The 57,671-nt window shown below is 64.3% G+C and carries 48 protein-coding genes and 1 other RNA gene (1 of these 49 only partly in view); 26 read left to right on the top strand and 23 right to left on the bottom strand.

Annotation, left to right across the window (positions count from 1 at the left end):
• Positions 1-117: the beginning of a PAS-domain containing protein gene (locus tag AAC014_RS16365; RefSeq protein WP_339710611.1), read on the bottom strand. 3,225 nt of this gene lie to the left of the window's left edge; the window shows 117 of its 3,342 coding nt (coding positions 1-117); the start codon lies at positions 115-117; its stop codon lies beyond the left edge, outside the window.
• A 77-nt stretch (positions 118-194) separates the two neighbouring features.
• On the opposite strand from AAC014_RS16365, the gene AAC014_RS16360 reads away from it, so the two are divergent.
• The 4 genes from AAC014_RS16360 to AAC014_RS16345 all read left to right on the top strand — a co-directional run bounded on the left by AAC014_RS16360 (position 195) and on the right by AAC014_RS16345 (position 5,538).
• The gene (locus AAC014_RS16360; RefSeq protein WP_339710608.1) at positions 195-1,028 is read left to right on the top strand and encodes an MBG domain-containing protein; all 834 of its coding nucleotides are present in this window, start codon (positions 195-197) and stop codon (positions 1,026-1,028) included.
• Between the two features lie 81 nt (positions 1,029-1,109).
• The gene (locus AAC014_RS16355) at positions 1,110-2,879 is read left to right on the top strand and encodes an arylsulfatase (protein ID WP_339710605.1); all 1,770 of its coding nucleotides are present in this window, start codon (positions 1,110-1,112) and stop codon (positions 2,877-2,879) included.
• The gene (locus tag AAC014_RS16350) at positions 2,876-3,898 is read left to right on the top strand and encodes a glutathione S-transferase (RefSeq protein ID WP_339710603.1); all 1,023 of its coding nucleotides are present in this window, start codon (positions 2,876-2,878) and stop codon (positions 3,896-3,898) included. Before AAC014_RS16355 ends, AAC014_RS16350 begins: the two co-directional genes overlap by 4 nt.
• A complete protein-coding gene (locus tag AAC014_RS16345) occupies positions 3,895-5,538 on the top strand; it encodes a sulfatase-like hydrolase/transferase (RefSeq protein WP_339710600.1) in 1,644 nt (547 codons plus the stop codon). Before AAC014_RS16350 ends, AAC014_RS16345 begins: the two co-directional genes overlap by 4 nt.
• Here AAC014_RS16345 and AAC014_RS16340 read toward each other — a convergent pair.
• Genes AAC014_RS16340 through AAC014_RS16330 form a run of 3 tightly spaced genes read right to left on the bottom strand, consistent with a single transcriptional unit; the run spans position 5,523 to position 7,638 of the window.
• Positions 5,523-6,401, bottom strand: coding sequence for an SUMF1/EgtB/PvdO family nonheme iron enzyme (locus tag AAC014_RS16340; RefSeq protein WP_339710597.1), 879 nt, complete (start codon positions 6,399-6,401; stop codon positions 5,523-5,525). The two genes, AAC014_RS16345 and AAC014_RS16340, sit on opposite strands and share 16 nt — an antisense overlap.
• Positions 6,401-7,015, bottom strand: a complete 615-nt coding sequence (locus tag AAC014_RS16335; RefSeq protein ID WP_339710594.1) for a TetR/AcrR family transcriptional regulator — start codon at positions 7,013-7,015, stop codon at positions 6,401-6,403. The genes AAC014_RS16340 and AAC014_RS16335 overlap by 1 nt, the downstream gene beginning before the upstream one ends.
• Complete coding sequence (locus tag AAC014_RS16330) at positions 7,012-7,638, bottom strand: methyltransferase domain-containing protein (RefSeq protein ID WP_339710591.1); 627 nt, start codon at positions 7,636-7,638, stop codon at positions 7,012-7,014. The genes AAC014_RS16335 and AAC014_RS16330 overlap by 4 nt, the downstream gene beginning before the upstream one ends.
• A 153-nt stretch (positions 7,639-7,791) precedes the next feature.
• Here AAC014_RS16330 and nhaA point away from each other — a divergent pair, with 153 nt between their 5' ends.
• A complete protein-coding gene (gene nhaA, locus AAC014_RS16325; RefSeq protein ID WP_339710589.1) occupies positions 7,792-8,982 on the top strand; it encodes a Na+/H+ antiporter NhaA in 1,191 nt (396 codons plus the stop codon).
• Positions 8,983-8,984: 2 nt separating this feature from the next.
• On the opposite strand, the gene tesB is transcribed toward nhaA, so the two are convergent.
• The 4 genes from tesB to AAC014_RS16305 all read right to left on the bottom strand — a co-directional run bounded on the left by tesB (position 8,985) and on the right by AAC014_RS16305 (position 13,346).
• Positions 8,985-9,854 (bottom strand): acyl-CoA thioesterase II, encoded by an 870-nt coding sequence (gene tesB / locus AAC014_RS16320; protein ID WP_339710586.1) that lies wholly within the window; start codon positions 9,852-9,854, stop codon positions 8,985-8,987.
• Positions 9,854-10,276, bottom strand: a complete 423-nt coding sequence (gene mce, locus AAC014_RS16315; protein WP_339710584.1) for a methylmalonyl-CoA epimerase — start codon at positions 10,274-10,276, stop codon at positions 9,854-9,856. The genes tesB and mce overlap by 1 nt, the downstream gene beginning before the upstream one ends.
• A 74-nt stretch (positions 10,277-10,350) precedes the next feature.
• The gene (locus AAC014_RS16310) at positions 10,351-12,438 is read right to left on the bottom strand and encodes a TonB-dependent receptor (RefSeq protein ID WP_339710582.1); all 2,088 of its coding nucleotides are present in this window, start codon (positions 12,436-12,438) and stop codon (positions 10,351-10,353) included.
• Positions 12,439-12,500: 62 nt separating this feature from the next.
• A complete protein-coding gene (locus AAC014_RS16305; protein ID WP_339710579.1) occupies positions 12,501-13,346 on the bottom strand; it encodes a CoA ester lyase in 846 nt (281 codons plus the stop codon).
• A gap of 77 nt (positions 13,347-13,423) precedes the next feature.
• Here AAC014_RS16305 and AAC014_RS16300 point away from each other — a divergent pair, with 77 nt between their 5' ends.
• On the top strand, positions 13,424-14,398 hold the full coding sequence (locus AAC014_RS16300) for an SPFH domain-containing protein (RefSeq protein ID WP_339710576.1): 975 nt from the start codon (positions 13,424-13,426) through the stop codon (positions 14,396-14,398).
• A gap of 10 nt (positions 14,399-14,408) precedes the next feature.
• Positions 14,409-14,855 (top strand): NfeD family protein, encoded by a 447-nt coding sequence (locus AAC014_RS16295; RefSeq protein ID WP_339710574.1) that lies wholly within the window; start codon positions 14,409-14,411, stop codon positions 14,853-14,855.
• Here the strand turns inward: AAC014_RS16295 and rnpB are convergent.
• An RNA gene (gene rnpB, locus AAC014_RS16290) (RNase P RNA component class A) lies at positions 14,856-15,232 on the bottom strand.
• Between the two features lie 345 nt (positions 15,233-15,577).
• Between rnpB and AAC014_RS16285 the strand changes: the two genes are divergently transcribed.
• Entirely contained in the window at positions 15,578-16,183 is a 606-nt protein-coding gene (locus AAC014_RS16285; protein WP_339710572.1) for an OB-fold-containig protein, read from the top strand.
• Positions 16,183-17,892, top strand: a complete 1,710-nt coding sequence (locus tag AAC014_RS16280) for a flotillin domain-containing protein (RefSeq protein ID WP_339710570.1) — start codon at positions 16,183-16,185, stop codon at positions 17,890-17,892. Before AAC014_RS16285 ends, AAC014_RS16280 begins: the two co-directional genes overlap by 1 nt.
• 17 nt (positions 17,893-17,909) lie before the next feature.
• On the opposite strand, the gene AAC014_RS16275 is transcribed toward AAC014_RS16280, so the two are convergent.
• The gene (locus AAC014_RS16275; RefSeq protein WP_339710568.1) at positions 17,910-18,605 is read right to left on the bottom strand and encodes a helix-turn-helix domain-containing protein; all 696 of its coding nucleotides are present in this window, start codon (positions 18,603-18,605) and stop codon (positions 17,910-17,912) included.
• A 149-nt stretch (positions 18,606-18,754) separates the two neighbouring features.
• Here AAC014_RS16275 and AAC014_RS16270 point away from each other — a divergent pair, with 149 nt between their 5' ends.
• Together AAC014_RS16270 and AAC014_RS16265 are read left to right on the top strand one after the other, a co-directional pair.
• Positions 18,755-19,897, top strand: a complete 1,143-nt coding sequence (locus AAC014_RS16270; protein ID WP_339710565.1) for an acyl-CoA dehydrogenase family protein — start codon at positions 18,755-18,757, stop codon at positions 19,895-19,897.
• 141 nt (positions 19,898-20,038) lie between these two features.
• On the top strand, positions 20,039-20,152 hold the full coding sequence (locus AAC014_RS16265) for an entericidin A/B family lipoprotein (protein ID WP_293782620.1): 114 nt from the start codon (positions 20,039-20,041) through the stop codon (positions 20,150-20,152).
• A gap of 24 nt (positions 20,153-20,176) precedes the next feature.
• Here the strand turns inward: AAC014_RS16265 and AAC014_RS16260 are convergent, their stop codons facing one another.
• On the bottom strand, positions 20,177-20,629 hold the full coding sequence (locus tag AAC014_RS16260) for an Lrp/AsnC family transcriptional regulator (RefSeq protein ID WP_339710557.1): 453 nt from the start codon (positions 20,627-20,629) through the stop codon (positions 20,177-20,179).
• Positions 20,630-20,764: 135 nt separating this feature from the next.
• Between AAC014_RS16260 and AAC014_RS16255 the strand changes: the two genes are divergently transcribed.
• The 5 genes from AAC014_RS16255 to AAC014_RS16235 all read left to right on the top strand — a co-directional run bounded on the left by AAC014_RS16255 (position 20,765) and on the right by AAC014_RS16235 (position 28,701).
• Entirely contained in the window at positions 20,765-21,949 is a 1,185-nt protein-coding gene (locus AAC014_RS16255) for an amino acid aminotransferase (protein WP_339710554.1), read from the top strand.
• A 14-nt stretch (positions 21,950-21,963) separates the two neighbouring features.
• Positions 21,964-24,045 (top strand): transketolase C-terminal domain-containing protein, encoded by a 2,082-nt coding sequence (locus AAC014_RS16250; protein WP_339710551.1) that lies wholly within the window; start codon positions 21,964-21,966, stop codon positions 24,043-24,045.
• A gap of 11 nt (positions 24,046-24,056) precedes the next feature.
• Positions 24,057-25,262 carry a 2-oxo acid dehydrogenase subunit E2 gene (locus AAC014_RS16245; protein ID WP_339710549.1) on the top strand — a complete coding sequence of 402 codons (1,206 nt, stop codon included), beginning with the start codon at positions 24,057-24,059 and terminating at the stop codon, positions 25,260-25,262.
• A 98-nt stretch (positions 25,263-25,360) separates the two neighbouring features.
• The gene (locus AAC014_RS16240) at positions 25,361-27,937 is read left to right on the top strand and encodes a TonB-dependent receptor (RefSeq protein WP_339710546.1); all 2,577 of its coding nucleotides are present in this window, start codon (positions 25,361-25,363) and stop codon (positions 27,935-27,937) included.
• The gene (locus AAC014_RS16235; RefSeq protein ID WP_339710544.1) at positions 27,931-28,701 is read left to right on the top strand and encodes a hypothetical protein; all 771 of its coding nucleotides are present in this window, start codon (positions 27,931-27,933) and stop codon (positions 28,699-28,701) included. The genes AAC014_RS16240 and AAC014_RS16235 overlap by 7 nt, the downstream gene beginning before the upstream one ends.
• Positions 28,702-28,704: 3 nt before the next feature.
• Here the strand turns inward: AAC014_RS16235 and AAC014_RS16230 are convergent, their stop codons facing one another.
• Genes AAC014_RS16230 through AAC014_RS16215 form a run of 4 tightly spaced genes read right to left on the bottom strand, consistent with a single transcriptional unit; the run spans position 28,705 to position 35,951 of the window.
• A complete protein-coding gene (locus AAC014_RS16230) occupies positions 28,705-30,195 on the bottom strand; it encodes an ATP-binding protein (RefSeq protein ID WP_339710541.1) in 1,491 nt (496 codons plus the stop codon).
• Between the two features lie 47 nt (positions 30,196-30,242).
• Positions 30,243-31,640, bottom strand: a complete 1,398-nt coding sequence (locus AAC014_RS16225; protein ID WP_339710538.1) for an efflux transporter outer membrane subunit — start codon at positions 31,638-31,640, stop codon at positions 30,243-30,245.
• On the bottom strand, positions 31,633-34,797 hold the full coding sequence (locus AAC014_RS16220; protein ID WP_339710535.1) for an efflux RND transporter permease subunit: 3,165 nt from the start codon (positions 34,795-34,797) through the stop codon (positions 31,633-31,635). Before AAC014_RS16220 ends, AAC014_RS16225 begins: the two co-directional genes overlap by 8 nt.
• Positions 34,794-35,951 carry an efflux RND transporter periplasmic adaptor subunit gene (locus AAC014_RS16215; RefSeq protein WP_339710532.1) on the bottom strand — a complete coding sequence of 386 codons (1,158 nt, stop codon included), beginning with the start codon at positions 35,949-35,951 and terminating at the stop codon, positions 34,794-34,796. The genes AAC014_RS16220 and AAC014_RS16215 overlap by 4 nt, the downstream gene beginning before the upstream one ends.
• Positions 35,952-36,076: 125 nt before the next feature.
• Between AAC014_RS16215 and AAC014_RS16210 the strand changes: the two genes are divergently transcribed.
• Positions 36,077-36,730: a TetR/AcrR family transcriptional regulator gene (locus tag AAC014_RS16210; protein ID WP_339710529.1), complete on the top strand. Its 654-nt coding sequence runs from the start codon at positions 36,077-36,079 to the stop codon at positions 36,728-36,730.
• On the opposite strand, the gene AAC014_RS16205 is transcribed toward AAC014_RS16210, so the two are convergent.
• The 5 genes from AAC014_RS16205 to AAC014_RS16185 form a co-directional block, all read right to left on the bottom strand.
• The gene (locus AAC014_RS16205; protein WP_339710526.1) at positions 36,727-37,770 is read right to left on the bottom strand and encodes an alpha/beta fold hydrolase; all 1,044 of its coding nucleotides are present in this window, start codon (positions 37,768-37,770) and stop codon (positions 36,727-36,729) included. The two genes, AAC014_RS16210 and AAC014_RS16205, sit on opposite strands and share 4 nt — an antisense overlap.
• Positions 37,771-37,825: 55 nt before the next feature.
• Complete coding sequence (locus AAC014_RS16200) at positions 37,826-38,995, bottom strand: iron-containing alcohol dehydrogenase (protein ID WP_339710524.1); 1,170 nt, start codon at positions 38,993-38,995, stop codon at positions 37,826-37,828.
• 34 nt (positions 38,996-39,029) lie between these two features.
• The gene (locus AAC014_RS16195; RefSeq protein WP_339710522.1) at positions 39,030-39,659 is read right to left on the bottom strand and encodes a phosphatase PAP2 family protein; all 630 of its coding nucleotides are present in this window, start codon (positions 39,657-39,659) and stop codon (positions 39,030-39,032) included.
• A gap of 5 nt (positions 39,660-39,664) precedes the next feature.
• Positions 39,665-41,002, bottom strand: coding sequence for an amidohydrolase family protein (locus tag AAC014_RS16190; protein WP_339710519.1), 1,338 nt, complete (start codon positions 41,000-41,002; stop codon positions 39,665-39,667).
• Positions 41,003-41,100: 98 nt separating this feature from the next.
• Positions 41,101-42,324: an MFS transporter gene (locus tag AAC014_RS16185; RefSeq protein ID WP_339710516.1), complete on the bottom strand. Its 1,224-nt coding sequence runs from the start codon at positions 42,322-42,324 to the stop codon at positions 41,101-41,103.
• 266 nt (positions 42,325-42,590) lie between these two features.
• On the opposite strand from AAC014_RS16185, the gene AAC014_RS16180 reads away from it, so the two are divergent.
• The 3 genes from AAC014_RS16180 (at position 42,591) to AAC014_RS16170 (ending at position 44,378) form a co-directional block, all read left to right on the top strand.
• Positions 42,591-42,845 carry a DUF6356 family protein gene (locus AAC014_RS16180; protein ID WP_339710514.1) on the top strand — a complete coding sequence of 85 codons (255 nt, stop codon included), beginning with the start codon at positions 42,591-42,593 and terminating at the stop codon, positions 42,843-42,845.
• Positions 42,846-42,847: 2 nt separating this feature from the next.
• The gene (locus AAC014_RS16175) at positions 42,848-43,876 is read left to right on the top strand and encodes a putative sulfate exporter family transporter (protein ID WP_339710512.1); all 1,029 of its coding nucleotides are present in this window, start codon (positions 42,848-42,850) and stop codon (positions 43,874-43,876) included.
• An 88-nt stretch (positions 43,877-43,964) separates the two neighbouring features.
• On the top strand, positions 43,965-44,378 hold the full coding sequence (locus AAC014_RS16170) for a hypothetical protein (RefSeq protein ID WP_339710509.1): 414 nt from the start codon (positions 43,965-43,967) through the stop codon (positions 44,376-44,378).
• Here the strand turns inward: AAC014_RS16170 and AAC014_RS16165 are convergent.
• The 3 genes from AAC014_RS16165 to AAC014_RS16155 form a co-directional block, all read right to left on the bottom strand.
• Positions 44,369-45,766 carry a peptide MFS transporter gene (locus AAC014_RS16165; protein WP_339710506.1) on the bottom strand — a complete coding sequence of 466 codons (1,398 nt, stop codon included), beginning with the start codon at positions 45,764-45,766 and terminating at the stop codon, positions 44,369-44,371. The two genes, AAC014_RS16170 and AAC014_RS16165, sit on opposite strands and share 10 nt — an antisense overlap.
• Positions 45,767-45,791: 25 nt before the next feature.
• A complete protein-coding gene (locus AAC014_RS16160; RefSeq protein ID WP_339710504.1) occupies positions 45,792-47,108 on the bottom strand; it encodes an MFS transporter in 1,317 nt (438 codons plus the stop codon).
• A gap of 112 nt (positions 47,109-47,220) precedes the next feature.
• Positions 47,221-48,144, bottom strand: coding sequence for a LysR substrate-binding domain-containing protein (locus AAC014_RS16155; RefSeq protein WP_339710502.1), 924 nt, complete (start codon positions 48,142-48,144; stop codon positions 47,221-47,223).
• A gap of 134 nt (positions 48,145-48,278) precedes the next feature.
• On the opposite strand from AAC014_RS16155, the gene AAC014_RS16150 reads away from it, so the two are divergent.
• The 6 genes from AAC014_RS16150 (at position 48,279) to AAC014_RS16125 (ending at position 57,652) form a co-directional block, all read left to right on the top strand.
• Positions 48,279-49,319, top strand: a complete 1,041-nt coding sequence (locus AAC014_RS16150; RefSeq protein WP_339710499.1) for a DUF1611 domain-containing protein — start codon at positions 48,279-48,281, stop codon at positions 49,317-49,319.
• 211 nt (positions 49,320-49,530) lie between these two features.
• Positions 49,531-52,269 (top strand): TonB-dependent receptor, encoded by a 2,739-nt coding sequence (locus AAC014_RS16145; protein ID WP_339710496.1) that lies wholly within the window; start codon positions 49,531-49,533, stop codon positions 52,267-52,269.
• Positions 52,270-52,329: 60 nt separating this feature from the next.
• On the top strand, positions 52,330-54,750 hold the full coding sequence (locus AAC014_RS16140; RefSeq protein ID WP_339710494.1) for a DPP IV N-terminal domain-containing protein: 2,421 nt from the start codon (positions 52,330-52,332) through the stop codon (positions 54,748-54,750).
• Between the two features lie 23 nt (positions 54,751-54,773).
• Positions 54,774-55,886, top strand: a complete 1,113-nt coding sequence (locus tag AAC014_RS16135) for a membrane dipeptidase (RefSeq protein ID WP_339710492.1) — start codon at positions 54,774-54,776, stop codon at positions 55,884-55,886.
• 118 nt (positions 55,887-56,004) lie between these two features.
• A complete protein-coding gene (locus tag AAC014_RS16130; RefSeq protein ID WP_339710489.1) occupies positions 56,005-56,613 on the top strand; it encodes an RNA polymerase sigma factor in 609 nt (202 codons plus the stop codon).
• Positions 56,606-57,652, top strand: a complete 1,047-nt coding sequence (locus tag AAC014_RS16125) for a FecR domain-containing protein (RefSeq protein WP_339710486.1) — start codon at positions 56,606-56,608, stop codon at positions 57,650-57,652. Before AAC014_RS16130 ends, AAC014_RS16125 begins: the two co-directional genes overlap by 8 nt.
• The last annotated feature ends 19 nt before the right edge of the window (positions 57,653-57,671 follow it).

The raw sequence follows: 57,671 nt of genomic DNA, 5'->3' as shown, positions 1-57,671 counted from the left end.
CGGAATCCGGTAGCGCGGCTTCAGCCAGCGGCCGCGCCGGTTTTCCGCCCAGTAGGCGAGCGCGAACAACGCGGACACGTAGGCCGCGGCGATCGCGAACAGAACCAGCCCGTCCATATGGGCGAAACCTCCCCGGAATTGCCCGGAATTTGAGAGGATTCACAGGGCAATGCAAGCAATGCTATAAAGCGCCCATGCACATCTTCATCTGTTCGCCCGATGAGAGACACCGAATTCACAACCCGGACCCGACCCCCCGCCCGGAAAGCCGATCTGCGACAATTGTACGATTGCATAATTTCCGGTCGGACGGCACAGGGTCCGCAATCAGGCCGAATGGCCGAAAAACCGCCAACGAGGCGCTGGCCGCCGATCGCAACGCCGGAACCGGCAAGAGCGTGACCGTGGGCGGGGTTTCGCTGTCGGGCGAAGATGCGGGCAATTACGACCTCGCTCTGGACGATGGCTTGCTCGACGGCCTCACGACGGACGTTTCCGCGAAGGCGTTGACGGTGGTTGTCGACGACCAGTCTCGCGCGCGCTTCCTGCCCAATCCGGCCCTCACCTATCACCTGATCGGCCTCGCCGATGGCGACGACGCCTCGGTGGTGAGTGGTGTGACGCTGCTTACGGACGCGACAGGCGAATCCCTCGTCGGACAATATGCGATCGAAGCGTCGGGCGGATCGGCGCCGAATTATGTGCTCGCTTACACGCCAGGCACGCTCACCGTGACCGGCCACCTGATCCCGCCCTACGATCAGGACCGCATCCTGCACGTGCCCGGCAGCCTGAGCGGCAGCGACGGTTTCGGCGGCCTTGTTTCGATTGCGCTGACGCCCACGCTGCATACGCTTTCCGGCTATGCGGACGAGGCTGCGCTCTCGGGCGGCGACGATAGCCGGGGGCCGTTCTGTTCCGATCCGGGGAACAGGAGCCGTGGCCAGCGCCTGTTGCCGCACCTCCAGCTCAACATGAACGGCCGCGCGCTCTACTGCCTCGGCAGACCCTCACGTTTTGCGCAATAGACGCGATAAATTGACAGTCGTAGTGACATATGTTGTGTGACCGCCGGAACGTAACGGTGGGTCAAACAGGGGACAGTGTCGATGCGGCTGGGAGGGCTGCGCTATTGGCTTTGGGCTGGCTTTGCCGCTATGGCAGCCGCCGCGCCGGCGCATGCCCAGCAACAGCCGGTTCGTCCCAATTTCGTGCTGATCCTTGTCGACGACGCGGCGCTGATGGATTTCAGCAGCTACGGCGGCGAGGCGCGAACACCCAATATCGATCGGCTTGCGCGCGCGGGCGCGCTGTTCACCCACTACCGCACCTCTCCCCTGTGCGCGCCATCCCGCGCGATGCTGCTGACGGGGATCGACAATCACCTGAACGGCGTCGCCACCATTCCCGAGGTGCTGCCGCCCGAACATGCGGGGAAGCCCGGCTATGGCCTGCGGCTCGAACCCGATACGATCACGGTTGCGGAGCGGCTGCGCCGGGCGGGCTATCGCACCTACATGACCGGCAAATGGCACCTCGGTAGCGGCAAGGGCGAACTGCCGCCGTCGCACGGCTTCCAGAAGTCGTTCGCGCTCGATGCTTCCGGCGCGGACAATTGGGAACAGAAACCCTACATGCCGTATTACGATACGGCGCCGTGGTTCGAGGACGGCGAACCGGCAACGCTGCCCCCCGACTTTTATTCATCCGAATTCATCGTCGACCGGATGATCGACTATCTGGCGGATGAGGACGCGAACACGCCGTTCTTCGCCTATGTGGCATTTCAGGCGGTGCATATTCCGGTTCAAGCGCCGCGCGCCTACACGGCACATTACGAGGCGGTGTACGACAAGGGCTGGGACAGCATCCGCGAGGCGCGCTGGCAGCGCGCGCAGGCGATGGGTCTGATCCCCGAAGGTGCGCCGCTCGCAGCCAAGCCCGCCGGTCTGCGGGAATGGAAGACACTTCCGGGCCCAGAGCGGCGCCTGCTTGCGAAGAGCATGGCGGTCAACGCAGGCATGATCGAGGCGATGGATCACCACATCGGCCGTCTGATCGCCTATCTCGACACGCGGGGCGTGCTGCAGAACACCGTTTTCGTCGTCACCTCCGACAACGGGCCGGAACCCAATGAGCCGATCAACCAGCGGGGCTTTCCGCTGTGGATGCGGATGAACGGCTACGACCAGAATCTGGACAGGCTCGGCGAGAAAGGCTCGTTCGTTTCAATCGGCCCGGAGTGGGCGACGGCCGCGGCTACGCCGCACAGCCTGTTCAAGTTCTACGCCTCCGAAGGCGGACTGCGCGTGCCGTTCATCATGTCCGGCCCGGGCATCGCCGCCCAGCCGCGCGTTTCTGCCGCTGCATTCGTCACCGATGTTGCGCCGACGCTGCTCGACATCGCCGGTATCCAGGGCACCGGCGGCAGGGCGATGACGGGGCGCAGCCTATGGCCCGTGCTGAGCGGTGCGGCGGATCATATCTATTCTCAGGACACCCCCATCGGCATGGAGGTTTCCGGAAACGCTGCGCTCTATCGCGGGGACTTCAAGCTCGTGCGCAACCTGCCGCCCTATGGCGACGGCACGTGGAAGCTCTACAACCTCGCAGACGACCCCGGCGAAACGCGCGACCTCGGCACCGCCGAAGCGGCGCGAGTCCAATCCATGCTCGCCGACTACCAGGCCTACGCGAAATCCATGGGCGTGCTGGATATCCCGGAAGGCTACGATCCGTTCCGACAGATCACGCTCAATACACGCATCAAAATGTTGAGGCATTACAGATGGGCACTCGGTGGAATCCTGCTTGCACTCATGACCGCGATCGTCGTTGCCGTATGGCTTTTCAGGAAACGCAAATGGAGGCGCGCTTGACCCAACCGCTCAGGCTACTGGGCGCTCCCGGCTCGCCCTATACGCGTAAAATGATCGCGCTGCTGCGCTATCGCCGCATACCCCACGCAATCCTTTGGGGCAGCCATAGGCAGCCGCCGGAAGGCCTTCCGCCACCGAAGGTGAAGCTGCTGCCGACGGTGTATTTTCCCTTGGCTGACGGCACGCTGGAGCCCGCAGTGGATTCCACGCCGATCATCCGGCGGCTCGAGGCGGAGCATGGGGGCCGTGAGGCCATTCCTGCCGATCCGGTTCTGTCGTTCCTCAATCACCTGATCGAGGATTATGCGGACGAATGGCTCACCAAGGCCATGTTCCATTACCGCTGGGCATTTGCGGAAGATGCCGCGAACGCCGCGCCGCTGCTCGTATTCTGGACAGCGCCGACAATGCACGCGGAAACCGCCGCACAGACGGCGGACACATTCGCCGATCGGCAGATCAGCCGACTTCACATGGTCGGTTCGAACGACACGACAGGAGAAACGATCGAGCGCAGCTACCGGCGTTTCCTCGCCGTTCTCGATGCGCTCATTTCGGGGCGCGGCTACGTGCTCGGCGCGCGGCCATCTTCTGCGGATTTCGCCATTCACGGGCAGCTCGCACAGCTTGCCGTGATCGAGCCGACCTCTGCCGCGATCGCCGCGCAGATTGCCCCGCGCGTGCGTGCGTGGATCGACCGCGTCGAGGATCTCTCCGGCGTCGAGCCGGACACCGCCGATTGGTTCTCGCGCGACGAGATAACCGCACTGCGTCCGCTGCTCTCTGAGATCGGGCGGGTTTATGCGCCGTTTCTGATTGCAAACGCGAAAGCGATGATGACGGGCGCAGAGCTCGTGCAGACCGAAATCGACGGGCGCGCTTGGATGCAGCCGGTCTTCCCCTATCAGGCGAAATGTCTGCAGTGGGTAAGGGAGGCTTTCGCGGCGCTGGGTGAGGATGATCAGGCCACGGTGCGGACACTCCTCGACCGCACCGGATGCGAAGAGCTTCTGCGGTGAAAAGACGGTCGGTCCTCGTCGCCGCGGCACTTCTGATCGTGCTCGCTGCGGCGGGGTGGCTGAACCGCAAGGCGGTGATCCTTTGGCTGGTCACCACGCTCGCCAAGGATCGCGGCATCGCACCCTACAGCCCGGTCGCGTGGAACGAAGGACCGGCGGCGGCACCCGCGGGAGAGCGTCCGCCGAACATCGTCTTCATCCTCGCCGACGATCTTGGCATCAACGACATCTCGGCGTTCGGCGGCGGTGTCGCAGGCGGGCGTGTGGCGACGCCGAACATCGACCGGCTCGCGAAGGACGGCGCGCTGTTCGCGCAGGCCTATGCGGGCACGGCGAGCTGCGCGCCTTCGCGCGCCATGATCCTGACCGGCCGCTATCCCACACGCACGGGCTTCGAGTTCACGCCGACACCGGACGGCATGGGGCGGATGGTGTCGATGTTTTCGGACAACAGCCGCTCCGGGTTGCCCCCGGCCGACTGGAACCGGGAGGCGGACGACAAGGTCCCGCCCTTCGACGAACAGGGTCTGCCGGGCTCTGAAATCACCATTGCCGAAATTTTGAAGGGCGCCGGCTATCACACGGTCCACATCGGCAAGTGGCACCTCGGCAGCGGCAAGGAATTCGGTGCGAACGCGCAAGGCTTCGACGAGAGTCTGCTGATGGCGAGCGGACTGCATCTGCCGGAGGACGATCCCAGCGTTGTCAACGCACGTGTCGATTTCGACCCGATCGACCGCTTCCTGTGGGCGCGGATGCAATATGCCGCCTCGTTCAACGAGGGGCCGCTGTTCGCGCCGGGCGGCTACCTTGCCGATTACTGGACCGACGAGGCCGTGAAGGTGATCCGCGCCAACCGCAACCGGCCGTTCTTCCTCTATCTGGCGCATTGGGGCGTGCACACACCGCTGCAGGCGACGCGCGCCGATTACGAGGCAGTCGGCGATATCAAACCCGATCGCCTGCGTGTCTATGCCGCGATGGTGCGGTCACTCGACCGGAGCGTAGGGCGCGTGCTCGCTGCACTGAAAGACGAAGGACTCGATGAGAACACCATCGTGGTGTTTTCGAGCGACAACGGCGGTGCGGGCTATATCGGCCTCCCGGACGTCAACGCGCCCTATCGCGGCTGGAAGCTCACCATGTTCGAAGGCGGTATCCGCGTGCCGCTGTTCATGCGCTGGCCCGCCCGGATCGCGCCCGGCACGCGCGTGGAGCGCCCCGCCGGGCATATCGATTTGATGCCCACCTTCGCCGCCGCGGCGGGCGCGCCGCTTCCTCCCGGAGTCGCCATCGACGGCATCGACCTGCTCGCCGAAGCCCCGGCGCGCGCTGACGATGCGCTCTTCTGGCAGAGCGCTTATTATCGCGTCGTGCGGCAGGGCGACTGGAAGCTGCAGGTGACCGAGCGGCCGAAGAAGACGTGGCTGTTCAACCTTGCCGCAGACCCGACCGAGAAGACCAACCTTGCAGACCGCGAACCGGCGCGCGTCGCGGCGATGACGGCGCTGCTCGATGCGCACCGCAAGGCCGGGCGCGCGCCGCTATATCCGCACACGATCGAGGCACCGGTTGCGATCGACAAGACACTCGCCGAACGTGTCGGCCCGGGGGATGAACTTATCTACTGGCCCAACTGAGACGGTGCGTCCTTGGCGATGCGGAAGCCGACGTGGCTTGCGGAGAAGCGCACCTCCTGCGGCTGGCGCGCGGCGGGACGGTAGCGGCGACAGAAGTTCTCCGAACAGAGATAGGAGCCGCCCTTGATTGTCTGCGTGCCCTCGCCATAGGGCGTCTCGGTGATTTCCCAGACGTTGCCGATCATGTCGTAAAGGCCGATGCGGCTCGGCGGGAAGCAGCCGACCGGCGCGCGGCCGGCGAAACCGTCTGCGGCTTTCTGGTCTTCGGGAAACAGGCCTTGCCAGGTATTGGCGACCGGCCGCGCACCGGGCGCATAGGCACCCGCCTCCTGATCGCCGCCCTTCGGAAGACCGAGCGAGGCGGCATATTCCCACTCGACCTCGGTCGGCAGACGCCCGCCCGCCCACGCCGCATAGGCAGCCGCATCGGCGGGAGAGACATGCACGACGGGATCGCGGCCGCGTCCGGCGATATTCGAGCCCGGCCCTTCCGGCGTGCGCCACGTCGCGCCCCGCACCAGCTTCCACGGCCGGCTCTCGCCGCCTTCGGGCGCCGTGAACACCGCCGATCCACCATCGGCGTCGTCTGCCGTGCGCTCGGCATCGGTGAGATAGCCGGTGGCCTTCACGAACGCCGCAAACTGATCGTTCGTGACCTCATGCGCTTGAATGCGGAACGCGCCGACATACAGCGCCAGCTCGGGCCGTTCCTCCGGATAGCGCGGCGCGGCGCCCTTGATGAAGCGCCCCTCGGGCACATCAACGAAAACGCCGAGCCTGTCCGCGGGAATGCCGCACGCGGCATCCTCTCGGTGCGTGCCGCACGCCGACAGCACCACCAGCGCAATAACAACCGCGCGCATCAGAGGCCGAGCAGCCGTTCGACAGCAAGCCGAACCGCAGCCTCCGCGTCTTCGGGCGAGAGGTTCTGATCATGCCGCAGGCGCTGCCAAGACTGGAACCCCGTCACCATTTCGAGCGCCGCGAACAGCGCCGGGTTCGACTGGATCTCGGCGGGCAGGATCGCCTGCAGGGCCGCACGTTCCATGATGAGAAAGCGCTTGTGCGCATCCATCAGATATTCGGACTGGAACCGGCGCGCGTGCGCCGCGCTCTTGAACGGCATCAGACGCTCGTAGATGCGGGCCCGGCGCGTCACGACCTCGCAGGCCCTGCCCTGCCAGTCGCGCGCTTCGAACTGCGTCATCACCATCGGCAGGATTTCCGCTTCGATCTGGGCGTTCAATTCGCGGTAGAGGCTGTCCAGCTCCTCGAAATGCCGAAAAACCGTACGCGCCGAGACACCCGCCGCGCGGGCCACACTCGTGGCATTGGGGTCCATGTCTCCACCCTCGATCACGGCGCGCATCGCGGCGACGATCTGCGCACGGCTTCGCTCGCTGCGCAGCCGGCGGCCGTCCACAGCGTCCTCGCCGTGCGGCACCAGCCGGGTGACGTTCCCCACGCTTTCCGTCATGACGGCACCGCTGCGCCCCAGCTTGCAAAGCCCGCAAAGCGCGGTGTCGACGGCAAATACATGGTTTCGAGGCGGTCAACGCGAAAGCCGCTGTTTACCAGCATCGCGGCCGGTTGGCGCGTCAGATGACAGCCGCCGAAAACACGCTTCCACACAGGCTCGATCCGCTGCTGCCAGCGCGCAACGTCCGCATCTGGCGCGAGGCCATGCTCGGAAAACAGCACGCGCCCGCCCGGCTTCAGCACGCGGCGCACTTCCCTGAGCGCGCTTCCCCAGTCCGGGATCGTGCACAGCACGAAGGTGATCACCGCCGTATCGATGCTTTCGTCTTCCAGCAGCAGATTCTCCGCCCCGGTCTCGTGAAATTGCACGCGATCCGTGATCGCGGTGTGTCGCGCCGTCTCGCGCGCACGCGCGACCATGCCGGGCGCAGGTTCCACCGCATGGAGCCGCGTGACGCGCGCGGGATCGTAAAAAGAGAAATTCGTCCCTGAACCACACCCGAGTTCGAGCACTGCCCCCGCAGCTTCCGGCACGACCTTCGCGCGCTGCCGCATGACCGGCTTCGACGTGCAGGCGCATGACACAATCGCCGGCACGGCATAACGATCCCAAAGACCCATTATTATATCTCCTTGCACGGATAGTCGGACACCCGGCGCGCGCGGGCAAGCAGCATATTTCGGCAGGCCCGAGGTTCGGTTTGGGGTTTTCGCTCCCGGCCCGCTCCTGTAACCCCATTCGGAGCGCATAGTGAACGTTGCGGACGAGGTAAGATGATAGACGATCTGCGCACTCTGGTGATCGAACGCCCACGGTCGGCGCTGCGCGAGTTCCTGCGGACGGAATCCGCCGGCGGCATCGTGCTGATGGCGGCTGCGGCAGCGGCACTGATCGTGGCCAATTCGCCGCTTTCGGACACGTATTTCAGCACGCTCAAGGCCTATGTCGGTCCGCTTTCGGTCAGCCACTGGATCAACGACGGGCTGATGGCGATCTTCTTCCTGCTCGTCGGGCTGGAAGTGAAGCGCGAGCTTCTGGACGGCCAGCTTTCGACGTGGGAGCGCCGTGTCCTTCCCGGCGCGGCCGCGGCCGGCGGCATGATCGTGCCCGCGCTCATCTTCGCCGCATTCAACATCGGTGATGCCGCCACGATTCGCGGCTGGGCGATCCCGTCTGCCACCGACATCGCCTTCGCGCTCGGCGTCCTCACGCTGCTGGGGCCGCGCGTTCCCGTCTCGCTGAAGGTGTTCCTGACCGCCGTCGCCATCATCGACGACCTCGGCGCCATCGTCATCATCGCGCTGTTCTACACGGCCGAGCTCAATCTGGCCGCGCTTGTGGCGGCGGCGCTGCTGATCGCGGTGCTGTACGGTTTCAACCGCTTCGGTATCCGTACGCTCTGGCCCTACCTGATCGTGGGCGCGGGCGTGTGGACGGCGATGCTGCTTTCGGGTGTTCATGCGACGCTCGCGGGCGTTGCGGTCGCGCTCACCATCCCGCTGACACAGACGCCAACCCACATCGACGACGAACACTCGCCGCTGCACAGGCTCGAACATGCCATCGCCGGCTGGGTTGCGTTTGCGATCGTCCCGATCTTCGGCTTCGCCAACGCCGGGCTTTCATTCACGAACGTGACCGCCGAAATGCTCGTCAGCCCTATCGTTCTTGGAATCGCCCTTGGCCTCTTTGTAGGCAAGCAGATCGGCGTATTCGGTGTGATCTGGGCGATGAAGAAGCTCGGCCTTGCCGACTATCCGATCCACGCCTCCGGCGCGCAGGTCTATGGCGTGGCGCTGCTCTGCGGCATCGGCTTCACGATGAGCCTGTTCATTGGCGGGCTCTCGTACGCCTCCGACATCTATCTCGACGAGGTGAAGCTCGGCGTGCTCGGCGGCTCGCTCCTGTCAGGCATCATCGGTGCGGTTGTATTGTCGATCGCGCGCCGGGAACCGGCGCCGTAAGCTCAGGCGAGATCGCGCTTCCGGATCAACCCTTCCTGCGTCACCGAAGCGACGAGAACGCCGGACCGGTCGTAGATGAGGCCACGGTTGAACCCGCGCGCGCCTGAAGACCGCGGACTGTCCTGCACGTAGAGCAGCCAGTCATCGATACGGAACGGCGCGTGGAACCAGAGCGCGTGATCGAGGCTGGCGATCTGCATCGCTTCGTCCCACCAGGCGATGTTGTGCGGCCGCTCGCTCGTCGACAAGAGCGTCATGTCGGAGGCATAGGCCAACATGCAGCGATGCAGCGCGGCATCGTCCGGCACCGGGGCGATCGCCTTGAACCAGATGTTCTGCTGCGGCGGGCTGGCCCCGCTGCCCGGTATCGACGGATCGACCCGGCGGAACTCGATCGGCCGTTCCTGCAGGAAACGCTCAAGCGCCGCCTCGGGAATCTGATCGGCGAACTGCAGCCGCCAGTCCATGTCGCTGATCAACGTTTCCGGACCCGGCACATCGGGCATGTCGAACTGGTGCTCCAGCCCCTTTTCCTCGACCTGGAACGACGCCGCGAGGTTGAAGATCGGGCGGCCATGCTGGATGGCGATGACGCGGCGGGTCGAGAAGCTCTTGCCGTCGCGGTCGCGCTCGACCTGATAGACGACGGGGACACTATGGTCGCCTTCGCGCATGAAATAGGCGTGCAGACTATGCGGCGGGCGGTCGTCCGCGACCGTACGGCTCGCCGCGACGAGCGCCTGCGCGATCACCTGCCCGCCGAACAGCCGGCGGAAGCCCTCACCCGTGTTGCGGCCGCGGAACAGGTTTTCCTCGATCCGTTCCAGATCGAGCGCGGACACGAGATCCGCGACCATCTCCTCGGCGTTCATCAATGCGCGTCCTTCGGCGTTTCCATCAACTCGACAAGAACGCCGCCCATGTCCTTGGGATGAATGAAGATTACCGGCGTTCCGTGTGCGCCGATGCGCGGCTCTCCCGTACCGAGGACGGTGGCGCCCTTCGCGCGCATGTCGTCACGCGCGGCGATGATGTCCGGCACCTCGAAACACACGTGGTGCTGCCCGCCCGCCGGGTTCTTCTTCAGGAAACCGTGGATCGGTGAATCCTCGCCGTAGGGCTCGATCAGCTCGATCTGGCTGTTCGGCGTATCGACGAAACAGACCCACACGCCCTGCGCAGGCAGGGCGAACTTTTCGTGGATCTTCGTCGCGCCAAGGAAATCACGATAGACGGCGACGGCCTTGTCGATCGACGGGGTTGCAATCCCGACATGGTTCAAGCGTCCGATCATTTGGGCCTCCTTCACCGCATGTTGCATCTGCGAAGAAGGCCCTTAACCCCCGGCGGGCGCCGGACGCAACCCAGCTAGAAGCTGAGGCTGAGCGTGGCCCGTACATCGCGCCCCGCGAGCGGCACGTAGTCCTTGGTAAAGCTCGCATGGCGGCGCGCATCGACATCGAACAGGTTGTTCGCCGAAAGCTGAAGCGTCGCGGGGCTATCTACGCCGAGCATGCGCCACAAGACGGAGGCGTTCACCAGCGTGTGCGAGCCGGTTTCGGTTTCGAACGCCGCGACGCGCGTCTGCTTGTCGCTCCATTCGACCTCGACGCGGCCCGTGACGAGATCCGACTGCGCCTCGATGCCACCGAGCACTCGGAGCGGCGGGATGCGCGGCGCGGGGCCGACCGAATCGATCTTCGCGCGCACGTAGTCGGCGACGCCGTCGGCAACGAAGCGGAAATCCCCGGCCGTGAACAGCGGCGCCGAGAGTTCGGCTTCGAGCCCGTAATAGGTCGCGTCGGCCTGAGAATACTGGAAGACCGGAAGCTCGTCTTCCTCCAGCCCCGTGTCCGCCTCGTAGATGTAGTTCTTGAACCAGCTCGCGAAGGCGCCGAGCGAGAAGGCGACGCCGCCCGTCTCGCCGCGCAGAAAGGCTTCGAGGCCCCAGCTCTTTTCCTTGGCGAGCATCGGATCGCCAACCTCGAACGCCTGTGTCGCGATGTGCGGACCGTTTGAGAACAGCTCCTCGGCGGACGGCGCGCGCACGGCACGCGAGCCGTTGATGCCGATATTGATGCCGTCAACAAGCTCATAGCGCGCGCCAAGTGCGCCGGAGAACGCATTGAAATGACGGGTCACTCCAACGGCGTTCGAACTGACGTTCGTACGCTCGAAGCGTCCCGAGGCTTCAACGCCGAGCGCGCCGAGGTTCAGCTCCTGCACTGTGAACAGGCCGAACTGTTCGGTCTCGTTCGGCGGCAGGAAGGCTTCTTCGCCCTCGGCCGAGAAATCGCGAATGTAGAACTGGCCGCCGAACGCGCCGTTCCACGCGCCGCGCTTCGCCTGCACGAGTTCGACGCGGCCCTCGACACCCTGGTTATCGAACACGGTGCCGACCTCGGCGCCCTCGAACTCGGTGTGCGTGTAGTCCGCATACCCCACGCGGACGCGGAGTTTTTCGAGGAAGCCTTCGCCAAGCTCGACCTCGCCGCGTACGTCCGCGCGCCACTGCTTGAGACCGATGCTGACGTCGCCGTGCTCGTGGCCCTCCTCGCCTTCACCGTCACCTTCATGTGCGTGGAGTGCGGGGCGTTCGGGAACGCCGTAGTTCGAATCGAAGTAGCCGACCGAAAAGCCCAGCGATCCGCCGTCGGTGATGATAGCAAGACCGCCGCCCGCCGTCTTGGTGCGCGTAAAGCTGTTCGGCAGGCGGCCGCGGACGGCGGCGGCTTCGGCAGCCTCTTCGTCGCCTTCCGCAGCATGTTCGAGCGCGTGCGCGCGGAGTTCAGGGGCGAGCGCGTAGCCGCCGATCCGGAGATTGTTGGTGTCGCGCCAGCTGCCGTCCAGGTGGGCGACGATCTTGTCGGTGAGCGCGGCATCGATCCCGGCGGCAATGCTGACTTCATCGGCGGCGCTGGCGACGCTGCCGATCGCATCGATATGCACGCCATGCTCAGGCAACGCGCGGGGGATGCGCTTGTCGAGCACGTTGACGACGCCGCCGATCGCCGATGAACCGTAGAGCAGCGACGCGGGACCGCGGATGATCTCGACGCGCTGCGCCGTGATCGGATCGATGGTGACGGCATGGTCGGCGGACGTGTTCGACACGTCGATGGAGCCGATGCCGTCGGTCAGCACGCGGATGCGCTCACCCTGCATACCGCGCAGAACGGGGCGAGAGGCGCCGGGCGAGAAGCTCGTCGCCGAAACGCCGGGCTGGCGCGCGATCACCTCTCCGATCTGCGGCTGCAGCGATTGACGGAGCTCGCCTTCGGTCATCACCGAGGTGCCCGAGAGAAGGTCGGCGCGCGAGCGGGCATAGGGCGCGGTCACCACGATGTCGTCGCCGATCGTGTGCAGGTCGTCGCTCTTCTGCTCGCCGGAGGCTTGTGCAAGCGCCGGAAGCGCAAGAACCTGAACCGCACACGCGGCGAGAAGCATCGAACGCATGACCACGAACTCCCTATTTTCTGATGGGAGGCCGTTTAGAATGTAATGTTATAACTTGTCAATCATCGTGGTGTGATGCTCTCGGCGAAAGCGATGAGGTCGCGGGCCTGCGCGGCGTGGAGCACCTCGACGATCTTGCCGTCGAGCGTCGCGACACCCTTCCCCTCGGCCTTCGCCGCCTCGAACGTGGCGACGATGCGGCGGGCCTGCTCCACCTCGGCAGCGGAGGGCGAAAAGACGCGGTTCGCGGTTTCGATCTGCGCGGGGTGGATCAGCGTTTTGCCGTCGAAGCCGAGCGTCTTGCCCTGAAGCGTCACCGCCTCCAGCCCTTCCATGTCCTTGATATCGGCGTACATGGCGTCGAACGCCATGATGCCTGCCGCGCGCGCCGCGATGACGATACGCTGCAGCGCGTACTGGATTTCGGCGCGCGCCGGGCCGACGTGACAGCGAAGGTCCTTTTCGAGATCGGCGGCGCCGACGACGAGCGCGGCAACACCCGGCGTATCCGCGATCGCATCGACCGACTGCACGCCGCGCGGCGTTTCGATCATCGCCCACACCGGCACACCGCCCGCGAGGCGTACCGCCTCCGCTGCTTCGGCGGCGCTGCTCACCTTGGGCACGACGACGGCGGCGGGCTTTGCCGATTGCACGGCGAGGAAATCCGCTTCGCACCACTGCGTGCCGATGCCGTTGACGCGGATCGCGACCGTGCGGCGACCCCAACCGCCCGCCGTCACCGCTTCGGCAGCGGCGGCGCGGGCGGCCGGTTTTGCGTCAGGCGCGACGGCGTCTTCAAGGTCGAGGATCACGACGTCGGCATCAAGCGTCCGCGCCTTCTCGATGGCGCGCGCATTCGCGGCCGGGAGGTAGAGCGCACTGCGGTAAGCGCGAAAATCGGTCATGGCATTAAGATTCCCTGTGGAATTCGTGCTATGGCGTTCCAATATCGCTGTGGGCAACCGATTTATGGGGGATGGATATGGGCGGCGGACTTTTCGTGATCTTCCTGGCAGCGCTCGCCGTCGTGTTCGTGTGGAGCGCGGTCGTCGTCGTCCGGCAGGGCTATGAATACACGATCGAGCGCTTCGGCCGCTTCACGCAGGGCGCCCGGCCGGGCTTCACGCTGATCCTGCCGTTCATCGATCGCATCGGCCGCAAGGTCAACATGATGGAGCAGGTCCTCGATATTCCGGGGCAGGAGATCATCACCAAGGACAACGCCATGGTTTCCGTGGACGGCGTGGTGTTCTTCCAGGTGCTGGATGCCGCGAAGGCCGCTTATGAGGTCTCCGACGTTTACGTGGCGATCCTGCAGCTCACGACGACCAACCTGCGCACCGTGATGGGCTCGATGGACCTCGACGAGACGCTGTCGCGCCGTGACGAGATCAATGCCCGGCTGCTGCATGTCGTCGATGACGCGACGACATCGTGGGGCGTGAAGATCACGCGCGTCGAGGTGAAGGACATTCGCCCGCCGCAGGACATCGTGAACGCGATGGGACGCCAGATGAAGGCGGAGCGCGAGAAGCGCGCCGCGATCCTCGAAGCCGAAGGCCTGCGCGCCTCCGAAATCCTGAAGGCCGAGGGCCAGAAGCAATCGCAGATTCTGGAGGCCGAAGGCCGCCGCGAAGCCGCGTTCCGCGACGCCGAGGCGCGCGAACGCGAGGCAGAGGCCGAAGCCAAGGCGACCGAGATGGTTTCGAACGCCATCGCCGGCGGCAACGCGCAGGCGATCAACTACTTCGTCGCGCAAAAGTACGTGGAGGCGATGCACGCCTTCGCAAACTCGCCCAACGCCAAGACGATCTTCATGCCGCTGGAAGCGACGAGCCTCGTCGGCACGATCGGCGGCATTGGCGAACTGGTGAAGGCCGTGCGCGACGGCGGGGATACGCCGCCGCCAGCGCCTGCGCCGCGCCCGCGCCGTCCAGGTCCGTTCGAGCAGGCCTGAGGAGACCGCCATGCCGGATTTCCAGAACTTCGAGATGACCTACTGGGTCTGGTTCGCCGCCGCCGCGGTGCTGGCGATCATGGAAATCATCGCCCCCGGCATCTTCATGATCTGGCTGGCGATGGCCGCCGCCGTCACCGGCGTCGTCACGCTCGCGCTCGGCTTCGGGTGGGAGTTGCAGCTCGCGGTGTTCGCGATCCTCTCGGTCGTCGCGGTGTTCCTGGGTCGCAATTTCCTGAAGCGCAATCCGGTGGAAACCAGCGACACGGGGCTCAACCGACGCGGTGAGCGGCTGGTCGGGCAGCGCGTGAAAGTGGTGGAATCCATTACCGACGGCCGCGGCCGGGTGCAGGTGGGGGATTCCCCGTGGCTCGCAACCGGACCGGATGCGCCCGCAGGCAGCATGGTGCGGATCGTCGGCGTCGACGGCGCGACGCTGAAGGTCGAGCCGGCGTAAACGGTCAGAGGGTCTGTAAGCCGGGTTCTGTACCGCCCGTAAAGGCGGCGACGACCATTCCTCTAGGACGACGCTTGCGCGCCGTCTCAAGCAACCTACCCGGGCGGTCCGGCCGGATAAGCCATGCGCCGCCCCTATTCGGTTTTGCTCCCGGTGGGGTTTGCCGTGCCGCTTCCGTTGCCGGTCGCGCGGTGCGCTCTTACCGCACCCTTTCACCCTTGCCGTCCGGCCGAAACCATCGGGCGGTCTGCTCTCTGTGGCACTTTCCCTGGGGTTGCCCCCGCCGGGCGTTACCCGGCACCGTCTATCCGTGGAGCCCGGACTTTCCTCCCCGCCGTTCTTTCGAACCCTGGCGCGGCGGCCGTCCGACCCTCTGACCGCTGACGGAAATAGGGTGCGCCCACCGCATTGACAAGAACAACACGCCCGCAGGAAGCGTGGAGGGAAAAACGCGTTTAACGCGATCCAAGCCCCGTTTTCCGTTCCGCAGCACATACCGCACGGTGTCTAGAGGCGCTCGACGTGATCGGAAGCGCCGCCGAGACGCCCGATCCACCCTGACGATGCAATAAAAACGCCAAGAAATCGGCGGTAAAAGCGTGCGCCTCCCATCACCAAACACCAAGCGTGAAGATACTCAGTAAAAAAGGGAAACAGCTGCGCTGAATCATTTTGAAATTCAAAGGCTACCCACTAAATTCCACAGTCAGGGGGAGAGTCGCGTGCTCGATTTTTTTGGTGCAAGTGAGACGATCGTCTTTTCGGGCGCCATTGTCTTTATGTTCCTGATCGGGCTGCTGGAAACGATCGGACTGGGCTCGGCCACCGTCGATCTCGACATGGACGCCGAGAGCCCACTTGCATGGCTTGGCCTTGGCGAAGTCCCGCTACTCATTGTCATCGTCGCATTTCTCGCCACGTTCGGTGTGATCGGCCTGGCCGGACAGCAGCTGTTCCTCGCCTTCACGGGAGGGCTCGCGCCAGCGCTGCTTGCCGTTCCCGCTGCCGTCCTGGCTGCGCTGCCGGCGACATCCGTCGTGGCGCGCTGGCTGGGCCGGATCATCCCGCGTGACGAAACAACGGCGATCGATCCCTCCATGATGGTCGGCAAAACAGCAACCATCCTTGTCGGCCGTGCCGCACGCGGGTCGCCAGCACGCGCAAGAGCGCTCGACCATTTCGGCCAGGCGCACAACCTGATGGTCGAACCCGACAACGATGAAGACATCTTCGGTGAAGGAACACATGTCCTTCTCGTAAGGCGCGAAGGCAACGTCTTCCGCGCCATTCTGCACAACAACCCCCGCTTCTCTAACTGGACAAATTGATGAACGACATCGTGGCTGCGGAAACGCCCTTCTCCAACCTTATCGCCATGGGCATCTATGTGGGCGTCGCACTTCTCGCGCTCATCATCATCGGCGTCATCATCGCGCGCCTTTACCAGCGCGCATCCAAGGAGATCGCGTTCGTACGGACGGGTTTCGGCGGTGAAAAGGTCGTCATAAACGGTGGTGCGCTGGTTTTGCCGGTTCTCCACGAAACGATGCCGGTCAACATGAATACCGTGCGTCTCGCGGTGGAACGCAAGAACGCGGATGCGCTTATCACGCTTGATCGGCTGCGGATCGACGTGAAGGCAGAATTCTACGTTCGCGTGCGACCGGATCGCGAAGCCATCGCCGTGGCGGCCCAAACGCTTGGAATGCGCACGATGCAGTCCGAGCACCTGAAAGAGCTGGTGGAAGGAAAATTCGTAGACGCCCTGCGCTCGGTGGCAGCGGGCATGACCATGAACCAGCTGCATGAACAGCGTTCGGAGTTCGTGCAAAAAGTGCAGCAAGTTTCTTCAGCCGATCTGGCAATGAATGGCCTTGAACTGGAGTCCGTCTCGCTGACGGGTCTCGACCAAACGTCAATCGAGCATTTCAATGCAAACAATGCATTCGATGCCGAAGGCCTGACCAAGCTGACCGAGCAGATTCAGCTGCGCAACAAGGCCCGCAACGATATTGAGCAAGATACGCGCATCCAGATCGAGACCAAGAATCTGGACGCCGAACGTCAATCACTGCTTATCGCGCGCGACAATGAATTCGCGAAACTGGAGCAGGAACGCGAACTCGAAGTGCGTCGCGCGGAGCAAATCGCCGAGGTCGCGCGCCGGCAAGCTGACAGTGAGCGAGAAGCCCAGGAAGCGCGCATCTCCGCCAAGCAGCAGGTTGATTCCGCCCAGATCGAAGCCGATCGCACTGTCGAACAAGCACGGATCGCGCAGGCTCAATCGTTGGAAATCTCACGGCAGGAACAACAAATCGCAATTCAGAACAAGAGCCGGGAAGAAAGCCAGGCAAAGGCTGAAGCCGATCGCGCAAGAGCGGAAGCTGCGGCTGCCGAAGAGCAGGTTATTACAGCTCGACAGACCGAAATTGCCGAACGCAGCAAAAGCATTGAGCTGATCGATGCAGCGAGGGAAGCAGAACGCGCCGCGATTGGCATCAAAGTGGACGCCCAAGCGGAAAAGCAGGCTGCGGCCGATCGTGCCGAAGCACTCCGCGCCGTCGCACAGGGTGAAGCCGAAGCCGAGAAGCTGCGTGCTGAAGGCGCCCGTGCGCGTTTCGAAGTGGAAGCCGCCGGCCAGCGCGCGATCAACGAAGCCGCCAATCTGCTGTCGTCCGACCAGATTTCCCTTCAGACGAAGCTTGCCCTGCTGAAGGTGCTGCCGGAAGTGATCCGCGAGGCTGCCAAGCCCATGGAGGCCATCGAAAGCATCAAGATCGTGCAAGTCGAGGGCCTGGCCGGAACACCCGGAGGCGGCGGCACGGGAGAAGGTGCCGGCAATGACAATCTCGCGAGCAGCGCGGTTTCCGCCGCATTGAGGTATCGGGCGCAAGCCCCTGTGATCGACAGTCTGATGAAGGACCTGGGCTTTAACGGCACATCGCTCGAAACCATTGTTGCAGGTGCGGCAGACAGCGCTGGCGTGACACCCGTGAAGCCAACGGAAAACCCGCCGCACGCTCAAACCGAACAATAAAAGGGGCCTTCCAGACTTCAGGCCGCCTGTCGAACCTTCGCGAATGGGCTGAGGCCCAGCCATGTGTGCATGTTCGCGGCGATGCGGCGGTCGCCGGTGAGGTGGAGGCGCTCGTCTTCCACCGCGGCGACGACCGTGTCGTGCCCCATCCAGATCGCGGTCATCGTGCGGAGGTCCGTCGACACGTAGAGATCGACATCGAAGCCGGGGTCGACCGAGCAGAGATCGATCTCTTCGCCCGGTTCGATCATCAGCCACCATGCGCGCCGATCTGCCGGCAGCTCGGGATAGCGGAACTGGACGACCGTCCGCTGCTCGGGGAGCGGACGCGGATCGAGGTTGCGCCGCATGTCCCACATCAAGAGCTGGACATCGAGCCGCTGGAGCGAAAGCTCGCTATCCACCCAGCGCTGGCCCCACAGGCCGAATGCCTCGACGAGCGGCTCCAGTTCCTTGCCCGCCTCTGTCAGCCGGTAATCGAAAGCCCCGGAATCGCGCGCAGACGGCAAACGGTGTATGATACCCGCCGCTTCCAACTCCTTCAGCCGCTGTGAAAGGAGCGCCGGCGACATGCGCGGAAGACCGCGGCGCAGGTCGTTGAAGCGGGTGGACCCCGCGATGAGTTCGCGTAGCAAGACGACTGTCCAGCGCGTGCAGAGAATTTCCGCCGCCATCGCGACCGGACAGAACTGACCGTATGTGGTCTGTGTCATGATCGGCTCCTTCCGCAGGCGAATTCTAACGCGAAGACGCCACAGGTGACGAGTTCAGATTTTGTACCGGGGCGATTCAGATCCTGAACTGGCCGCCCCCCGACGAAAACGCGATCATTTGCGTCAACACCCAAACAGGAGATGACGACATGTCTGCAACACCAGCTCTGAAAACGGAAACACTTTGCGACTGGATGGCCACGGGCGCGGAAATCGCCGCGTTCGTCGGCCAGCGCGCTGCTAAGCACGATAGCGACGAGAGTTTCATCGCCGAAAATTATGCCAAGCTCCGTGAGACCGGGATGATCGCGGCGGCCGTTCCCACAGAACTTGGCGGCGGCGGCATCGATTATCGCACGCTTTGCAACATCATCCGGCAAATCGGTACGCGCTGCGGATCGACCGCTCTCGCCTTTTCGATGCACGCGCATCTGGTCGCGACCGCGGCCTGGCGCTGGAAGCACCAGAAGGCGCCCACGGACGGCCTGCTGCGCCGGGTTGCCGCGGAAAACCTCGTGCTCGTGTCGAGCGGTGGGTCGGATTGGCTGAAAAGCGCGGGCACGGCCACGAAGGTGGACGGCGGCTTCCGCATTGATGCCCGCAAGATCTTCTCAAGCGGTTGCCCTGCGGGCGACCTGCTGATGACGAGCGCGGTTTACGACGATCCCGAGGCGGGCGCGACCGTGCTGCACTTTGGCGTGCCCTTTAAAGCGGAGGGCGTCAGCATCCTCGACACGTGGCACGTGATGGGGATGCGCGGCACGGGATCGAACGATGTGGAGATGAAGAGCGTGTTCGTGCCCGACGCCGCCATCGCGGGCCGGCGGCCGCAGGGCACGTGGCATCCGCTGTTCCACACGATCAGCATGGTCGCCTTCCCGCTCATCTACGCGGCATATGTCGGCGTTGCCGAGGGCGCGCGAGATGCAGCGCTCGCGATGGCGCGCTCGAAACCCCAGAATGCCGGGCTCATCAGCCTGGCGGGCGAGATGCAAACGGCGTTCTGGACAGCAGAGACCGCCCACGCCGCGATGATCGCCACAGCCGAAACTGCGATGCCTGGACCGGAGACGACAAATGCCGTGATGACTGGACGTACAGTCACCGGACAGGCAGCGATCCGCACCGCCGAACTGGCGCTGGAGGTCGCGGGCGGTGCCGCGTTCTACAAGAAGGCCGGGATCGAACGCGCCTTCCGCGACGTGCAGGCCGCGCGCTTCCACCCCCTGCAAGGCCCGGCGCAGCGCGACTTCAGCGGACGGCTGGCGCTGGGGCTCGATATCGACGGCTGAGCCACCGACGGGCGCAATACCCTTGCCGTAAATTGTGCGTTCACGTGAAACCCGCCAGTTGCCTAAGATGAAATGCAGAGCTAGCTGCTTTGTATCGCCGGGATCATGGGGGTTCCGGCAGGCGGGTTTTGTGGAGGCAAGATGCGTTACGTGATGGTCGCCGCGGTGCTGCTGCTTGCGGCGTGCAATACGATCGGCGGTGTGGGCAAGGATCTGGAGTCCGCCGGCGAGGCCGTTTCGGACGCGGCTAAGTAGACGAAATCATCGGGCGGGTGGCGGTTACACCGGCACGGCAGTCGTATACTTGATGCGCTTGAGCGCGAAGTGCGAGGCCGTGGACGCCACCGCCGCGTGGTTCAGGAGCTTGCGCATCAGGAAGGCTTCGTAGGCGCCGACGTCCGCGACGACGACGCGGAGCTGATAGTCCCACTCGCCGGACATGGAGAGACACTCCATGATCTCCTCGCGCGCCAGCACCCACGCCTCGAAATCCTCGCGGGCGCCGCGTTCGTGCGACTTGATGCGGACCTGACAGACGACATCGAGGCCTTTTCCGACCGCGTCGCGGTTTACGAGCCGCACCACCGGGCCGAGCACGCCATCGCTTTCGAGATTGCGGATACGGCGCCAGCATGACGCCGCCGACGCGCCCACGCGCTCGCCGAGCGCGGCGCTGCTGATGCCGCCGTCTTCCTGCATGATTCGAACGATCTGGCGGTCGATTTCATCCATATGACGCGCTCATTTCACAATCACCCGTAAATCCGTAAAACCATCTCACGAATACCGCAAAACATCTGAAGATTGAAAGAAATTTTCGCCGTTTCCCGACTATCCTGTTCAAACGTCGTATTGGGAGATGGCTGAATGAGCGCACTGGCAGCACAAATCGAAACCGGATCGGTTCTGGACGGGCTCACCGCCCAGCCCTCCGACCCGCTGCTTGCGCTGATAGGTCTGTTCCGCGACGACCCCCGGACGACCAAGATCGACATGGGCGTCGGCGTCTATCGCGACGCGGGCGGCAAGACGCCGGTGATGGCCGCGGTGAAAGCCGCCGAGGGCGTCCTGCTGAAGGACCAGCAGACGAAATCGTACCTGGGGCCCGAGGGCGACGCGCGCTTCGCCGAGCTTCTGACGCCCATTATTTTCGGTGAGATCGACCGCGCGCGGCTCTGCGGCGTGCAGACGCCGGGCGGCACGGGCGCGCTTCGGCTCGGCGCCGAGCTGTTGGCGCGCGGCCGCGCGGGGACGCGCGTTCTCGTCGGCACGCCGACCTGGCCCAACCATGTGCCGCTGATGGAAGCCGCCGGGCTGCAAATCGTGCCGTTCAAGCACTTCGACGTGGCGACGCAGACACTGTGCTTCGAAGAGACGCTGGCCGCCATCAACGCCGCCACGCCGGGCGACGTGATCCTGCTGCACGGCTGCTGCCACAACCCGACGGGCGCCGACTACACGGTGGACCAGTGGAACACGATCGCGCCGCTGATCGCGGAACGCGGCCTGCTGCCCTTCGTCGACCTCGCCTATCAGGGCCTTGGAAACGGCCTCGACCCCGATGCGGCCGGTCTGCGCGCGGTCGTGGCGCATAACCCGGAAGTTCTCGTCGCCTATAGCTGCGACAAGAATTTCGGCCTCTACCGCGAGCGCGTCGGCGCACTGTTCGTGGTGTCCGACAGGGCGGCGGTCATCCAGTCCAACCTGCTCGCGCTCGCCCGCGCCAACTGGTCGATGCCGCCCGATCACGGCGCCGCGATCGTCCGCACCATTCTCGACAGCCCTGAACTCACGGCAAGCTGGCGCGCGGAGCTGGACGCGATGCGGCTGCGCATCCTTTCCGTCCGCGAAGGTGTTGCCGCGTGCGACCCGGCAATCGGTTTGACCAAGCAGACGGGCATGTTCTCGATGCTGCCGCTTAGCCCCGAGCAAATCCGCACGCTGCGTGAAGTTCACGCTGTTTACATGGCCGGTTCCGGCCGGATCAACGTCGCCGGACTGACGCCGGACGCGATCCCCGCGTTCGCCGCCGCCGTCGCGGCCGTGCGCTGAAGAGGGAGAGCATCATGGCCCAGGCAACCGCGCTCAAGACGCCCCTCCGCAACGCCCCGGACGAGAATGTCGACTGGCGCCGCGTCGCCTATCTGCTCAGCCTCTCGCGCGCGCTCGACGCGATGGAGGAGCAGCGGCTCGTCCCTGAAAAGAAGGTGCTCTACCAATTCTCCGCGCGCGGGCACGACATGGCGCAGATCCTGCTCGGCAGCCGCCTCGACAACCCGAGCGACGCGACCTGCGGCTATTACCGATCGCGGCCGCTGCTGCTGGCACTCGGCGTCGATGTGGCCGACGCGCTCGGCTCGTCCATGGGCCGCGCGGGCGGTTATTCGGACGGGCGCGACATCGGCGTGGTGTTCAACTTCCCGAACCCGAGCGGCGCCTCGGCGCTGCCGATGTGTGGCGGTGTCGGCGCACAATACACGCCGACCGCCGGCTGGGCGCAGGCGATCGATTACTACCGCGACGTGATCAAGGACCCCGCCTATGACGGCGCACTCGCGGTCGTGCTCGGCGGCGACGGGTCGGTCGCTTCGAACGGCTTCTGGGCGGCGCTGACGGTCGCCACGACGCAGAAACTGCCGATGCTCTTCTATATAGAGGACAACGGCTACGGCATTTCGGTCCCCTCCACCTTCCAGACGCCGGGCGGCAACATCGCCGCGAACCTCGCTGCATGGCAGGACCTGCGGATCATCAATGGCGACGGCACCGAACCCGCCGAGGCGGCGCGGCTGATCGAAGAGGCGGTGAGCTATGTGCGCGAGGAACGCGGGCCTGCCCTCCTCCGCCTCACCGTTCCCCGCCTGCAAGGGCACAGCTTTCAGGACACGCAGACCTACAAGGACGAGGGCTTCGTCGCCTCTGAATGGGCACGCGATCCGCTGCCGAAGCTGAAATCGTATCTCGTCCCCGCGCTCTTTTCCGAAAGCGAATGGGCAGCGATCGAGGACGAAGCGCAGGCCGATGCGGAGGCCGCGCGCGAGCGCGCCGAGGCGCGGCCCGTGGCGGACCCGGAAACGGTGATGCGGAACGTGTTCTTCGAAGGCGATCTCCAGACTGTCGGCGGCCAGTGGACGCACGGCTACACAGCGCCCGCCTCCACCGACCAGCCGAAGCCCGAAGGCCAGCGCATCAACATGGTGACGGCGATCCGCCGCACGCTGGAGCATGAGCTGGAAATCAACGAGCGCGTCGTGTTGTTCGGCGAGGACATCGGCCCCAAGGGCGGCGTCCACGCCGTGACGCTGGGGCTGCAGGAGCGCTTCGGCGAGGCCCGCGTGTTCGACACCAGCCTTTCGGAAGAGGGCATTATCGGCCGCGCCGTGGGCATGGCACTCGCCGGGCTGATGCCCGTGCCGGAAATCCAGTTCCGCAAATATGCCGAGCCCGCGACCGAACAGATCAACGACTGCGGCACGATGCGCTGGCGCACCAACAACCGCTTCGCCGCGCCGATGGTGCTGCGCATTCCCGGCGGCTTCTTCAAGTGCGGCGACCCGTGGCATAGTCAGACGAATGAAGTCGCGTTCATCCACAATCCCGGCTGGAAGGTCGCGGTGCCTTCGAACGCCGAGGATGCCGTCGGCCTGCTGCGCGGCGCGCTGCGCGGCAACGACCCGGTGATTTTCTTCGAGCACCGCGCGATGCTGGACCACGCGTGGGCGCGCCGCCCCTACCCCGGCGACGATTTCGTGCTGGAGTTCGGCAAGGCGAAACACACGCGTGAAGGCAACGACATCACGATCATCACATGGGGCGCGATGGTACAGCGCTGCGAAGAGGCGGCCGAGGGCCGCTCCGCCAACGTGATCGACCTGCGCACGCTGATGCCGTGGGACAAGGCGGCGGTGCTGGAGTCCGTTCGCCGCACGGGGCGCTGCCTGATCGTGCATGAAGACCTGCAGACGGCAGGCTTCGGCGCGGAGATCGCCGCGGTGGTGGCGGACGAGGCGTTCACGTATCTTGACGCGCCGGTCGCGCGGCTGACGATGCCCGATATCCCGAGCCCGCATAATCCGGTGCTGCTGAACTGGGCAGTGCCCTCGGTCGAGCGCATTCGCGCGAAGATCGACGACCTCATCGGTTTTTGAAGGACAGGTCCATGATCGATATTCTCGTTCCCTACGAACAGGAGGGGACCAAGGCCATCGTGCGGAGCTGGCTCGTCAAGGTCGGCGAGGCGGTGAAGGAGAACGACCCGCTCGTGGAGTTGGAGACCGACAAGGTGACGCAGGAGGTGCCTGCGCCCGCCGACGGCATTCTCGGCGAAATCCTGCTCGATACCGATGCCGAGGCGACACCGGGCGCGCTGCTTGGGCGTCTGCGCCCGGCGGATTCCGCTGCGCCGCCGGCGCCCGAGACCGCCGCGCCCGTCGAAACGCCGAAAGCCGCGCCGACAAACGAACGCCCGGCGCCCGCCAACTGGCTGTCGCCTTCGGTCCGCCGCGCGGTTCAGGAGCATGACGTCGATCCCGCCAACCTCACCGGCACCGGACGCGGCGGGCGCATCACGCGGAATGACGTGGAACGCCACGTGGCGGAGCGCGCCGAAGCACCGGCGACCGCAGCGCCGAAAGCGTCTTCGCCGCAGCCCCCCGCCAAGAGCGGCGGCGTGACCAGCGTGCCGCACGACCGGATGCGGCTCGCGATCGCGCGCAACATGCTCGGCTCCGTCACCACCGCGCCGCATGTGACCGCCGTGTTCGAGTGCGACTTCTCCGCGATCATGGCGCACCGCAAGGCGCACAAGGATGCCTTCGCCGCCTCGGGCGCGAGCCTCACGTTCACCACCTATTTCATCGCCGCGTGCGTGGAGGCGATGCGCGCCGCGCCCGCGATCAACAGCCGCTGGTTCGACGACCGGCTGGACATCTACGACGACATCAACATCGGCGTCGGCACCGCGCTTGGCGACAAGGGATTGATCGTGCCGGTGGTGCACGGCGCGCAGGCGCTGTCGCTGCTCGGCATTGCGCAGCGCCTCACCGATCTCGTGACGCGCGCGCGCGACGGGAAGCTTTCAGGCGGCGATGTTTCGGGCGGCACGTTCACGATTTCGAACCACGGCGTTTCAGGCTCGCTGCTCGCCACGCCCATCATCATCAGCCAGCCGCAATCGGCGATCCTCGGCATCGGCAAAACCGAGAAGCGCGTGGTCGTGCGCGAGGTTGGCGGCGTCGATACGATCCAGATCCGGCCCATGGCCTATGTGTCGCTCACCATCGACCACCGCGTCGTCGACGGGCACCAGACGAACACGTGGCTGAGCCGCTTCGTGGACGTGCTGGAGAACTGGCCACAGTCGTAAGAAAAGCGGCATGAAGTCATAATCTTGTAACCGCAGCGACGCCGTTCCTTCGCAGAGCCGAACTACCCGCTCCCCGACATTCAGCCATCGGGGAAAAAATGCAAAAGTCGCTTCTCGTATCCGTCAGCCTTCTTGCCGTTCTTGGCGCGCACGCGGCGTCCGCCCAAGAGATGGTTGAAGAGGAAATTGTCATCACCGGCCAGCGCGCGCAGCAGCAGCGCTCGATCGAAGAGAAGCGCGAAGCGCTCGGCATCATGGACGTGGCCGCCGCCGACGAAATCGGCCAGCTTCCCGACAAGAACGTCGCCGAGGTGATCGAGCGCCTGCCCGGCGTCGGCGTGCAATACGACCAGGGCGAAGGCCGCTATGTCGCGGTGCGCGGCATTCCTTCGAGCCTCAACGGCTACACGCTGAACGGCTTCGAGATCGGCAACCCCGACGGCACGACGCGTTCACTCCCGCTCGACATCATGTCGGGCCAGTTGCTGAACCGGGTCGAAGTTTCGAAGGTGAAGACCGCCGACCTGATCGGCCAGGGCATCGGCGCCACGATCAACCTCGTGCCGCAGACGGCCTTCGATTTCGATAAACCCTTCACGCTCTCGGCAAATGCCCAGGTCGGTTATCAGGAACTCCGCAAGAGCGATCAGCCGATCCGCGGCGATATCACCATCGGCGGCCGCTTCGGTTCCGACGAACAATTCGGCATTCTGGTCGGGGCGAGCTATTCCGACCGGACATTTACGAGCTACGGCATTTATCCAGACAACTGGAACCCCGACGCCGTGGCGGTCTCCGGTGCGCCCGCGCGCGGCGCCGTGCCGACCAACATCAAGTATACAGACTATAGCCTGAAGCGCGAACGCATCGGCCTTTCCGGGTCGCTCGACTGGCGGGGTGAAAGCACCGAGCTTTACCTGCGCGGCATCTATTCGAAGTTCACCGAAGACGAATACCGCCAGCGCTTCCGGCTCGATTTCTCCAACATTACGTGGGATGCGAACGGCCTTACCGGCATGGCCGCGATGAGCGAGCAGCGTTCGGACCTTCGCCTGGAATATAAGGAGAAGTCGATCCTGGCGTTCATGGCGGGCGGCACCACCCGCTTCGGAGAAGACTGGACGATCGATTACGGCGCGGCACGCATCCACAATGAGGTGATCGAGCCGAACGAGCTGTGGCAATTCCGGGGTACGCCCACCGCCGACGCGAATGGCAAGCGGGTGGCGCTCGACTTCACCGATAAGCTCTACACGGCCGTGCCCGTGAACGGTTACCTCGCACCCTCCAGCATGGGTTTCCGCAGCTATACGGCACAGGACGAAAGCGGCGAGGAAGACACCTGGCAATTCCGCACCGATCTGAAGCGCAGCCTCGCGCTCGGCATGAACAGCTTCCTCAAGATCGGAGCCAACGTACGGCTGACCGACAAAAGCTTCGACGGCCAGAACGACAGCTACACGCGCGGAACTGCGCCCAACCGGTTCACGATGGATGGCCTCGCTGGTGAGGACGTGATCGTGAAGCCGGGCGGCGGACACAATTATCTCCTCAGCCCTGCAATCGATGCCGATCTGATCCGCGCATACACCGACGGCAAGCTCGGCGGCGCACAGTTCGTCCTCGACACGGCGACATCGCTGGCGAACGCGACGCTGAACGATTTCAGCCTCGATGAAGACGTCTATGCCGGCTATGCGATGGCGAACCTCGATTTCGGGGATATCGCCTTGACCGCCGGTATGCGCATTGAACGCACCAAGCTTTCCATCACCGGATTCCGCCTGGAAAACGATACGGATGTGGTGTCAACGAGCGGCAGCCGTTCCTACACGGATTTTCTGCCGAGCCTCGTTGTACGGATCACGCCGTCTGACGAAACCGTGTTTCGTATTGCCTATTCGCGCAGCGTCGGACGCCCGCAATATGCGGACCTCTCGCCCGGCGGCGAACTCACCTACGAACCCATCGGCGACGGAACGTTCGAAGGTGGCATCAGCCTCGGCAACCCGAACCTGAAGCCCTATATCGCCGACTCGCTGGACGCGACGGCGGAATGGTATTTCGCACCAGGCGGCCTCGTCTATGTCGGCGCGTTCGCGAAGTTCATCAAGAACCCGATCTTCACCGAAAGCTACACGCTGTTTGACACGAGCTTCGGTGGCCGCGATTTTGCAACACTCAGCTTCTCTCAGCAGCAGAATGCGGAAAAGGGTGACATTATCGGCCTCGAAGCCGCCTATCAGCAGCAATTCACTTTCCTGCCCGGCTTGCTCTCGGGCTTCGGCGTGAACCTCAACGTCGCATTGATCGATGGCAACCTGCGCAATCCGGGCCGTGGCAGCACCGACTTCCCGGAACAGTCCAAGCTGCTGTGGGGCGCCCAGCTCTTCTATCAGAAGGGTATTGTCGAGGCCTCGGTCGCGTATCACCACACCGGACGCGCGCTGCTCTCTGTCGCCGACGAAGCGTTCGCAGATGAGTACAACGACGACCTCCGCCGGCTCGATGCCAAGGTCGCATTCGACATCACGCCCAACGTGCGTGTCTTTGCGGAAGGCCAGAACCTGACCGACGAGCCGACCCGGCAGTATCAAGGCGGCGTCCGCAACTGGGTGATCCAGAACGAGCGTTATGGCCGCACCTTCAACGTGGGCGCATCGCTGCGGTGGTAAGCTCTGCGATCGTATTGGCGCTGCTGACCGCAGCAGCGCCGGTTACGCTGCAAATTCCGGCGGAGGAGGCGAACCAGGGTGTCGCCTCCGACGGGACGTATGTTTATGCGATCGATAACGATCGCATCGGCAAATACGAGATCGCCACGGGCAAGCGGGTTGCGGGGTGGCAGGGCGAGCGCGCGCTGTTCCCGCACATGAACAGCTGCACCGTGGTGAAGCACGAACTCGTGTGCGCGGCTTCGAACTATCCGGCCGTGCCGCAAACGAGCGCGGTCGAGATCTTCGATACGCGCTCCATGCGGCATGTCCGCAGCATCAGCCTCGGCTTTGGCCCCGGATCGCTGACGGTGATGGAGCGGCACGCGGGCAAGTGGTGGGCGGTGTTCGCAAACTATGACGGCAAGGGCGGCGAGCCTGGACGGGACCATCGCCATACCACGCTCGTGCGCATGGACGATGCTTTCCGGAAAGACGCCGCGTGGGTGTTTCCGCCGGAGATTCTCGCGCGCTTCGCGCCCAAAAGCTGTTCAGGCGCGAGTTGGGGTGCGGATGGCCGCCTCTACATCACGGGACACGACCATCCGGAGCTTTACGTGCTCGAACTGCCGGAGGCGGGATCGGTGCTGACACATGTTGCGACGATTCCGATCGCAACGCCCGGACAGGCTATCGACTGGGACCCGAAGCAGCCCCGCCGCCTGTGGTCGATCGCGCGCGATGAACGCACGATGGTGGCGAGCGAGATCGCTGCGCCCGAATAGGCTTCAGCCGCCAGCGAGCCGCCGCCGCGCGGCGCGCGGGCCGGATGTGACCGACGGGGCCGTCGCGCAGCCGAGCTGCGGGATGCTGATCGTGCGGTTACCGGAAAGATCGTTGCGACTGACGATGAGGCCGGTGCTTTCCATATAACCGAGCAGGCGGCGGACGCGGCCGAGCGAGCTTGTGCCGTAGACGGCAGCGATCGCCGTGTCTTCGGGACACGGCAGACGTTCGCGCGCCGCATGGGCGATGAGCAGAAACGCGCCGACCATCTCTGCGGGAAGCGTATCGGCGAGCGCCATTGCGTCGCGCCAGTCTTCATCCTCCGGGTTCGCGATCCCGGCGCGCGCGCAGGAAAGCCGGCGGCTGAACCCATCGAGATCGAGCGGCGGCGAGGCAAGCCCCGCCATGCGGCAGCGAACCTGAAAATCCTGAAAAAGCACGCTCGGGGTGCGGTGCTCGCTGCCCTCCTCCGCGAGCATGGCATCGAGCACATCCGCAATGATGGCGCTCACGGCCTCGGGATCGGGCGGCGGGCCTTCGGGCACGGGCGCGGCGGGGCGAAGCTCCTGCGCGACGCGGCGCAGCAGCGTTTCGGCGGGAACCGGCGTGCGCGGCGGCGGCGCGGGGAGCGGCGCATCCTCTGGCACGGGCGCGAAGATAAGACCCCTCACCTCCGCCGCATCGGTGGGAAGCGGCGCCAAAGACGGACCGCTGCCGCGCGCCTGCGTGCGCACAGCACCGATCTTCACCGGCACCGGACGCCGCGAGATCGCAGGCCCGAGCGCAAGGAACGACCCCCGATCGAGATCGCGGATCGCTTCGGCCTGCCGCCGCTCCATGCCGAGCAGATCGGCGGCGCGCGCCATGTCGATATCGAGGAAGGTGCGGCCCATCAGGAAATTCGACGCCTCGGCGGCGACGTTCTTGGCGAGCTTGGCGAGGCGCTGCGTGGCGATGACGCCGGCAAGCCCGCGCTTGCGGCCACGGCACATCAGGTTCGTCATCGCGGCAAGCGAGGTACGGCGGACATCGTCTGAAACGTCGCCTGCGCCGGCGGGCGCGAAGAGCTGCGCTTCGTCGACGACGACGAGCACGGGATACCACTGTTCGCGCGGGGCATCGAACAGGCCCGAAAGGAACGTGGCGGCGCAGCGCATTTGCGCCTCTACGTCCAGGTCTTCGAGGTTGAGCACGACCGACGCACGGTGTTCGCGCACGCGCGCCGCGAAATGGCCGATCTCTCTCTCGCCGTAATCCGCCGCCTCGATCACCGAATGGCCGAACGGTTCTGAAAGCGTAACGAAATCACCTTCAGGATCGATCACCACCTGCTGCACGCTTCCCGCGCTTTCTTCGAGCAGACGGCGCAGCAGGTGCGACTTGCCCGAGCCCGAGTTGCCCTGCACGAGCAGGCGGGTTGCAAGCAATTCCTGGAGGTCGATCGGCACGGGCTGCCCGGACCGATCGTTTCCGATATCAATGGTGACCGTCATGCCCTCTCTTTGGGAGAGGACACGCACCGCGTGCAAGCCCTGAAAGTCTAAGAACCGCCGCCTTCGACGAGCCCGCCGCCGAGCGCGACGTAGAGCGCGACGCGATTGTCGAGCACGGCGCGGTTCGCGGTGATCAGCGCCTGCTCGGCATCGAACAGGTTGCGTTCGGCATCCAGCACTTCGAGATAGCCGACGACGCCTTCGCGATACCGCGTGCGGGCGAGCTGCGCGATGTGCCGCTGGGCTTCGGTCGCGCGGAGCTGCGCGAGCATCTGCTCGGCAAGGAAGCGGCGGCCCGCGAGTGCATCGGCCACCTCGCGAAAGGCGATCTGGACGGTCTGCTCGTACTGGGCGACGGCGATGTCCTCGCGCGCCTCCGCAACGGTGAGATTGCCCTTGCGGCGGCCGAAATCGAAAATCGGCAGATTGAGCGCCGGGCCGACGCTCCAGTTGAAGCTGCCGTTATCGAAAAGCGAATCGAGCTCGCCCGATGCGAAGCCCAGCGTGCCGGTGAGCGAGATCGTCGGGAAGAACGCCGCGCGCGCCGCACCAATATTGGCGCGGGCGGCGCGGAGTGTTTCTTCCGCGGCGAGGATATCCGGCCGCAGCGTCAGGAGGTCCGACGGCAGACCGGCGGCGAGCCTCGGGAAGCCGTCCTGCTCGGCGAGTGCGAGGGGCGGCGCGGTTTCGGGAAGCGCCCCGCCGACCAGAACGGCGAGGAAGTTCGCGTTGCGGCTGCGCGAAAGGCGGAGCCCGGCAAGCTCGGTTTCGGCCTGTGTGAGCAGCGATTCGGCCTGCCGGAAATCGAGCGCGGAGGTGACGCCTGCGTCAAGGCGGCGCTGGGCGATGCGCACGCCGTCTTCACGGCTTTTCACCGTCGCTTCGGCGAGCGTGATGCGCTCCTCGGTCTCGCGCAGCGCGAACCACGTTGTCGCGACGTCGCGGACGAGGCTGAGCCGGAACGCGCGTTCGGCCTGTACCGTGGAGAGATATTGCGCCCGCGCCGCTTCTGAAAGGTTGCGGACGCGGCCCCAGAAATCGAGTTCGAACGCCGAAACGCCGACACCGACGGAGAAGCGGTCCTGCTCCGCCACGGTCGCACCCGTTGGCGTGAAAACCTGCCCTCGGCTCCGCGTGGCCTCGCCGCTCGCAGCGAGGGTCGGGAGGCGATCGGCACGCTGGATGCGATAGAGCCCGCGCGCTTCTTCGATGCGGGCGATCGAAACGGCGAGGTCGCGGTTGCGCTCCAGCGCGGCGTCGATCAGCGTGCGGAGCGCCGGATCGGCGAAGAAATCGCGCCAGCCGATGGTTTCCGCGCGCGCACCATCCGCCGGGTCCGGGGACAGCGGATAGGCGGACGCAGTCGGCAGTGCCGGGCGCTCGTGTGTTGGCGCCATCTGGCACGCGGACACGAGCAGCGCGGAGAGGAGCAGAAGCTTACGCATCGGGCGTCTCCACGTGACGCAGCTCGCCGGGCGCGGGCGGGCGTTTGCGGCTGATCCAGCGGCGCACCGCATAATAGAACAGCGGAATGAGGAAGATGCCGATGAGCGTCGCGGTGATCATGCCGCCCATCACGCCGGTGCCGACCGCGCGCCGGCTCGCCGCGCCCGCGCCGCTCGCGATGAACAGCGGGAACATGCCGCCGATGAACGCCATCGACGTCATGATGATGGGCCTGAGGCGGAGCTTCACGGCTTCCATCGTTGCTTCGAGCGGCGACTTGCCCTTCGCTTCCTCCTCGATCGCGAACTCGACGATGAGGATCGCGTTCTTCGCGGCGAGGCCGATGATGGTGACAAGGCCGACGTTGAAATAGATGTCCGCCGAAAGCCCGCGCATCGCCGTCAGCAGCACCGAGCCGAGCACGCCGAGCGGCACGATGAGCAGCACCGACACGGGCACCGCCCAGCTTTCGTAGAGCGCTGCGAGAAGCAGATAGACGACGACAAGCGACAGGCCGAGCAGCAGGCCGATCTGACCCGCCGACTGCTTCTCCTCGTAGGAGATGCCGGTCCATTCGTAGGCGAAGCCTTCTGGAAGCTGCGCGGCGAGCTGCTCCATTTCCGCCATCGCCTCACCCGTCGAACGCCCCGGCGCGGCCGCGCCGGAGATCGTCATCGATGGATAGCCGTTGTAGCGCTGGAGCTGCTGCGGGCCCGCTGTCCATTCCACCTGCGTAAAGGCCCCGAACGGCACCATGTCGCCCGATGCACTGCGCACCTTGAGATCAAGCACGTCCTGCGGGGTCATGCGGAAGGGCGCGTCGGCCTGCAGGAGCACCTGCAGAACGCGGCCATCGCGGGTGAAATCGTTCGCGTAGGCACTGCCGAACGAAATCGCGAGCGTATCATTCACATCGCCGATCGAAAGCCCGAGCGCGCGCGCCTTGATGCGATCGATGAGCACGCGAAGCTGGGGCGCTTCGGGTTGTCCATCAGGCCGTACGCCCGACAGCACCGGGCTTTGCGAGGCCAAACCCAAAAGCTGCCCCTGCGCGGCGGTAAGCGCCTTGTGCCCGTGACCACCGCGATCCTGCAGCTTGAACGTGAAACCGCCGGCTGTGCCGAGTTCCTGAATTGAGGGCGGATTGAGCGCGAACACCATCGCCTGCTTGATCTGCATGAAGGCGCCCATGGCCCGGCCGACGATTGCATCCGCCTTGTTCTCGACGCCCTTGCGCTCGGCCCACGGTTTCAGGTTCACGAAGATGATCGCGTTGCCCTGTCCCTGACCGAAAAAGCTGAACCCGCGCACGACGAAGACGTTCTGCACCTGCGGCTGCGAGGCATAGAACGCCTTCACCTGAACAATCGCTTCCTCGGTGCGCTCACGGGTCGCACCGGCGGGCGCCTGAATCACGGTGATGATGCTGCCCTGATCTTCCGTGGGCAGGAAGCCGCCGGGAAGCCGCGTGAACATGATCGCGGTAAGGCCAAAGAGCAGCACGAACACCGCGAGCCAGCGCAGCGGCCGCGACAGAACCTTGCCGACCGCACCCTGATAACGATCCGTCGACCGGGAGAACCAGGCGTTGAACCGATCGAAGAAACCGCCCGTGACCCGCGCGAACCGGCCTTCCCGTTCCTTGACCTCAGTGTGCGGCTTCAGGAACGTGGCGCAGAGCGCGGGTGTCAGTGTCAACGCCAGCAGCGCGGAGAAGCCGATGGAAACGATCAGCGTCACCGAAAACTGGCGATAAATCTGTCCGGTCGAGCCCGGAAAAAACGCCATCGGAATGAACACCGCCATCAGCACGAGCGTGATGCCGATGATCGCCGAGGTGATCTGGCTCATCGCCTTCACCGTCGCCTCGTATGGCGACAGCTTTTCCTCGACCATGATGCGCTCGACATTTTCGATGACGACGATGGCATCGTCGACGAGGATGCCGATGGCGAGCACCATGCCGAACAGCGACAGCACGTTGATCGAAAAGCCGAACAGCCAGAGGCCGAGACAGGCGCCGGCGAGCGCGATCGGAACGACAATCGTGGGAATGAGCGTCGCCCGCCAGTTCTGAAGGAACAGGAACATCACGAGGAAGACGAGCACCATCGCCTCCGCGAGCGCCTTCACGACCTCCTCGATCGAGACATTGATGAACGGCGTCGTGTCGTAGGGAATCGACCACGTGATGTCGGAGGGGAAGCTGCGCTCCAGCTCTTTCATGCGCGCATTGACGCCCTGTGCCGTGGCGAGCGCATTCGCGCCGGGCGTCATCTGCACGGCGATGCCGGCCACCGGATTTCCGTTCAGTTCGGAATCGAAGAGATAGCTCTGCGCGCCGAGTTCGACGCGTGCCACATCCTTGAGGCGTACGGCCGAGCCATCCGGGTTCGCGCGCAGGATGATCGCCGCGAACTGTTCGGGATTGGTGAAACGGCTTTGCGTGATGATCGTGGCGTTGAGCTCGCTTCCATTCGCCAGCGGCCGGTCGCCGAGTGCACCGCCCGGCGACTGGCTGTTCTGCTCGCGCACTGCCGCGAGCGCTTCGGCGGCCGAAAGGCGGTAGTTCGCAAGCTTCTGCGGATCGAGCCAGATACGCATCGCGTAGGGCGGCGTGAACACCTGCACCTCGCCGACGCCCGACACGCGGCGCAGTTCATCGACGACGCGGCTGTTGGCGAAATTGCCGAGATCAAGCGCGGCGGTTTGACCACTCTTCGATTGCAGCCCAACAATCAGCAGGAAGCCGGTGTTCGCCTCGGCAACGGAAATGCCTTGGCGGCGCACCTCTTCGGGGAGCCGTTGTTCGACGCGGCGCAGGCGATTCTGCACCTCCATCTGGGCTTCGTTGATATCGGTGCCGGTGCTGAAGGTGACGTGAATTTCCGCCGTGCCGTTCGAGAGGCTGGTCGACGACATGTAGAGGAAGCCCTCGACGCCGTTCAGCTGCTGCTCGATCACCTGCGTGACGTTCTGTTCGAGCACCGCGGCGTCGGCGCCGGGATAAGTAAGCTGGATCGTGAGCGACGGCGGCGCGACCGACGGATACTGCTCGACCGGCAAGCCGCGCAGCGCCAGCACGCCCGCAAGCGTGATACAGAGCGCGAGCACCCACGAGAAGACGGGGCGATCGATGAAAAAACGCGGGGTCATTTGACGCCGGCAGCCTTCTCTGCAGCCTTTTTCGGCGCAGCCCCGGCGATGCGAACGGGCTGGCCGGGACGGACACCCTGAAGCCCGCTCACTACGACACGGTCGCCGCTGTGAAGGCCCTCGTCGATCACCCAGCTTTTGCCCTGAAGCCGGCCGAGCTTCACGGGGCGCACCTCGGCAACGTCCTTGGCGCCGACCACGTAGACGCTCCCGCCGTCTTCAGCGACGGTGACCGCGCGCTGCGGCACAAGGATGCCGTTCGCCCGCGTTCCGGCGCCGATCTGCGCGCGCACGAACTGGCCGGGCAGCAATATCCGCCGGGGGTTCGGGAACTCGGCACGCAGCGCGGCGGTGCCTGTCGCCTCGTCTATCGAGAGGTCGAGGAAGTCGATATGGCCGGTCTGCTCGTACGCCGTGCCGTCCTCAAGAATCAGCGTCACGTCCCAGCGGCCAAGCTCCGGGATGTGCAGCTTGCCGCCCGCGATGTCGCGGCGGATCGCGAGCAGATCGGAACTCGACTGGGAGAAGTTCACGTAGATCGAATCGATCTGCTCGATCGTGGTGAGCAGCGTGCCCTGCGACGCGCTGACGAGCGCGCCCTCGGTGACCTGCGCCCGCCCCGCGCGGCCTGCGATCGGCGCCCGAACGGTGGCGTAGCCGAGGTTGAGCCGGGCCGACGCGACCTGCGCGCGCGCCTGATCGACATCGGCCTGCGCCGTGCCGAGGCGCGCCTTCGCCGCATCATATTCCTGCTTGCTGATCGCCTGACCAGCGATCAGCCCCTCGTAGCGCTGCAGATCCTGCGCCGCGTTCGCCGACGTCGCCTGCGCGCGGGCGAGCGATGCCTGCGCGGCATTCAGCGCAGCGGTCATCTCGCGCGGATCGATGGCGAACAGCGCCTGCCCCGCCTTCACGTCCGTACCCTCGTCGAACAGGCGGCGTTCGATGATGCCGTCCACGCGCGCGCGCACCTCGGCGGTTCGGATCGCCTGCACGCGGCCCGGCAGCTCGATGACGTTCGCGATCGGCTGCGGCCGGACCGTGACGACCTCGACCTCGGGTGGCGGCGGCGCGGGCGGCGCATCATCCGCGCAGGCGGAAAGCCACGCGCAGGCGGCGAGTGCCGCCGCTGCCAGCCATCGGTTGTTACGCATGAAAACTCCGTCGCGGGGGATGAATCGGGACACTGTCGGCACCGCCCTTGCCAAGGCCTGTAGTGTAACGTACATTACAGGTCAACAAACAAAGATAAGATCAAAATGGGGGACGCCAGAATAGCATGAACGCAGAGGCAGAACAGCTAGACGCACCGCGCTTGACTCAGGACGAGCGCCGCACCGCCCGGCGGCAGGCTATTCTCGACGCGGCAGAGGCCTTGTTCCTTGAATACGGCTATCCTTCCGTCAGCCTGAGCACGATCGTGCAGCGCTCCGGCGGTTCGCTCGCCACGATCTACCAGATGTTCGGCAACAAGCAGGGCCTGTTACGCGCCGTGGTTGACCGCAGCAACGACGAAAGCCTCAAGGATCTGGATACGCTGCTGGCCAGCGGATTGCCGCCACGGCGCATCCTCGAAGAGTTCGCGATCCGTTATCTCGCTTTTGCAACAAATCCGCGCAAGATCGCCGTCATGCGCCTCGTGATCACGGAAAGCCTTACCGATCCCGATTTCGGCGAGGCGTTCGATAACGACATGCAGATGAAATACGTCGCCCATATCGCGACCCTCTTCGAAAACTGGAACGCGCGCGGCCTCGCGCAAGTCGACCGTCCGCAGCAGGCCGCAGACCTTTACCTCGCCATACTGCTCGGCAATCTGCCGATCCGGTTCATGCTGGGCAGGCTGGTTGAAGAACCCTCGCGCGAGGACACGATCTGGCGCCTCTCCGGGTTTCTCGATCGCTTTGGAATGAAGGATGAGGCCGGCGCTTAACGCGCAGGCCCCATCCAGCGGTTGAACCAGGCAACGATGCGCTTCAGCGCGTCATCGCGCTCAGGCGTCGCACCCTTCATGAACACGTGGCCGCCGGGCGCCTCGTCGTAAATCCTGGCCTCGTGGACCTTGCCGTTCGCCTTCAGCGCATCGATGAGCCGGCCGGTATGGATCGTATGCGGCACGATCTTGTCGCCGCTGGTGGCGAGCACGAGCACGGGCGCCTCGATCTTGTCGACGAAGTTGATCGGCGACACGTTGATGTAGGCAGGCAGGTTCTCGTGCGGGAGCTTGCCCTTGAAGCTCGGGTTGGTCTCCGCGATTTCCTTGCGGCGGTAGTCCGGCTTGTAGGACATGTAGGCCACGAAATCGGTGAGCCCGACGATATCGACCGCCGCCTTGAACTGCTTGGGCGCGCGCTCGATGGCGAGCAGCGTCACCATGCCGCCACGGCTCTGACCGAGGATGCCGATGCGGCCGCCGTCGATATCCGGGCGCGTCGCAGCGTAGCGCGCCGCCGCGAGCACATCGGCGACATCGGTGTTGCCGTAATCGTTCTGGTAGATCGCGTCTCCGTAGCCGCGGCTGCCGCGATATTCCGGGAACAGCACGACATAACCCGCCTCCACCACCGCTTCGATGAGCGGAAACCATGACGGCTCCAGCCGCTCGTGGAAGCCGCCGTGCACCATAACAACGGCGGGACGGCGCGCATTCGACGCCTTGACCGGCATGAAAACGTGCGTCGGGATGAGCTCCCCGTCGCTGTTCACATACTCGGTCGAGAGCCGGATGCGGTCCGAATAGTCGAGCCGAAACTGGGTCAGGATCGCGAGCTGCTGGTTGACGTAAATCTCTTGCTGAAGGTGCTTCAGCAGCGCCGCAGGGTCGTCCGTGCCTGTGTTGGTGAAGCTGTCGAGCGCGCCTTCGCGCGCGTCCGCCGAGCGCGCAAAATTGTTCGCGGCGCCCTTTCCGGCAGCAGGGGTTTCCGGAGCCGTCGACGCGGCCAGCGATGCGATGAGAGCCGTAACAAGCAGCATAATCTTCCCCCTTATGCCCCTTGTGCCCGCCATAGCTGACGCCACCCTGTCGCGTTCAGGCGCCTTCCCAGACACGGGCGTAGAGCGCAGCCACCTCCGCTTCGTCGGGAACGCGCGGGTTGTTCGCGGGTGAGCCCGAGGCGAGCGCCTGTGCGCACATCAGCGGCACGAGATCGTTCCAGCGCGCCTCATCGATGCCCCACGCGGCGGGCGACGGCACGTCGAGATCGCGATTGAGGGCCGAGAGTTCTTCCAGCAGGCGTGCGACCGCCGATTGATCGCCCTCCCCCTCCTCCGCGACGCCTATGGCGCGCGCGCAGTCCGCATAGCGCCCCATCGCGGCAGGCGCAGACCACGCCGTGACGGCGGGGAGCAGCATGGCGTTCGAAAGCCCGTGCGGCACATGGAAATGCGCGCCGATCGGTCGGCTCATGCCGTGCACGAGCGCGACCGAGCTGTTCGAGAAGGCGATGCCGCCCTGCATCGCGCCGAGCATCATCGCCTCCCGCGCCGGACGATCGCCGGGGTCGGCGCAGACGCGGCGGATGTTGGGCGCAATGAGCCGCATCGCCGACAGTGCCATGCCGTCGCTGAACGGGTTGGCCTTTCGGGACACATAGGCCTCGATCGCGTGCGTGAGCGAATCGATGCCCGTGTCGGCGGTAAGCCGCCGCGGCTTGCCGAGCGTCAGTTCGTAATCGACGAGCGCCGCGACGGGCAGATAGGCAAGGCCCGCGCAGAGCATCTTCTCGTCGGTTTCGCCGTCGGTGACGATCGTGAAGCGCGTCGCCTCCGAGCCTGTGCCCGCCGTCGTGGGAATCGCGATCACCGGCAGGCCCGGCGCATCCTGCACGTGCGGCACCTTGTAGTCTGCCATCGCGCCGCCGTGGACGGCGAGCATGGCGATCGCCTTGGCGCTATCGAGCGGGCTACCGCCGCCGAAGCCGACGACGCAGTCGTGGTCGCCCGCCTTCAGGAACGCGAGACCCGCCTCGATCGAGGCGACGGTGGGGTCCGGCACCGTTTCGGTGAAGACGCGCGCCGTGATCCCGGCGGCGTGCAGCCCGTCCAGCAGCCGCTCGACCATGCCCTGCCCGGCGAGGAAGGCATCGGTGACGACGAGCGGCCGCGACACGCCGAGCACGCCGAGCACCTCGGCAAGCTGCTGTGCGGCGCCGCCGCCGATCCGCAGGATGCGGGGGAGTGCGATGCTGGCAACCGTCAACGGATCATCTCCTCCCGGATCATCGGCGACCAGCCTAGCCCTTTCGCGGTGGCGAGGCCAAGGGGATCGCCGCACCGGACTGCAGGCGATCGCGGATGCACAGCGCCGCAAGCACCCATGCCAAGCCAAAGGCCCAGCCGCCGAGCACATCGGAGGGCCAGTGCACGCCGAGCATCACGCGGCTGATCCCGACACATCCGGCAAACGCGACCGCGAGACCCACCGCAGACCGCGACCTTGAAAGCACGACCGCGAGAACCAGAAATGTGACGAGGCTGTTCGCGGCATGGCCGCTCGGAAACGAGGCCGAACTGACATCCACCAAATGAGCGACGTCCGGTCGCTCCCGCGCGAAAAAGTGCTTCTGAGCCGCCGCGGCAAGGCGGGCACCCGCAACGACAAGAAACAGGAATAGCGCCTCTCGACGACGCTGCCGAAGCCAGAGCCAGATCACCGCGCTTGCAGTCGCTGCCGTAAGCGCAATCCAACCGCCGAGCTCGGTCACGACGCGTGCAGCGGTCGCGAGACCCGGTATTTGCCCTGCATGAAGCGCCGCAAGCAGCGCCGCATCGGCGCTCGACGCAGGGCCGCCGAAATGCGCTGCGGCGGCCCACAGGAGCGCGGCCGCGCCGATCAACGCGATGCGGCCGCGGCTCCCTGGCACGGAAATCAATCCGCCGGGAAACCCTGACGCTTGCCGCCCGCCTTGTGAACGACGCCGCGGCGCATCACGAAATCGACGCTTTCCATGCGCGTCACGTCGTCGAGCGGGCTGCCCGCGACGGCGATGATGTCCGCATCCTTGCCCGGCGTGATCGTGCCGATGGCCGCCGAGCGGCCAAGCGCTTCGGCAGCGTTCACCGTCGCGGTTTGAAGTGCGGCGGCCGGTGTCATGCCCGCCTTCACCAGCAGAGCGAACTCGCGGGCGTTTTCACCGTGTTTCGAAACGCCGCTGTCGGTGCCGAACGCGACCTTAACGCCCGCGGCAAACGCCTTCTTGTGGCTGTTGAACGCGGCGGTGACGGCCTCTTCCGCCTTCGGAACCACGGCCGGGGGCAGTGCGCCCGCACGCGCCTGCTCGACGGCGGTGTTCGCCGCGAGCATGGTGGGCACGAGCCAGGTGCCGTGCGTCTTCATCAGCTTGATCGCCTCGTCATCGAGGAACGTGCCGTGATCGACCGTATCGACACCCGCCGGCGCAGCGGCCTTGGTGCCTGCGGCATGGTGACTGTGTGTGGCGACCTTGCGACCAAGGCCATGCGCCGTGTCGATCACCGCCTTGATTTCATCGTCGGTCATCGAGCGGCCGAGACCACCCGAGACGTTGGAAAGCACGCCGCCGGTCGACATGAACTTGATGACCTGCGCGCCGAGCGCGACCTGCTGGCGGACCGCGCGGCGGCAATCGTCCGGGCCGTCGCAGGTGTTGATCTGATGCTGGTGAACGGCGTCGAAGAACGTCGCGGCAAGGCCGTTGGACGGATCGCCATGTCCACCCGAAACGGAGATCGGCGCGCCTGCGTTGACGATCGTCGGTCCGGCGACATCGCCGCGTTCGATGCCATCACGAAGCGCGCGGATGCCGCGTGCGTCGCCGCCGAGGTCACGCACCGTGGTGAAACCCGCGTCGAGCGTGACCCGCGCGTTCGAAACCGCATACATCATGTCGTCGCCGTCGTCGTTGGTCATTCCCGCGAGCCGGGCGCGCAGCGGATCGGCGCCGATGCCCCAGAAGTGGACGTGGAGGTCGATGAGGCCCGGCATCACGAAGCGGTCCTTGAGATCAACGACCTTCGCGCCCGCCTGCGGCTCGGCATAGCCATCGCGCACTTCGGCGATCTTGCCGTTCCGAATGACGATCGTGCTCGGCCCGCGCGGCGCCTTGCCGGGCTCGGCAAGCAGCGTTCCGGCATAAACGAGGGTAACGGCGTCGCCCGTCGGCGCGGGCTGCGCGGCGAGGAGCGAGGTGGAGAGCAGGGCGAGGCTGACGGCAGAAACACGACGCATATGGAAAATCCCCTGAAACTTTGGATATGAACCCGTCATAGTCCTGCTTCTTTCGAGGGATCAAGGCCGGCATCGGCGCCGCGATGGCGAAGGCCCGGTCAGGCCGGGTCGCGGTGCCTTTCGATATGCCTGCGCAGGATCATCAGCGACACGGCAAGCAGCGCCATCAGAAGGGCTATGGTGACGAAAAAGGCGCCGGCCTGCCAGCCGATGAGCACGCCGCCCGCCACCGCGCTGATCATCGCGCCCGTCCGCCCGAAGCCGAGCGCCACGCCGATCGCCGTCGACCGCGTCTCGACCGTGTAGAGCTGCGCGGCGACCGCGAAGAGAATCGACTGGATGCCCGCGCTGGAAATGCCGAGCACGGCGATGAGCGAAACGCTGAGCAGGAACGCATCCGGGTTCGGCGGAAAAACAGCGAGCAGCACGCTGGTGACAGCGCCGCCAAGCGCCATCGCGACGAGCACGGCCCGCGACCCGTACGTGCGAATGAGCAGCGCGCCGAGCAGCGCGCCCACGATGCCGCCGCAGTTGAAAAGCGCCGCGCCGATGCTTGCATCGCCGAGACCGAAGCCAGCCCCGACCAGCAGACTCGGCAGCCAGTTGAGCGAGAGGTAAACGGCCATCAGCGACCAGAAATACGAAATCCACATCGCCAGCGTATCGCGCCGCGCACCCTTGCCGAGCACCAGGGCGAGGGTCTTGCCGAAACCCAGTGAAGGCAAAGGACTGACATCGGGCGTTTCAGGTGCGGCCACGGCTTCATGCTTCTGAAGGAACAGTAGCGCGCCGAGCAGGATCGAGGCCACGCCGCAACCGATGAAAAGAGGCCGCCAGCCAAACGCGGGCAGCACCCATGACGCGATGATACCGCCCAGCATCCCGCCGAGCGGAATGCAGAGGATGGTGGCGGTGACCGCGACGGCCCGCCATCGGGGCGCTATGGTTTCGGACATCAGCGCAGCCGCATTCGGAAGCGCGCCGCCCATGCCAAGACCGGCGATGAACCGCAGGAGCAGGATTTCATTCACGCTGCCCGCCATGGCGCAAAGCCCCGTGAACAGGCCGAAAAGCACAACGCTGATGCCGAGCGCGATGTGCCTGCCGAAACGATCGCCGACATAGCCGAGCACGACGGTTCCCGCCGCCATGCCGACGAGCCCGGCCATGAAAACGAGACCGAACGCACTTTTCTCCGCGCCCCATTCGGCTGCGATGGCGGGCAAGGCAAAGCTCAGCGCCTGGCCATCGAGACCGTCGAGCAGGATCGCAAGAACGGTGAGCACACCAAGCTGCCGGTGACCCGGCCGAACAAAAATCATCTGAACTCAACTCCCCCCACGCAAGACGCACTCACGACCGCCCGCCAGGCAGGACATATCGCAGTCCTGCCGCTGTGCGAACGCGATTTAAGGGGATGACGCGCTTTGCGTCCAGATTTCGGACTTGGAACAAAAAACCATGAAAACTTTGATTGACAAGTATTCATCCCAACGATTCAGCAAAATTGTAGCGCATTTGGTGCCACCTTTCCCCGTCACCTACCTATTCTCTCCTCATCAGCGGACGGAAATGAGGCGGAGAACACATGCGATCCTTTTTCGGGCTTTTCACAAATCATCCAGCTTCGGTCGGTGAGAGCTATTTCGAGCACATGGCCATGTCGTTCGGCTTTTCGATGCGTATGTTCGGCGGCTGTCTCGCCTGCCTGCTCCACGGGCTGCTGCCGTTCCTGTTCGTCCGGACGGGCAGCGACCAGATCCGTATTCTTCATGACCGGATGGTTGCGCACCGCGACCGCCGCGTTCCCCGCATCGACGGAGACCTGAGCGGCGCCCGCTAGCCGTGGCCAGCATCGGGAGCGAACCGGCGCAGGCCGATACGGGCGCAAATCCGCGGCCGCGCGCAACACTTTTCCTTTCAGGCATCGCGCTCTGCGCCTCGCTGGCGGCAGGCGCGATCGCAATCGCCAGCGTTTCGGGGCTTCCCGGCGTGGTTGTCGCACTGGTGCTGGGGATGATCGCGCGTGTGCTGCTTCCCGGGCTCGCGGAAGCCACCGAACCCGGCATACGCTATTGCAGCCGCACGCTGCTGCGCATCGCCGTGGCCCTGCTCGGGCTTCGCCTCGCAGCACCCGACCTTGCCGCGCTCGGCCCACGTGCGATCGGCATTGTCGCGGTTTCGCTCGTCGCCACGATCGGCGCCGGCTACCTGATCGCAAGGCCCATGCTGCGCGACCGGCAGGTCGCGGCCGTGGCTGCGGCCGCTGTGGCGGTGTGCGGTGCCTCCGCCGCGCTGGCGGTTTCCGCGATCTTTCCGCAGCGTGCCGCGCTCGAACGGATGACCACGCTTGTCGTCATCGTCGTCTCGCTGCTGAGCACGATCGTGATGCTGGCGTATCCGCCGCTCGCAGTCGTGCTCGGCTTTTCCCCGGCGGAAACCGCGCTGCTGTTCGGCGCGGCCATCCACGATGTCGCGCAGGTGGCGGGGGCCGGGCTTGCGGTCTCGCCGGAGGTCGCGACGCAGGCGGTCGCCGTGAAGATGATCCGCGTCGCGGGGCTTTTGCCCATCGTTCTTTGCTTCGGCATCCTGCTTCGCGCGAAGCATGACGGCGGCACGCGCCCCGGACTGCTGCCCGCATTTCTGATCGCCTATGTCGCGCTTGCCCTGATCGCCGGGTTCGGGCTCGCCCCGCCACTCCTCATCAGCCTCGGCAGCACGGCGGCGACATGGCTGCTGACGGCGGCCGTCGCCGCGCTCGGGCTTTCCACCCGGCTTGAAGACCTTCGCGCCGCGCCGCCGCTCCTGCTCGTGTTCCTTGCCGCCCAAACGCTGTTGCAGCTGGCGATCGTGGTCGCGCTCATTCGCGCGTAACCTTCCGATAGACGTCGTTCATTCTCCAGCCATGTTCGGAGGTGGAAAATGAGGCACAGTCTTCAGATCAAGCCAAAAGGAAGGCCAGATGAAAAGGTCGTTCTTCATTCTTCTGTCCGGCGCACTGCTCGCCGGCACGGCCGCGCAGGCGAAACAGCCAACCCCCGACGAGCAGCTCGCGCGTGCGATCGAAGGCCGCGTCGCCGGCAAGCCAAAGGATTGCCTGTCGCAGCGGGACATCCGCTCCTCTCGGATTATCGACCGCAAGGCGATCATTTATGAAACGTCGGGCGGCACGATCTATGTCAACATACCCGATTCGGGTGCGGCATCGCTGCGGCGGGACTATGTGCTCGTCACGAACACGCATTCGGACCAGCTCTGCTCGGTCGACATCGTGCGCCTGTTGGATGCCGGATCGCACATGCCGGCTGGATCGGTGGGGCTCGGCAAGTTCGTTCCCTACACGAAGCCGGCCAAGGCAGACTCGCATCAGCGCTGATCGCGGCTTGAAACCTGAGGCTGTGCGAGCAGCTTCCCGATCGGGCGCATTACAATCAGCATGATCAGGAACGCTGCGAACGCGAGCGCCGCATGGAGCGCGAAGAAGCTGGCGTGGCTCAGCGTCTCCCAGAGTCCGGCGAGTGTGCCGACGAGGAGATTGCCGAGGAAGATGGACAGGAAAAGGATGCCCATCATCGTCGAATTGACCTGCGCCGGTGCCGCACGCGAATAGAGCGCCAGCTGGGTCGGCCAATAGAATATGAACCCCAGGGCGTTCAGCGCATAGAGCGCGACCGGCCAGAGCGCGCTGACGGTCTCGCCATTGTCGACCCACCCGGCGGGAACGACCATCATCAGATTGGCAGCGGCAATGATCAGATAACCGATCGTGATCTTGGTGAGATCGTGCGGTTCGCGGTTCCGTTTGGCCTGCCACTGCCAAAGCGCGATCAGGAGCGGCACAGCCATGATGCAGAACAGCCCGTCGAGCGCGTTGAACGATGTCGCCGGAATGGTCCAGCCGAAGAGGCCGCGATCTACCGACGCTTCGATGAGCAGCAGGCCGGCATTCATTTCCTGAAAATAGGCCGCGCCGGGCAGAATCCCGATCATGCTCACGAACAGCAACGCGGCAATGATCCGCCAATCGCGTGGTGCCAGCGCTGTGGAGGCAGCCGTGCTGCTCTGCCGCTTGCGGTCGGGAGGGAGATGCTTCCAGCCCGCGCCGTAAACCACAAGCGCGATCAGCATCAGCGCACCGGCCGCGCCGAAGCCGACGTGCCAACCGTAGACCTGCGCGAGCACGCCGCACACCAGCGGGCCGAGTAGGGCGCCGGTGTTGATCGCGGCATAGAAGATCGCAAACGCGCGGGTCCGTCGCCCCTCGTCGCCCGGCGCGTAAAGCTGCCCGACTTGCGCGGAGATATTGCCCTTGAGGCATCCCGTTCCCAGGATCAGCAGCGACAGCGCGATCAGGAAGCTCGCATCAAAGACCATCAGCACATGGCCCGCGACCATGAGCAGCGCGCCGAGCACTACGGTGCGCCGCTGGCCCAGAAGACGGTCCGCAAGCATTCCGCCGAACACCGGCGTGAAATAGACGAGCCCCGAATAGAGGCTGAACACCTGGCTCGCGAAGGCCTGGTTGGAAAGCGGGCCGGTCAGCGTCTCGATCCCCGCCCGGAGACTGCCGAACGCAAGGACGCTGCCCGCGATCTCCGGCGTCAGCAGCCGCTGGAGGATGTAGAGCAGCAGCAAGCTCGACATGCCGTAGAAGGACAGGCGCTCCCACGCCTCGGTGAACGCGAGATAGGCAAGGCCCTTCGGGTGGCCAAGGAAGCCCTGCTCCTCACCGTGCACGGCGGAGGCGATCGACGCTGTCGTCACGATATTGCTTTCTGCCCGAATGCGATCAGGCGCTGCCTGCCTTCGCAAGATCCGATCTCAGCGAACCCACCGCGGCATAGAAATGCCATGCCGCCCAGATGCCTGTCAGCCCGAAGCCCGCCAAAGCGTAACGCAGCGATTGGGCAGGATCGGCGATGCGGCTGGCGAGAATGTCCGAGACGAACCCGATCAGCTGCGGCGCGATCGCAAGGTTCGCGATGTTCGCCGTGAACAGCAGAACCGCGACCGTGAAGCCGCGCATATCCGGGCGGGCCAGATTCTGGATGAGCGCGAGGCTCGGCCCGATCATCACGTTGATGAAGGGCACGAAGAGCCACAGAAGCGCGATGGCGGTCGCGCGATCCGAAACCACGTGGGCCGCAACACCGGGAATCGTGATCAGCAGCGTCAGGCCTGCAAGGAAATAGCACTGCCATTTCGGGTCCATGCGCGCCATGCGGAACATCAGGAACATCGCCGCCAGCATCGCCGCCGCACCGGCCGCGCCGCTCATCAGCCCAACCTGAAGCCCGGCCTCGCCGACGCTGAATCCGTGCGACCTTCCGAGGAAGGCGGGGGTCCACCACACAAGGCCGCCGCCGGCGAACGTCGCCACCGTCCCGCCCGCAATCACGTGCATCAGCGCGCGCTGCGAGCGGATGAAGTCAAGCGATTGCCGGAAGCCCGGCTTTTGCGCGTTGGCACTGGCCCCGGGATCGCAGGCCCCGCGACGCGGTTCGCGAATGGTAAGAAGCATGAGGAGCGCCGGCGTGCTGGCGAAGGCAAAGATGATGAGGCAGGTTCGCCATCCGAACTGCTCCGTCAGCAGCCCGCCGCCGATACCGCCGATCGCGGACCCGAGCGAAACGCCGAGCGCGTAGATGGACATCGCGATGACACGTTCGGACGGCAGAAAATAGTCGGCGATGATGGAATGCGAAGGCGGCGTTCCGCCAGCCTCGCCGACACCGACACCGATGCGCGCGATGAGCAATTGCCAGAAGTTCTGCGCGAGCCCGCAGCAGGCCGTGAAGATCGACCAGATCGCGAGCGCCCGGCCGATCATCTTCCGACGGTTGACGCGATCTGCGAGGATACCGAGCGGCAGCCCGGCGGTCGTGTAGAACAAGGCAAGCGCAACACCGGTGAGGAAACCGACGGCGCTATCCGACAACGCGAACTCCGCCTTGATCGGCTCGATCAATGTGGAGAGGACAAAGCGGTCTGCGATGTTGAGCGCGTAGACCAGCGTCATCACCGCCAGAACCCAATAACGCTGGAGAAGACTAGCGCCCGAGGGATGCGAGATTGCAGACGGACTTCCCGCGGCGCTGACGTCCATTCCCGTATCCCCCTCCCGTGAGCCGCGCAGAAAGAGCGACAGGCGCCTTCTTGTCAATACATAAGTGTATGTGAATTTAGACGGGACCGTAAACAGCCTGTGCGGAACGCTTTCAGAAAGGCGCCTGGTCGAGGAAACGCTTCGCCTCGGCCCTCAGCCAGCTTCCAACAGTTTCGATGGCGGGCGTTTCCGAATGTGCCGCTGGAAAGGCGAGCCAATAGGATGCGGGGCTTTTCACCTTCAAGGCGAAGGGCGCGACAAGGACACCCGCTTCCAGCAGGTCTCCGACCAGCGCGGTTCTGCCCATGGCAACCCCCTGATCATTGAGCGCGGCCTGGATCGCCATGTCGGCAAGACTGAAGAACCGCCCCTGCCCTGCCGCCACCTGCAGCGCGCCGGCTTCCTGAAGCCAGACCTTCCATTCCGCATCGTTCGCGCCTCCGCTCCAGGCGTGGGCATCATGCAGGAGCGTACAGGCTTCCAGTCCGCCGGGCGCTTCCAGAGCATGGTCTTTCAGATAGGCCGGTGTGCAAACCGGCGTGATGTATTCGTCGAACAGCCGTTCGGAATGAAGACCGGCAAGCGGCTGCACGGCCTGTTCGATCGTGATATCGAAATCGCGCCCGGACAGATCGATATCGCCGTATTCGGCGATCATGAAGAGTTTGCTGCCGGGGTGTTTGGCATAAAAATCGCCGACGCGCGGCATCAGCCAGCGCAGCGCGAACGACGGATTCACACGGACACGGATTTCCGTTCGCGCACCTCCCGCGCGGAGGGCGCGCGCTTCATCTTCGATCTCTGCCAGCGCTTTGCGCACGGTGGATGCGAAGCGTTCGCCTGCCTCCGTGAGCGCGATGCGCCGGGGCAAGCGGAGAAAGAGTTTCTGTCCCAGCGCCTCTTCAAGATGCTTGATCTGCTGGCTGACGGCGCCGTCGGTGACGTGAAGTTCTGCCGCCGCTTTCTTGAAACTCAACTTGCGTGCGGCGGCTTCGAAAAAGCGAAGCGAGGCGAGCGTCTGTGAATTCAGGAACATGGTTTAGCAGCGCTCGCCCTTGCCTTAGGACTACTGGTTTGTCTTGTCCGCGGCGACCGGTCAAACCCGCGTTCCCTTGAAAACGCACTGGTTCGGTGCCGGCTTTTCGCCGTGCCTGCGCACAGGCATAACGGATGTGTACAGGCAATATGCTGACGATCAAGAAACCGTTTCTCCTCATCATCGGCGATATGACGAACCCGCGCAACGCGAAGACCGCGTTCGGCCTGCGCGATTGGGCGCGCGCCGATTGCTTGGGCCAGCTTAGATTCGCAGAGGATGCAGTCGACATCGGCCTGCCTTCGATGACGGTGCAGCAGGCAGCGGACGAAGGCGTGAAAACCGCCGTGATCGGCATCGCGCCACACGGCGGAGTCTTGCCGGCGCACTGGGTGCCGATCCTGCAGGACGTGCTTCGCGCGGGCCTCGATATCGCCTCGGGCCTTCACAGCCGTTTGAAGGACATTCCGGAAATCGCGGACTTGGCCGCATCGCTCGGGCGCACGCTCCACGATGTACGCCACACCACGCTCGCCTTGCCCGTGGGCAACGGCAAGCCACGCGCCGGGCTGCGTTTGCTGACGGTCGGCACGGACTGCGCGCTCGGGAAGAAATATACTGCAATGGCGATCGCGAAGGGCATGAACGCGCGCGGTTTGAAGGCCGATTTCCGCGCGACCGGCCAAACCGGCATTCTCATCGCCGGGGGCGGCATCGCGATCGATGCCGTGGTGGGCGACTTTATTTCCGGTGCCGCAGAAATGCTGTCACCCGAAAACGAACCGGATCACTGGGATATCATCGAGGGACAAGGGGCGATCCTGCATCCCGCCTATGCGCCGGTCACACTCGGGCTGCTCTATGGTTCGCAGCCGGACGCGCTTGTTCTGTGCGACGATCCGCTGCGGGAAAGGCTGAACGACTTTCCCCACGTCCCATGCCCGACGCTTCGGGAGGCGATGGACGCCTACCTGCCGCTGGCGCGCGCGGTCAATCCTGCCGCGCGCTTCGTCGGCATATCCCTGAACACGTCCTCGATGTCGGAAAGCGAGGCGTTCGCAACGATCGCTCGCACGGCGGAAGAGACCGGCCTCGCCTGCTTTGATCCGATACGAACCGGCGTGAACGCCGTCGTAGATGTGCTGGCGGACTTCCCTGAGGCAGCAAAACATTGAAAATACAATGATGTATGTTGGGACCTATGCGCCGGTCGGGAAGCGGGTTATGCCGGCCTGCACCCTGCCCGGGTTGCAAGGAGTTCGGATTGCGACATTTCTTTGAAGAAAAATTTACGGGTTTTCTCTCCTCGCCGGTCTTCATCTGCAGGGCTGGTGTGAAGATCCGATACGCGCCGTTATGCCCGGCCAGAAATGGAAGGGGTTGAGTTTGCGCTCGCAACTCACGCTGGGCGGTGCTTTTGCCGTCTTCGTGATCGTTGCCGCGAATGCTCAAACTTTGCCGGTGCGCTCTTACGATCTTCGCATCGAAGAGCAGACTCTCGGTGAAGCGTTGTCGTCACTGGTAAGTCTTACCGGTACACAGCTGCTCTACCCTCCCGATCTGGCCGATGTCCCGGACGCACCGCGCGTTCGCGGACGGCACACGGTTGATGAAGCGCTCGCAATTCTGCTTCAGCGCACGGGATATTCCGCCCGCCTCACCAAGAAAGGGGTGATCGTCATCACCCCGAAACCAACAGGTGAAGGCAGGGAGATGAAAGTGGCAAACAGGGGATTGAAAGCGTCGCTCTTCGCGGGGATTTCGACATTCATATTCGGTGCGAACGGGGCAGCGGCACAGGATGTCGCCGTTCAAGGCAACGACCGCGAAGAGATCGTGGTAACGGCGCGATTCCGCCAGGAATCCATCCAGAACATCGGCGGCAGCGTCGCTGCGCTCGATGGCCGGGAGCTTCGCCGCTCCGGCATCGTGGACTTTGAAGACCTCTCGAACCGGGTCGCCGGCGTGGAGCTTCTGGATCGCGGTCCGAACACGAACGAAATCAACATTCGCGGTGTGACGAACAGCACCCAGGTTTCGGGCAACCAGCTGCAGCCACTCGTTTCCATCCTCGTGGACGATATTCCGGTTGCGTCGGCATCCGCCTCGCAGCGCGATTTCAACTTCTTCGATTTCAACCGGGTCGAGGTTCTCCGCGGCCCGCAGCCGACCTATTTCGGCGAGGGCGCGATGGGCGGCGCGATCCGCTATTTCTCGGCCGATCCCGACCTCGATAGCGGCAAGGTGATCGAGGGCATGTGGAGCAATGGCCTCAGCACCACGAACCACGGCGGCTTCAACTATCGCGTCGACAATGCGACGAGCTTCATTCTGGTGCCGGGCAAGCTTGGCGTGCGTGTGGTCGGCTTCTATCGCAAGGACGACGGCTATATCGACAACCTCGGCCTCGGCAAGAAAGACATGAACGACTTCGAGTCCTATGGTGGGCGCGCCATCGTTCTTTTCAAGCCGACCGAGGACCTGAGCATCCGCCTTGCCGCGCATTTCGGCCGCGACGACATCGGCGAACTCAACTTCATCGAACCGACGACGATCGGCAATTCCGTCGGCACGGAAGACCTGATCGCGCCGTCGCTCAGCCTGATCGACGGCCTCGGTCAGGACGACTTCGAACTCTACAGCGGCAAGATATCCTGGAACGGCGGGCCGATCACGATCGAATCGATCACCGGCCTCTACAAGCGCAAACGCCAGGCGGAAACGTTCAGCTCGGCGTATACATACGGCTTCGAAGGCTTCTTCAACGCCTTCCCGCCGTTCGATACGGCAAGCAACCTGCTCTCGTCCGACCTCACCGCCGTTGCGCAGACGCGCGGCAAGGAAAAGAGCGTTTCGCAGGAACTCCGCTTCGTTTCGGACTTTGAATCGCCGCTGAACTTTGTGGCGGGCGCCTTCTATCAAGACACCGAAGCGACCGACACGGCGCTCGTTGCAGGCCCCGGATACGCCAACATCACGGAAAGCGGTACAACCGAGATCGAACGCTCGACCACGAGGGTCGATACGCGCCAGTTCTCGGCCTTTGCCGAATTCAGCTATGATGTGTCCGAGCGTTTCCGCGTTTTCGCTGGCGCGCGCTACGTGAATGAAAGGGTCAGATCGACGCTGGTCGAATCCTACGTGATCGGCATCTTCTCGCCGATCTTCACGAACCCGGCCGATATCTTCGCACCGATCTATTTCCCGGTTCCGAATGACGTGGAGGCACTCACTGCCCCGGGCGGCCCTGGTGTCAGCTTCGATTTCAAGCTGAACACCTTCCTGCCCCGCGCCGGCTTCGAATATGACGTGACCGACGATGCGATGCTTTACGGCACGATCGCACGCGGTGTCCGCAACGGCGGCCTCAACAGCCCGTTCTCGGCAATGGGTTTCGGCCCGGTCGGCTCACCGGAATTCGAAGATGCGCTGACATACGGTTCCGATGATATCGTAACCGGCGAGATCGGCCTCAAGTCGCGGTGGATGGACGGCGACGTCACGTTCAATATCGCCGGCTTCTATTCCGATTTCGACACGCCGCAGATCGGCATCAGCAATCCTGGTGCACTGACGGCAAACGGGCCGCAGCTGCGTATCTACGGCCTTGAGATCGAAAGCCTGTACAAGGTGAATCCGAACGTTTCGCTGTTCTTCAGCGGCAACTATACGGAAGCGGAATACACCAAGGGCATGACGGTCTTCTCCATCGCAGGCGCACCGGCGGACTTCCAGGATCTCGCCAAGGGCAACCGCCCCCCGAACGTCCCGAAGGTCTCGTTCTCGGCCGGCGCGGATCTCAATTATCCGCTCGGCGTCGGCGATATCGAGCTGACCGGACAGGTCGCGTTCCAGTACATCGGCGAGCGTGAGACCTTTCCGCAGAACTTCCCGTCGGGCAGGCTCGGAAGCATGGAGATGCTGAACCTTCGGCTGGGCCTCGAAACCGAACGCTGGTCGCTGACGGCATATATGAACAACGTGTTCAACGACCTGGAACTGCAGGCGACGACCATTCCGACGAGCGCGGCGACACTGGTTGACGGTGTGCTCGACGGCAACCTCTCGTCGGCCTTCATCAACAGGCCGCGGACGACCGGACTGACGTTCACAGTCCGCTACTGACACTACGCAGTGGACGGCGGCGCTTGCGAGCGCCGCCGTCCTTGCCTTGGGAAGAGTGCCATGCTGAAGGCTTGTGTGCGGCAGATACTGATCGGAACGCTGGTTCTGCTTTCCAGCTCCTGCGGAAGCATCGACTGCTTCGGAACGGCTGACGCAGCGCCAAATCTGACACACGCCGATTTCCAGCGCGCAGCACGCTTTTATCCGGATGCCGTTCGTGGCCTCGTGCTCAATGCCGCGCCGGTTCCGAACTGGATCGGGGACACCGATCAATTCTGGTATCGCCGCGACGTGAGCGGCGGCTATCGTTTCGAGACCGTGAATGCCGCGACCGGCGAGACGGCGCCCTCGTTCAACCATGAAGCGGTCGCGCGGATGCTCTCGCTCGAGCTCGGCAAGACAGTTTCAGCACAAAAACTGCCTTTCACATCCTTTCGCTATTCGAACGGCCTGAAAAGGGTCGTCTTCGCCGCAGGCGAAAAGACATTCGAATGCAGTCGCGACGCCGATTTCTGCAACATGAAGGCAGAAGCCGCGCCAGATCCGGCCGCCGCCCTCTCGCCGGACGGCGCGCAAGCGGTTTTCGTCCGCGATCACAACCTGTGGCTGCGCGAAACGTCGACCGGCAAAGAGAGATCTCTGACGACAGACGGGACCGCGGAATTTCCCTACCAGTATACCGCGTTCCGAACGACCTATGTCGAGGAACGTCGCGGCACGGAGTCGCCCACCTACCCCGGCGCGACCTGGTCTCCTGACGGGCGCTATATTCTTGCGGTCCGCTCTGACTATCGCGGCGTCAAGACCGCGCCCTATGTCGTCGAGTATCTCGCACCGGATTCATCACGCCCGATCGCGCACCAGATTGCGATGCCGATGCCTGCGGATGCACCGAAGGTGCCCTACACGCTTTCGCTCATCGACCGGAAGAGCGGCCGTTCTGTAGAGGTCGATGGCGGCGCTTTCGGCTTCAACGACTACGCGCCGTACTGGGCGATCGTCGGTGAGCCCGGTTGGGATATGGAGCGCGGCGAACTCTATCTCGTGACATCGACGCGCGATTCGCGCGCGCTCGGCCTCGTTGCCGTCGATCTCGGGACGGGTAAAACGCGGACTATTCTCGAAGAACGAGACGGCCAGTACCTCAATCTCAACCCCTTCGACTACCACGTGCCGAACGTACGCCTGCTGGCAGGCCGCGACGAAATTCTGTGGTGGTCGGAGCGCAGCGGCTGGGGGCATCTCTATCGCTACGACGCCAGAACCGGCGCTCTCAAGAACGCCGTGACCAAGGGCGACTGGGCGGTGTTCGATATCGTGCACGTCGATGAGGCCGCAGGTGCCATATACTTCACGGGCGGCGGCAAGGAGGCGGGGCGAAATCCCTATTATCGCCATCTCTATCGCGTCAATCTCGATGGAAGCGGCCTGAAACTGCTGACTCCCGAAGACGCGGACCATGCCTACACGAACTTTCCGGTGCGCGGCCTCAATGGCCATTACGACACGCCGGTGCACCGCTTTTCGCCGAGCGGTCGCTATTTCGTCGATACCTATTCAACGGTGTCGGAGCCGCCGCGTACTGTCGTGCGCGGGGCAGACGGCACGCACGTTTCCGATCTTGTCGATGCGGACGCAAGCGCGCTGCTCGCGACCGGATGGTCCCCGCCTGAACGCCTGGTCGCGAAAAGCGCGGACGGTGCACACGACATTCACGGCGTGCTCCTGAACCCCACGAATTTCGACAAGTCCAGACGCTATCCCGTGATCGAGCAGATTTACGCCGGCCCGCAGGTATCGTTCGCACCGCAGGGCTTCATGGATGCTGTTGGTGCGCGCGCCGCCTATATGCAGGCGCTTGCGGAGCTCGGGTTCATCATCGTCATTCAGGACGGACGCGGCACGCCGCGACGATCGCGGGCCTTTCACATGGCACCGATGAACGACGAAGATTCGTTTGCCCTTGCCGATCATGTCGCCGGTATCAGATCGGCCGCGCGAACACGGCCCTACATGGATATGGAACGCGTCGGCATCACCGGCATTTCGTTCGGCGGCTACGCCTCGGCACGCGCCATTCTGCTGTTCCCGGATTTCTACAAGGCCGCCGTTTCGATCGCGGGTCCACACGATTATCGGACCATGATCTCGTCGATCTCGGTTGAACGCTTCTTCGGTGTTCCGGGGGACGGCGAAGAGGATGTCTACGCGCGCGTCGACAATCTGCATTTGGCGAAGCGGTTGGAAGGCAGACTGATGCTGATCGCAGGCGAGATCGATCAGAACGTGCCGTTCAATCAGACGGTGGCATTTTCGAATGCGCTGATCGCGGCGGGCAAGGAATTCGACTTCGTTCTCGTGCCGAACGCGGCCCACGACGTGGGATATCATCCCTACGCCGCACGGCGGCTCGCGGGCTTCTTCGTTCGGCATTTGCAGCAACAGGAACCACCCGTGCCTTTTGCACAGGCGGCGAAATAGGGTTTGGACAGGGAGGTTTTCTGATGAGATCCGAAATGAACCGCCGCGGGTTGATGAAACTCACCGGAGGAAGCCTCCTTGCCGCCGCAGCGAGTACGGCTGCAGGTCGCGCCGTGGCGGACGAACCTTCCGCCGTTGGCCCGATCGTCGTTGATGGCTGCAGTCCGGCGGCACCGACCGCCGAATATCTTGAATTGCTGCGAAAAGGCGGCGTCGATTGCTGGAACGTCAGCATGTTGCCATCGCTCCTCCAGATGTCGCAGCTGCTCGAATTCGCGGCCCGGAATGCGGCACACGTGGAGATCGCCAAAACGGCGGCCGATATCCGGCGGATCAAGCGCGAAGGCAGGATTTCCCTCACCATCGGCTGGCAGGAAGCCGACCTCTTCGTCATGAAGGGCGAGAGCGACTGGTGGTCGAAACCGCCGAAGACGACGATGCGGCTTTTCTACGATCTCGGCCTTCGCGTTTGCGGCCTTATCTACAACCTGACCAATGCCTTCGCCGGCGGCTGCCTCGATCCGCATGTCGGCCTCACCAAGGCCGGGCGGACCATCGTCTCGCAGATGCAGTCGCTCGGCATATTGGTGGATGTCGGCGGCCATACCGGCGAGCAGTCCAGCCTCGACATCATTGCGATGGCGGAGCGCCCGGTCGTGTGCACGCATTCGAACATCGCCGCGCTCAATGCCAATCCACGCAACACATCGGACCGGGTGATTGAAGGCATCGCGAAGACCGGCGGCCTATTCGGCGTCAGCGCGATCGATCCCTTCATGAGCTGGGGCCGCGATGATGTGGGCAAGCGCAAGGAACCGCGACGCCGCGCGGACATCAAGCGCTATGTGGATGAACTCGACTATCTGAAAAGGCTCGTTGGCGTGGACCACATCGGCGTCGGCGGCGATTTCACGACCGGCGCCACATCTTCCATTAATCCGGAGGAGTCCTTCGCATTTCCGTCCGAGATGACCTATCTTCAGGACCCGATCCAATATGCGCAGGGCTTTGAAGATATTTCGAAGCTGCCGGCTGTGCGTGCCGAAATGGAACGGCGCGGCTGGCGCATGAACGACATCGACAAGGTGATGGGTGAAAACTGGATGCGTGTCTACGAAGCAAGCTTCGGGGCCTAGATATCCGGATGGCGACAGGCGGGGAAAACCGAGGCAGCGCGATGGATTCTGGCCTGCCATGCCGCCACGTGCTAGCGTCTGTGTCGCCGGATGCCCCGGGCTGCTTCGGAAAGCACCGATGTCGAGTCTGCTGAACACGTTTATCGAGTGCGAGATGACGCTTCGGCGCGTCGTCTCCCGCTATCGCCGACGGACGGACGACGTGGACGACCTCGTGCAGGAGGTCTTCCTGCGCACCTTCGTCGCCAGCGAGAAGCAAAACATCGGAAATCTCAGGGCCTTCCTGATCCGCGTCGCCAAAAACCTGGCAATCAGCGAGGCGACGAAGAAGGATAATAGCGCGACGGAATTCTTTGAAGATTCAAATGGATACGAGACACTCATCGACGAGCGTCATGGCACTGTCGAGGAGCAGGTCGATGGGCGCCAGAAATTGTTCATCCTGTCTCAGGCCATTGCCAGTCTGCAACCGGAACTGCGGCAAGCCCTTTGGATGTGCAAGGTCGATAAACTGAAATTCAAGCAGATTGCAGAAAAATTGGGCGTTTCGGTCAGCACGGTTGAAAAACGCGTGGCTGCGGCATTGATCGCGTGCAACGCCTATCTGCGCAATCAAGGCTATGACCCGGCGGAATTCAGCGGTGGCGCCCTGCGTAAGACGAGCAAAGGCGCGATCCTGACCATGAAGGCTGCCGGAATCGAAAAGGCGCGCAAGTCCAATGACTGACGCGGGGAACATCTATCTTCTTCCCGATCCGAAGAAGAGCGAAGCGGAAGCCGCCGAATGGGCCGCGCGCCTTGAAGGCGGCGAGATGACGCCGGCGGACCACGCGGCGTTCGCCCGGTGGCGCGGTGAAAGCGAGCAGAACCACGATGCCTTCGAACGCTTCGCCGGACTGTGGGACGGCCTTGACAGGCTCGAAGACCTGAACGTCTATGCAGCGGAGGAAGCCGCGCCTGTGAAGCGGTCGTTCCTGCGCCGCGTGGCGGTGGCATTTCCAGCACTGGCTGCGGTTCTGCTGGCCGTGGTGGCCATCGGCGCGCTTCTCAATCGCGACGACCTTGAGACCCGCCCTGCCCGCTTCGCGGCAAACTATCAGACGAAGGTGGGCGGGCAGGAAATTGTCACCTTGCCGGATGGTTCGAAGCTGACGCTCAACACGGACAGCCGCATCGCCACAGAGTTCACGGAAACGGAGCGGCGCGTAAGGCTCCTGCGTGGGGAAGCGTTTTTCGAAGTCGCACACGACACATCAAGGCCATTCTCCGTCTATGCCGGAAGCGGCGTGGTGAGAGCCGTGGGAACGGCATTTTCCGTGCGCCTCAACAAGGCAAACAAGCTCGATGTCATGGTCTCCGAGGGGCGCGTCGCCCTCGCTACGGCGAAACCACTCGCAGGAACGCCGAGCGTCAGCAGACCATCCCGCACGGTCATGGAACTGACAGCCGGCCAGAGTGCGGTCTTTTCGGCCGAGCACGTCGAGATCCTGGAGCATGTGACGCCCACCGAGATCGATCGCAAACTATCCTGGCGCGTCGGTATGCTCGCCTTCGCCGGGGAGCCGCTTTCCGATGTGGTGGATGAGGTCGGCCGCTATTCGGACGTCGATATCGAAGTGCGCGGCGATGAACTGCGCGCCATGCCCATAGCGGGCTACTTCAAGGCCGGCGAAGTCGAAGGCTTCGTGGAGGCGCTGCACATCATGACGGGCGTGGAAGTGACGGAGGTCGCCCCGGGCCACCTGGTCTTGTCCGCATCGAAGTGACATTCTCCGTATCTGACTT

Source organism: uncultured Sphingosinicella sp., assembly GCF_963974575.1.
In the GTDB taxonomy this organism is placed as follows: Bacteria; Pseudomonadota; Alphaproteobacteria; order Sphingomonadales; family Sphingomonadaceae; genus Sphingosinicella.
Note: the sequence above shows the minus strand (reverse complement) of the source record. Positions and strands in the feature narration are given on the sequence as shown.

What these genes read in the sequence shown, in the direction of transcription:
- AAC014_RS16360 (WP_339710608.1), top strand. Translation starts at nt 195, where the DNA reads ATGCACATCTTCATCTGTTCGCCCGATGAGAGACACCGAATTCACAAC.
- AAC014_RS16355 (WP_339710605.1), top strand. Translation starts at nt 1,110, where the DNA reads ATGCGGCTGGGAGGGCTGCGCTATTGGCTTTGGGCTGGCTTTGCCGCT.
- AAC014_RS16340 (WP_339710597.1), bottom strand. Translation starts at nt 6,401, where the DNA reads ATGCGCGCGGTTGTTATTGCGCTGGTGGTGCTGTCGGCGTGCGGCACG.
- AAC014_RS16335 (WP_339710594.1), bottom strand. Translation starts at nt 7,015, where the DNA reads ATGACGGAAAGCGTGGGGAACGTCACCCGGCTGGTGCCGCACGGCGAG.
- AAC014_RS16330 (WP_339710591.1), bottom strand. Translation starts at nt 7,638, where the DNA reads ATGGGTCTTTGGGATCGTTATGCCGTGCCGGCGATTGTGTCATGCGCC.
- nhaA (WP_339710589.1), top strand. Translation starts at nt 7,792, where the DNA reads ATGATAGACGATCTGCGCACTCTGGTGATCGAACGCCCACGGTCGGCG.
- tesB (WP_339710586.1), bottom strand. Translation starts at nt 9,854, where the DNA reads ATGAACGCCGAGGAGATGGTCGCGGATCTCGTGTCCGCGCTCGATCTG.
- mce (WP_339710584.1), bottom strand. Translation starts at nt 10,276, where the DNA reads ATGATCGGACGCTTGAACCATGTCGGGATTGCAACCCCGTCGATCGAC.
- AAC014_RS16310 (WP_339710582.1), bottom strand. Translation starts at nt 12,438, where the DNA reads ATGCGTTCGATGCTTCTCGCCGCGTGTGCGGTTCAGGTTCTTGCGCTT.
- AAC014_RS16305 (WP_339710579.1), bottom strand. Translation starts at nt 13,346, where the DNA reads ATGACCGATTTTCGCGCTTACCGCAGTGCGCTCTACCTCCCGGCCGCG.
- AAC014_RS16300 (WP_339710576.1), top strand. Translation starts at nt 13,424, where the DNA reads ATGGGCGGCGGACTTTTCGTGATCTTCCTGGCAGCGCTCGCCGTCGTG.
- AAC014_RS16295 (WP_339710574.1), top strand. Translation starts at nt 14,409, where the DNA reads ATGCCGGATTTCCAGAACTTCGAGATGACCTACTGGGTCTGGTTCGCC.
- AAC014_RS16280 (WP_339710570.1), top strand. Translation starts at nt 16,183, where the DNA reads ATGAACGACATCGTGGCTGCGGAAACGCCCTTCTCCAACCTTATCGCC.
- AAC014_RS16275 (WP_339710568.1), bottom strand. Translation starts at nt 18,605, where the DNA reads ATGACACAGACCACATACGGTCAGTTCTGTCCGGTCGCGATGGCGGCG.
- AAC014_RS16270 (WP_339710565.1), top strand. Translation starts at nt 18,755, where the DNA reads ATGTCTGCAACACCAGCTCTGAAAACGGAAACACTTTGCGACTGGATG.
- AAC014_RS16265 (WP_293782620.1), top strand. Translation starts at nt 20,039, where the DNA reads ATGCGTTACGTGATGGTCGCCGCGGTGCTGCTGCTTGCGGCGTGCAAT.
- AAC014_RS16260 (WP_339710557.1), bottom strand. Translation starts at nt 20,629, where the DNA reads ATGGATGAAATCGACCGCCAGATCGTTCGAATCATGCAGGAAGACGGC.
- AAC014_RS16255 (WP_339710554.1), top strand. Translation starts at nt 20,765, where the DNA reads ATGAGCGCACTGGCAGCACAAATCGAAACCGGATCGGTTCTGGACGGG.
- AAC014_RS16250 (WP_339710551.1), top strand. Translation starts at nt 21,964, where the DNA reads ATGGCCCAGGCAACCGCGCTCAAGACGCCCCTCCGCAACGCCCCGGAC.
- AAC014_RS16245 (WP_339710549.1), top strand. Translation starts at nt 24,057, where the DNA reads ATGATCGATATTCTCGTTCCCTACGAACAGGAGGGGACCAAGGCCATC.
- AAC014_RS16240 (WP_339710546.1), top strand. Translation starts at nt 25,361, where the DNA reads ATGCAAAAGTCGCTTCTCGTATCCGTCAGCCTTCTTGCCGTTCTTGGC.
- AAC014_RS16230 (WP_339710541.1), bottom strand. Translation starts at nt 30,195, where the DNA reads ATGACGGTCACCATTGATATCGGAAACGATCGGTCCGGGCAGCCCGTG.
- AAC014_RS16225 (WP_339710538.1), bottom strand. Translation starts at nt 31,640, where the DNA reads ATGCGTAAGCTTCTGCTCCTCTCCGCGCTGCTCGTGTCCGCGTGCCAG.
- AAC014_RS16220 (WP_339710535.1), bottom strand. Translation starts at nt 34,797, where the DNA reads ATGACCCCGCGTTTTTTCATCGATCGCCCCGTCTTCTCGTGGGTGCTC.
- AAC014_RS16215 (WP_339710532.1), bottom strand. Translation starts at nt 35,951, where the DNA reads ATGCGTAACAACCGATGGCTGGCAGCGGCGGCACTCGCCGCCTGCGCG.
- AAC014_RS16210 (WP_339710529.1), top strand. Translation starts at nt 36,077, where the DNA reads ATGAACGCAGAGGCAGAACAGCTAGACGCACCGCGCTTGACTCAGGAC.
- AAC014_RS16205 (WP_339710526.1), bottom strand. Translation starts at nt 37,770, where the DNA reads ATGCTGCTTGTTACGGCTCTCATCGCATCGCTGGCCGCGTCGACGGCT.
- AAC014_RS16190 (WP_339710519.1), bottom strand. Translation starts at nt 41,002, where the DNA reads ATGCGTCGTGTTTCTGCCGTCAGCCTCGCCCTGCTCTCCACCTCGCTC.
- AAC014_RS16185 (WP_339710516.1), bottom strand. Translation starts at nt 42,324, where the DNA reads ATGATTTTTGTTCGGCCGGGTCACCGGCAGCTTGGTGTGCTCACCGTT.
- AAC014_RS16180 (WP_339710514.1), top strand. Translation starts at nt 42,591, where the DNA reads ATGCGATCCTTTTTCGGGCTTTTCACAAATCATCCAGCTTCGGTCGGT.
- AAC014_RS16170 (WP_339710509.1), top strand. Translation starts at nt 43,965, where the DNA reads ATGAAAAGGTCGTTCTTCATTCTTCTGTCCGGCGCACTGCTCGCCGGC.
- AAC014_RS16160 (WP_339710504.1), bottom strand. Translation starts at nt 47,108, where the DNA reads ATGGACGTCAGCGCCGCGGGAAGTCCGTCTGCAATCTCGCATCCCTCG.
- AAC014_RS16155 (WP_339710502.1), bottom strand. Translation starts at nt 48,144, where the DNA reads ATGTTCCTGAATTCACAGACGCTCGCCTCGCTTCGCTTTTTCGAAGCC.
- AAC014_RS16150 (WP_339710499.1), top strand. Translation starts at nt 48,279, where the DNA reads ATGTGTACAGGCAATATGCTGACGATCAAGAAACCGTTTCTCCTCATC.
- AAC014_RS16140 (WP_339710494.1), top strand. Translation starts at nt 52,330, where the DNA reads ATGCTGAAGGCTTGTGTGCGGCAGATACTGATCGGAACGCTGGTTCTG.
- AAC014_RS16135 (WP_339710492.1), top strand. Translation starts at nt 54,774, where the DNA reads ATGAGATCCGAAATGAACCGCCGCGGGTTGATGAAACTCACCGGAGGA.
- AAC014_RS16130 (WP_339710489.1), top strand. Translation starts at nt 56,005, where the DNA reads ATGTCGAGTCTGCTGAACACGTTTATCGAGTGCGAGATGACGCTTCGG.
- AAC014_RS16125 (WP_339710486.1), top strand. Translation starts at nt 56,606, where the DNA reads ATGACTGACGCGGGGAACATCTATCTTCTTCCCGATCCGAAGAAGAGC.